The following is a 57,671-nucleotide window of genomic DNA, read 5'->3' as shown; positions in this document are numbered from 1 at the left end:
ACCCACGACGGCGGCAAGCGTTGGAGCGATGTCTCCCCGCCCGGTGCCGGCGGGCTGGAGTTCCGCGACATCGAGGCGTTCGACGCCCGCCGCGCGGTCGTCCTCGCCATCGGCGAGGGCGAGTCCTCGCGCGTCCTGCGCACCGACGACGCCGGCGCCACCTGGCACGAGAGCTTCCGCAACACCGACCCCCGCGCCTTCTACGACTGCCTGACCTTCTTCGACCAGCGGCACGGCATCGCGCTCAGCGACCCCGTGGACGGCAGGTACCGCATCCTGTCCACCGGGGACGGCGGCCGCAGTTGGCGCGTACTGCCGTCGGACGGTATGCCCCCGGCGCAGCCCGGTGAGGCCGCGTTCGCCGCCAGTGGCCAGTGCCTGGTCTCCGCGGGCGGCCATGACGCCTGGATCGCGACCGGCGGCGCCGGCACCGCCCGCGTCCTGCACACCGCCGACCGCGGGCGCACCTGGTCGGCCACCGACGCCCCCCTTCCGGCGGGCGATCCGGCACGCGGCGTCTTCGCCCTCGCCTTCCGCGACCGGGCGCACGGCCTCGCGGTCGGCGGCGACTACCGCCCCGACCAGCCCTCGCCCCGCGCCGCCGCGGTCAGCGCCGACGCCGGCGCCACCTGGACCGCGTCCGCCGAACCCCCCACGGCCTACCGCTCCGGCGCCGCCTGGCTCCCGCACTCCCGGCGCCTGGCCCTGGCGGTCGGGCCGTCCGGCAGCGACCTCACGTTCGACGGCGGCCGCACCTGGCACCCGTTCGACCAGGGCTCGTACGACACCGTCGACTGCGCCCCCGACCTGGGCTGTTGGGCAGCGGGGGAGCGGGGCCGGATCGCACGGCTGGGGTGGTGAGCGGCGCGGGCGGGGGAGCGGGGGACGGCCGGAGCCGCGGGGCGAGGCGGCGGGCGTAGGCCGATGGCCGGAGCGGCCAACGGCGCTTTCGCGGTGCCGGTCGGAGCGGCCAACGGCGCTTTCGCGGCGCCGGCCGGAGCGGCCAACGGCGCTGTCCCCGCGCGGCCGGAGCAGCCAAGGGCCCCTTCCCCGCACCGTCCCCTCACTCCATGAGGCTCCCGAGCCGGCCCTCCAGTACGACCAGCAACTCGGCGAGCGACGCGGAGAGTTCCTCCTGCCGCTGATCACCGATGCCGTCGAGCAGCGCCGCCTCGTACCGCAGCTGCTCCGGCAGCAGCCGGTCGATGGTTTCGCGGCCCTCGTCGGTGAGCGAGAGATGCGCCACGCGGCGGTCCCGGTCGTCCGGCCGACGCGCGATCAGCCCCCGCTCCTCCAGCTGCCGTACGCGCTTGGTCACCGCCGCACCGGAGGCGAAGGTCTCACGGGCGACCCGCCCAGGGGTCAGCTCGCGGTCCATCCGGCGCAGGGTGCCGAGGATGTCGAATTCGGGCCGGGTGAGTCCGGCCCGCCGCAGCGGCGCGTCGGCCGCCTGCTGCAGCAGGGCGGAACAGCGGTTGAGCCGCCCGATCACCGCCATCGGGCCGGTGTCCAGCCCGGGGTGCACCTGCTGCCACTGGCGCAGCACCCCTGCGACGATGTCCTCGGTCACCCGCACTCTCCTCTCGGCCAGGCCGTCCGCCGCTCGGTCCCCTCCGGGCGGTCGGCGCCGGGGGCAGGTCCGGGACCGCGGTGTCCGGCGCGGCCGGTCCGCCGCTGGTCACCCGGTCCGCTGCTGATCACCCGGACAGGACCTCATTGTGCCTGCCGCACGGCGCCGTCCGCCGCGCGGGCGGGCGTACGGGTCAGGCGGCGGGTGCAGGTGCCGGTGCCAGTGGCGCAGTGCCCGCCGTGCGCACCTGACCCACCGGCGAGGCCCCCAGCCGCCGGACGACCCCGGCCAGCGCATGGTGACCCCGCTCCTCGGCACCGGAGATCCGCTCCTGCGGGACGGCGCGCTGCCACCACTCGCCGGCCGCCACCTCCGCGGCCTCCCGGAGTTCGACCAGGCAACCGGCCAGCCGGTCGCGCGCCCAGCAGATCTCCCGAGCCGCGTCGGCCCCGGGAGCCGGTTGCGCCGCGAGCAGTTGGAGCACGGCGGCCTCCGCCTCCGCCAGCCGCTCCAGCGCGCCCTCGACACGGTCCGCCGCCCGCCGGTTGGTGACCACGACACAGCACGCCAGGCCCACCGCAGCGCCCACCACGGTGTCGATCCAGCGGTCCGCGATCAGCGTCGCCACCGGCCGATGACCGCCGAACTCCGTCAGCAGCAACGCCATCGGCGTGACCCACACCGAGCCCAGCCAGTAATTGCGGCTGATACTGGCCTCCGCCCCGAGCTGGCAGGCCAGCGCCAGCGCGACCATCGCGAGCGGCCCGGTGCGGATCAACGGCAGCAGCGCGGTGAACAGCAGCAGACCGAGCAGATTGCCCAGGGTGCGCTGCAGCGCCCGCTGCCAGGAGAGCGTGGTGTTGGCCTGGTAGATCGAGGCGGCGGTGACCACGGCCCAATACGGGTGCCCGACGCCGACCGCCATCGAGGCCCAGCCCGCCAGTACACACCCGGCGGCGACCCGCACTCCTATGGGCAGCAGCGGTGAACCCGGTGCCAACCGGGAGGCCACCGCACGCAGCCCACGCGGGTGACCGGGGGCGGGCCGCCGCGGGCCCACCGCTTCGACGGCGGTGCCCGCCATCGCTTCCCCGGGCCGGCTTCCTCCCCGCGCCCGACCGTCGACACAGGTCCCGTGCCGATCCCCGGCACCGTCCCCTACCCGTTCCTCATCCTCGGCCTGTGCCACCGAGAGCGCGACATCGGGGAGCGGGCGCCCGCTCCGGAGGCCACGGGCCCAGGCGGCCAGGACGGCGGCTTGGGCGGCGCCTTGGGCTCCGGCGCCTTCGGGCCCCCGGTCGTTCGAAGCCCCGAGCGCCGCCTCCGCCCGCATCAGCAGCCGTTCGAGTCCGGCCCGGGCCGCCGCCTGCTGCGGGGAGCGGGGTGCCGGGACCAGGAACAACGTGTTCCGGGCCGCGTTCACGGCGGCCGCGGCGGCATGCCGGGTGTGCGCCACGCCGGCCACCCCGGCCGCCGCCGCGCCGCCCGCACCCCGCTCCGTACGCAGCAGACCGGCGGCGGCCTCCAGCGCACGGGCGGTCGCGATCCGCTCCGGGCCCTGCGGACGGACCAGCGCCGGCGCCATGCACACCAGCCAGGCGAGCACGCCCGCGCCGAGCGCCAGCGCCAGGCGCGCGGGGACCTGCCCCAGGCGCTGCGGAACGAAGAAGCCCGACGCCGCGACGAAGGTCAGGATGAGGTTCCCCGGCGGACCGATGCGGGTCGCGTCGCAGACGACCTTGTGGACCGCGGCGAGCAGCGAGGCGAGTACGACGAGCAGTGCGGTCGAGGTGATCAGCGAGGCCGCGGTCAGCGCCGCACCGAGGCTCGCGACCATGCCGAGCACGACCCACGCCAGCGTGCGGGCGCGGGCGGCGTACGGCAGACCGTGCGCGTACAGGGCGCACATCGCCCCGGCCGAGGTGTAGAGGATCAGATCCAGCCGATCCAGGAGGAGGAGTGCGAGGTCGGGGATCGCCAGGGCGACGACCGCGCTGAGCGCCGGCTTGTGCCAGATGTCGACGGGGCGGCGCAGCCGCACGGTGCTCCTGATCGGCAACGGCCGGGCGCGCACCGTGCCCGTCGGCTCGACGCTCCCCGTCCTCCCGCGCTTCCCGGCGGGCCTGGCATGCTTCCCCATAGGGGAAAGATTAACAGGTGTTTTACTCGTGAAGGGTCTGGGTGGGGGTCGGGCTCGTGGCCTGAGGCCGGGGCCAGGCCGGGGTCGAGGTCGCGTGAGTCGGGGTGCGGGGGAGGAGGGGGGAGGTCGAGGGGGGAGGCGGGAGGACGGCCGTCCGACGCCCTCGCCCTCCCCCCACCGGCCGCCCCGGGGCGGACATCGCACAACAGAGAGCGACAATGTGCGGGTGCCAGCCGCCAAGAAGAAGACGACCACCGCGAACGCCTCCCCGGAGCGCCGCCGCGAACTGCTCGACACCGCGGCCGAGGTCTTCGCCGCACAGGGCTACAACGCCACGACCGTCCGCCGGATCGCGGACGAGGCCGGGATGCTCGCGGGCAGCCTCTACTACCACTTCGATTCCAAGGAATCGATGCTGGACGAGATCCTTTCCACGTTCCTGGACGAGCTGTGGGAGGGCTATGACGCGGTGCTCGCCGCACGGCTCGGGCCCAGGGAGACGATCGAGGCGCTGGTCACCGAGTCCTTCCGGGAGATCGACCGGCACCGCGCCGCCGTCGCGATCTATCAGAAGGAGGCCAAGCACCTCGCCGGGCAGCCCCGCTTCGGCTACCTCGCCGACTCCCAGCAGAAATTCGAAAGGGCCTGGCTGGGCACCCTGGAGCGGGGTGTGGCCGACGGAGTCTTCCGCGCCGACCTCGACGTCCGGCTGACGTACCGGTTCGTCCGCGACACCGTCTGGGTGGCCGCCTCCTGGTATCGGCCGGGCGGTCTGCACAGCCCTGAGGAGATCGCCCGCCAGTACTTGTCGATGGTGCTGGACGGCATCGCCGTACGCGAATGATCGGCCGGGCGGGGCACGGAACGGCCCGCGCCCCGACGGCGCGCCCTCAGGCCCGTGGGCTCGGCCGCCGCTCGACGGCGGGGCTGTTCAGCACGAGACGTTCTTCACGTACAGCGCCCGCGGCGTCGTTGCCGTCTTGCCGTAGGGGACGTTCCGCGTCTCGCCCCGGGGGAGGCGGCCCCGCGGATCCTTGTGGTAGGGGACGACGACGGTGAAGCACGCGGTGCGCACCGCGCACAGATTCGCCAGGCGCACGTACCGCTTCCCGTCCTGGTTGAAGTACTTCCGCACCTTGACGCACCGCGGCGGCTGGTCGGCGGCGGCCGCTTCCGCGGCGGTGGTCAGTGTCAGTGAGGCGCTGCATGCCACTGCTGCCAGCGCTATGGCCAGAAACTTCCGCACGTCATCTCCCCCGAGAGAAACTCAGACTCAGACTCCCCCTGCGAAACCCGTATCGGCCTCGCACGTTCATTCCCCATTGTCCACACCCGCATGACGAAATCAGCCTCGGGTGCCACATGGGGACACAAGTGCGACACAAGAGCGACCTTTTTGATACCGGATGGGACGCTAGCGAAATATACGAAAGCGGGGCAAACCGCTAGCCGTCCGATCGCCCCCTCTCAGGTGTCGCCACCGCCACTCGCCCCACCGGCTCCCTCTCATCGACGTGGCGACGGCCCCATGCCCGGCGGGCCGGCTCGCACACATTCCACGGGCCCGTCCCACCACCCCCAGCGCTCCATGGCGACGCTCAGTGCGTCGACCAGTGCGTCGACCAGTGCGCCGACATCTGGACCGGGCGACCTTCGTGGATTCCGCGATTGCGCACGGTGCGGACGGAGCCAGTGCGGCGCCGGCAGGGAGCCGGCCCGGAGCCGGTACGGGGCCCAGTACGGGGCAAGTCCAGAGCCCTACTCGGCGGCGGACGGGCGTGCCGTCACCACTTTCAGTCCCCGGTCGGCGAACTCGCGTCGCGTCGCCTCCTTCGCGCCGCCGTCCGTGATGAAGGTGTCGAAGACATCCGCATCGCCGACCCGGGCGAAGCACCGCTCGCCGATCTTCGACGAGTCCGCGACGACGACGGCACGCCGGGCGCGTTCGGCCATGAGGCGGTTGACCCGGGCCTCCGCCTCATCGTGCACCGTGGCCCCCATTAGCGGGTCCACCCCGTTCGCCCCGATGAACGCGATATCGATCGAGATCTGCTGAAGTACCAACTCGCTGAACGGACCGACGAGTTCGAACGACCGCGAGTGCGCCACCCCGCCCGTGAGCACGATCTTGATCTGCGGCCGCACGGCCAGCTCATTGGCGATGTTGAGGGAGTTGGTGACGATGGTCAGATGCGGCTGCGGTCCCGCCTCGGCGAAGTCCGGGCGGGTGGCCAGCACCCGGGCGATCGCCGTGGTCGTCGTGCCACCGCTCAGACCGACCACATCCCCCCGCTCGACCAGCTTCGCCGCGGCCTTCGCCACCGCCTCCTTCTCCTCCGACCGGTGAGCGTGCTTGTAGCGGATCGGCAGGTCGTACGCCACCGAGCTGAGCACCGCCCCGCCCCGGGTGCGGGTCAGCAGCTGCTGCTCGGCGAGGGCGTCCATGTCGCGCCGCATCGTGGCGGCCGAGACCTCCAGAGCGGTCGCCGCCTCCTCGACGTCTACTCGACCCCGGTCCCCGAGCAGCTCTAGCAGTGCGTTCATCCGTTCATGGCGCTTCATGGCGCGAGCCTAATTCGTTTCCTTCGGCCTCCGTGACGCCCGGTGGGCGCCCCGTCCTCCACCTCGTTCTCCTCCCTGCAGGCGTGGGCGGTGCCCGCCGGTTCACCCCCGAGCCGGTGCCTGGGTCGCGTACTGGAGTGGAACCGTCGCCGGAGTGCCCAGCACGCCCAGCAGCCTCGCGGCCTCCTCGGCCACTGCCTCGCGGGCCGGCTTCACATACTTCCGGGAGTCGACCAGCGACGGATCCGCGCCCAGTGTCTGGCGTATCGAGTGGGTGAAGACGGAGACCAGATGAGTGGAGATATTGATCTTCGTCATTCCGGCGGCGATGGCACGGCGCAGCTCCTCGTCCGGCACTCCGGAAGAGCCGTGGAGCACCAACGGCACCGGCAGGGTGGTGTGCAGCGCCCTGATGAGGTCCTTGTCGAGCACCGCCGTGCGCTCGTGCATGGCATGCGACGAGCCGACGGCCACCGCGAGGGCGTCCACACCGGTGGCACGGACGAAGGCCAGGGCCTCGGCCGGGTTCGTGCGTACCCCCGGTGCGTGCACACCGTCCTTGCCACCGACCTCGCCGAGCTCCGCCTCGACATAGGCGCCCCGCTCATGGCACCAGGCGGTGAGTTCGGCGGTCATGGCGACGTTCTCCTCGTACGGGAGCGCGGAGGCGTCCACCATGACCGACCCCACTCCGGCCCTGATGCCCTGGCGGACCAGGTCCGCATCGGTGATGTGGTCGAGGTGTACCGCGATCGGGGCGGCGGAGTCCTCGGCGAGGGCGAGGGTGGCGCGGGTGATCGGCAGCAGACTGCCGTGGTAGCGGACGCAGTTCTCGCTGATCTGCAGGATCAGCGGGATGCCGGTGCGCTCGGCGGCGGTGACCAGCGCCTCGGCGGTTTCCAGATGGATGACGTTGAAGGCCGCCGCGCCGACCCGGGCCTCCCGCGCGGCGTCGACGATGGATGAGGTGGAAACGAGGGGCATGGCGCGCTGACTCCCTTGCGTGCGGGGTGGATTGGCGTGCGGGGCGGAGGCAGGGGCTAGGAGGCGGCCGGCGCCTCAAGCATCACCGAACGGGTCAGGCTGCGCGGGTTGTCCGGGTCCAGGCCGCGGGCGCGGGCCCGTTCCAGCGCAACCCGCTGCACCAGCACCAGATCGGCCAGCGGATCGCGGGCGTGGCATACAAAGCGCGCACCGGTCCGCACCACATCGGCCTCCAACCCCTCCGGTGCCCGGCCGAAAAGCCAGGTCACCCGGCCGGGGGCGGCTATCGCGATCGGACCGTGGCGGTACTCCATCGCGGGGTAGGACTCCGTCCAACTCTGCGATGCCTCCCGCATCTTGAGCGCCGCCTCATTGGCGAGGCCGAAGGTCCAGCCGGTGCCCAGGAACGAGAACTGCTCGGCGTCCACCCACTCCTTGTCCAACGGCGCGGCCAACGCCTCCCGGGCGTCGGTCACCGCACGAGAGACGTCCTCGCCCAGATGCGCGCGCAGCAGTGTGAGCGCCGTCGTCGCGAAGCGGGTCTGCACCACCGACTTCTCGTCGGCGAAGGGCAGCGCGACCGTCTCGTCGGAGATCGCGGTTGCCGGCGTCTCGGGGTCGCCGATGATCGTCACCGTCGGGATGCGGCCCTTGACCGCGTCGAGCACGCGCAGCACCTCGGTCGTGGTGCCCGATCGGGTGATCGCCACCACCGCGTCATAGCCGCGGTCGCTGCCGAGGAATGCCTCGGAGGCGGCGAAGGGGTCCGTCACGCCCAGCCCGGCCCCCTCGCGCAGTGCCGCGTACGACTGCGCCATGAACCATGAAGTGCCGCAACCGATCACGGCGACCCGCTGCCCCGCGGCGGGCAGCGTGCCGACCGCCGCTCCGATCCGCGCGGCCTCCCGCCAGGTCTCCGGCTGACTGTGCAGCTCCTGCTCCATGTACGAGGTCTCGTTCATGACCGCCCTCCCGTGATGCCTGAAAAGGATCTGGATCGTCCTGTGCCGCGATGCCTGTCATGCTGCGTGAAACTGCAACTTTTGGCTTCATTGCAATCGACTGTACGCAGAATCCTGCTCGCGATCCATCCCTCGTATGGGTGGATGCGCCAGAGGGAGGGGTGGTGGGTCGATGCTGGTGGGGGGCGCTGCTGGTCTGCTGTGAGGGTGTGCATGTGGTGGGCGCGGAGGTGGGGGGCGCGTGACGGGGTAGAAGTCAGCTGTTGACAGCTGCGTGAAAGAGGCTGGATATTCGCAAGATCAATCAAGCAATCATGTGCTCATGCGCTCACGCAGATCGGTCGGTCGTGCAGTAGACCGCTCCGCCGTACAAAGGACCTCGCATGTCCATTGCCACGCTCTCCGCGACGCCCCCGCCACCCTCATCGCCGGCCGCCCGCCGCACCGGCAGACTGTTCGCGCTCACCGGCGCCGTCGTCGGCGTCATCTACGGCTACGACACCGGCAGCATCTCCGGTGCCCTGGTCTTCCTGAGCAGGGACTTCCACCTCACCGAGGTCGAGAAGGGCCTGGTCAACAGCATCCTGGTGTGCGGCTCCATCGTGGGTGCGCTGATCGGCGGCAAGCTCGCGGACGCCCTGGGCCGCAAGGCCGCGATGCTGATCGTCGCGGGCTCCTACGCCGTGTTCGTCGCCCTCTCCGCCCTCGCGCCCAACGTCGTCGTGCTGGACCTCGTCCGGTTCCTGCTGGGCGTCGCCATCGGCATCTCGATCGTCGCCGCCCCGCTCTATGTCGCCGAATCGACCCCGGCACGGATCCGGGGCGCCTCCGTCGCCGCCTATCAGGTGGCCACGGTCGCCGGCATCGTCATCACGTACTTCGTCAACTGGGGCCTGTCCGGCGGCGGCCACTGGCGCTGGATGCTCGGCCTCTCCGCGCTCCCGGCGGCGCTCGTCCTGATCCCGTTGCTCCGGCTGCCGGACACCCCGCGCTGGTACGTCCTCAAGGGCCGCACGGAGCGAGCCGTCGAGGTCATGGCGATGACCGATCCGGACGTCGATCCGCGTGCGGAGGTCGCGGCCGTGGGCGCCGCGCTCGCCGAGGAGAGCGGCGGATCGGCGCGCTCGCTGCTGCGCAAGCCGTACGCCCGAGCCGCGTTCTTCGTCGTCGGCCTCGGCTTCTTCTGCCAGATCACCGGCATCAACGCCGTGACCTACTACAGCCCGCAGATCTTCGAGGAGATGGGTTTCACGGGCGACGGCCAGAACTTCCTGCTGCCGTCCTTCGTGCAGCTCGCCTCTCTGGCCGCGACGGTTCTCGCCATCCTCGTCATCGACCGGCTCGGCCGCCGCGTGGTGCTGCTGTGCGGTATCGGCACGATGGTCATGATGCTCGCGGTGCTGACCGCGGTCTTCGGGACGGGGGAGCTGAGCGGTGCCACGACCTGGATCGGCTTCGGCGCCATCCTCCTGTTCACCGCCGCCTTCAACTTCGGCTTCGGCTCGCTGATCTGGGTCTATGCGAGCGAGGCGTTCCCCGCCCAACTGCGCTCCACCGGGGCGTCGGTGATGCTCACCGCCGACCTGGTAGCCAACCTCCTGATCGCCCAGTTCTTCCCCTCGCTGATGGCCTGGGCCGGCGCGGCCGCAACGTTCGCGGGCCTCGGTGCCCTCGCCCTCGCCGCTCTGATCTTCGCCTCCGCCACGGCGCCGGAGACCAAGGGGCGCCAACTGGAGGAGATCCAGGGTTACTGGCGCAACGGGGGACGGTGGCCCGTTGCGCCCGAGCCCGGCGAACCGAGCCCGCGCCCGCTCAGTCCAACGGGACCCACGGGTGCTGCGGAGCGAGGCGCCTAGGAAGGCAGCTGCTCCCGGTACGTCTCCAGTGCCGGTGCGGTCGTCGTCGCCACGAACTCGGTGATCCGGTACTCGCACACCCCGGCAAGGGTGAACGGGTCCTCGGCCACGATCCGCTCCACGGCCGCCCGGTCCATCCCGGCGGCCAGGATCACGCCCCCGTCACGCGGGACCTTGCGGCCGGCCGCGATGAAATGCCCGGCGTCGTACTCCTTCCGCAGCCACTCCACATGCTCGGCAAGGGCGGCGTCGACGCGTTCGAGGGGCGCGGTGTAGGTCAGTTCCAATACGAACATGGCTGCAATATAGAGCAGGCCCCGCTCACCGGGTGCGCGCCCTCCCGACCGGGAAGACGCAGGCCAGAGCATGTGTGACGGCAGCGACCGGAGGCTCGTGGGGCGCCCGTGAGCGGCCGGGCGGGCGGCGGATCACCCTATGGGCGGTTCGGGACGGCGCCGCCCGTGGTGTGTCGCCTGCTCATACGCATGGCCGGCCTGGAGGACGGCGAGATCGGCGCGCGGCGCACCGATGAACTGCAACCCCACCGGCAGACCACCCGGAGTGAACCCCGCGGGGACCGAGAGGGCGGGCACACCGAGGACGGTGATCAGGTAGGCGGACCGCATCCAGTCCAGATACGTGTGCGTGGGGCGGCCCGCGACCTCCCTCGGATACTCCAGCTCCGCGTCGAACGGCGTGACCTGGCTGACCGGGGCCAGGAGGAGGTCGTACCGGGAGAAGAAGTCGACCACGTCGAGGTGCAGTCGGCTCCGGGCCGCGGTGGCGGCCTTGAGATCGGCCGCGGTCAGGCGGCGGCCCTGCTCGATGTTCCAGACGAGGCTGGGCTTGAGCGCCTGCCGGTCGGAGTCGAGCAGATCGCCGAGCGCCAGATCGAAGCTGTGCGCCCGCAGCGTACGGAAGGTCTCGTCGGCCCCGGTGAGGTCCGGGCAGGCCGCGTCCACATGGCAGCCGAGCTCTTCCAGGACGCTCAGCGCGGGCTCCAGAACGGCGAGGACGTCCGGATCGGCCGGGGCGTGTCCGCCGAGGTCGGGTGCCCAGGCCACGCGCAGTCCGCGCAGCTCGCGGTCGAGCGGTACCCGGAAGGCGTCGCCGGGGGTCTCCAGGCTGATGGGACAGCGCGGATCCGGGCCGGCCATCGCCGACAGCAGCAGCGCGGTGTCGGCGACGGTCCGCCCCATGGGGCCGGGGACGGCCAGGGTGTTCCAGAGGTTGCCGCCCGGGTGCGGTGGGACGCGGCCCGGCGTCGGCCGCAGACCGACCACGTTGCAGAAGGACGCGGGGTTGCGCAGCGAGCCGCCCATGTCGCTGCCGTCGGCGAGCGGCTGCATCCCGGTCGCGAGCGCCGCGGCGGCGCCGCCACTACTGCCGCCCGCCGAGCGCGTGGTGTCGTACGGATTGCGGGTGGTGCCGAAGACCGGGTTGAAGGTGTGCGAACCGGCGGCGAACTCGGGGACGTTGGTCTTGCCCAGGCGGATGGCGCCGGCCCGCTGCAGCCGGTCGACCACGAGGTCGTCCTCGTCGGGGATGTGGTCGGCGAAGAGCGGTGAGCCGAAGGTGGTGCGCATACCGCGGGTGAGATGGGTGTCCTTGAACGCGATCGGCAGACCGTGCAGGGGCGGAACGGCGGCGCCCCGCGCCAAGCGTTCGTCGGCCTGCGCCGCGGCGGCGAGGGCGCCCTCGGGGTCGAGGGTGACGATGGCATTGACGGCCGGGTTGACCTGGGCGATGCGGTCCAGATGAGCCTGGACCACCTCCCGGGCGGAGATCTCGCGACGGCGTAACCGGGCGGCGAGGTCGGTGGCATCGAGTTCGTGGAGAGCGTCGGGCACATCCATCACCGTACCGAGCGCCACTGACAGCGCATCGGTTCGATCACCGGTTCGGTAGCGTGGTGGACACCATGGACACTTCCCGAACGATCTCCTGCGACGAGGAACTGCGGCACTGGCCGACCGACGAAGCCCAGGCGCGCGCGGTCCAGGACCGGTTGCGGTCCCACGTGCGGCTCGACGAGTCCGGGCCGGAGCCGGGCTTCGAGGGCACCGTGGTCGGGGTGGACGTCGCCTACGACGACGAGCGCGATATGGTCGCCGCGGCCGCCGTCGCGCTGGACGCCCGTACCCTCGCCGTCGTCGACGAGGCCACCGCCGTCGGGCAGATCTCCTTCCCGTACGTCCCGGGGCTGCTGGCGTTCCGTGAGATTCCGACCGTGCTCGACGCCCTCGCCCGCCTCGGCCGCGTCCCCGACCTCGTGGTCTGCGACGGATACGGGCTGGCGCACCCGCGCCGCTTCGGGCTCGCCAGCCACCTGGGCGTGCTGACCGGGCTGCCCACGATCGGTGTGGCCAAGAACCCCTTCACCTTCCGGTACGAGCCTCCGGGGCCCGAGCGCGGTACGACCTCCCCGCTCCTGGACGGCGACGAGGAGGTCGGACGTGCCCTGCGCACCCAAGAGGGCGTCAAACCGGTCTTCGTCTCCGTGGGGCACCGCGTCGACCTCGACCGGGCCTGCGCGCACACGCTCCGCCTGGCGGCGGCCTACCGGCTCCCGGAGACGACCCGGGCCGCCGATGCGCTGTGCCGCAAGGCGCTGGCCGGCGCCTGACGACGGCATCGCCGGGCCCGGGCGCCGAGTTACCGCTCCTGGACCACGCGGAAGGTGAGGCCCGCCTTCTGGAGGCGGGTCGTCAGCGCGTCCCCCATGGCCACCGCGGTCGTCACCTGGCCCGCGGTCTCCGGGAGATCGTCGAAGGCCAGGCTCAGCGCCGATTCGGCGAGCATCTTCGCCGTCTCGTCGTAGCCGGGGTCACCGCCCGACACCTCGGTGATCACGCGCTCGCCGCCACCGGAGGCGACGAAGCGCACCGTGAACCAGCTGCGCGCCCGGCGCTCCGGGCTCGGGCCGTCGCCCGGCTCCAGACGGCCCGACAGCCAGCGCCGGGCGGGCGGCAGCTGCGCCAGCGCACACACGGCGCCCATCCCCAGCGCCCCGCCGACGGCGATCGGCAGCCGCCGCACGCCGGCGTAGTGGCGGTAGCGGAAGTCGGGCCCGTAACGGTCCAGCGCGGCGGCCGAGCGGGCGATGACCTGGGGGTCGAGGGTCGGCAACGGCACACCCCAGGTGCCCGTCTCGGCGCTCTTGACCGGTGCCCCGAACGGTGCCCGGACCGTACGTCCGGCCGGTCGCGGCTCGACCCGCCGCCTGGCGCGGGCGGCCCGCGCCATCGCGACGGGGCGTGACACGGCGGTCAGCGAGGAGGACAGCGTGCCGCCGGAGAACGTGGCGTTGGTGCGTACGAAGCCGTCGATGCGCAGGGGGACACCCTCGGGGAGCAGCCCCACCGTGTAGTGCACCCCCAGGTCGTGCGGAACGGAGTCGAACCCGCTGGCGTGGACGAGGCGGGCGCCCGACGCGCGGGCCGCCGCGTCGTGCCGGACGTACATCCGGTCGACGAACTCGGGCTCTCCGCACAGGTCGAGATAGTCGGTGCCGGCGGCCGCGCAGGCGGCGACCAGCGGTTCACCGTGGAGCAGATACGGCCCGACCGTGGTCGCCAGCACCCGGGTGTCGGCGGCGAGCGCGCGCAGGGCGTCCGGGTCGCCGCTGTCGGCGCGCAGCAGGGGCAGGTCGGCGCAGGCCGGGTCGATCTCCGCCAGCCGGTCGCGCAGTTGCTCCAGTTTGGCGAGGTTGCGTCCGGCCAGCGCCCAGCGGCAGTCCTTGGGGGCGTGCTCGGCCAGATACCGGGCGGTCAGTGTGCCGGTGAAACCGGTCGCCCCGTACAGAACGAGGTCATACGCCCGTCCGGAGGTGTCCTGCCGTCGCATCCCGCATCCTCTCGACCGCCCTGTTGACCTGGTGTCCGGACCCTAAGCAGTTGCCGTCGACGCGTCAACGATCGGCCCGGTGGCCCCCATTGGCCCCATCCGCCGCCGTGGTTCCCCCGTGGCGGGCCGGGGCCGGTGTGCGGTCTTGACAGGGCGTCGGGGTCGGGCCAGATTCGCCGTGAGCACCGATGACATGGGACGTCCCATGTCCGGATCCGGCAGCGGCCGGGTCAGCTTCGACGCCGACACACGCCGACACACGCCGAACCGCCCGCCCACTGCAGGAGGAGGCCGGGTTGCCGTGAGCAAGCGCCCCATGGAGACCCCGGACAGGGCACGGAGCTGGTACCGCGAGGTCACGCCGAGGCAGTGGAAGGCGATGGCCGGCGCCTGGATCGGCTACCTCCTCGACGGTTTCGACTTCGTGCTGATCACCCTCGTGCTGACCGAAATCGCCGACGACTTCCGGCTGAGCACCGCCACCGCCGCCTCCCTCATCTCGGGAGCCTTCATCACCCGATGGCTGGGCGGTGCCGTCCTGGGTGCGCTGGGCGACCGCCACGGCCGCAGGACCGCCATGATCGCCAGCATCCTGCTCTACTCGCTCGGCACCTTCGCCTGCGGGTTCGCCTGGGGGTACACCAGCCTGTTCGTCGCCCGGCTGGTGATCGGCCTGGGCATGGCCGGGGAGTACAGCGCCAGCGTGACCTACGTCCTGGAGAGCTGGCCCACCCGATGGCGCAACCGCGCTTCCGGGTTCCTGATCTCCGGCTATGCGGGCGGTACCGTCCTCGCGGCCGAGCTGTACAAGTGGGTCGTTCCCCAGTGGGGCTGGCGCTGGATGTTCTGGATCGGCGTGCTGCCCGTCCTCGTCGCCCTGTGGGTGCGCCGGTCGCTGCCGGAGGCCGGGGACTGGAAGAGGGAGATCGGTGCCACCACGGGACCCTCGGAGCAGCGTCCGAATCCGTTCCGGCCGCTCTTCACCGGCCGCATCCGGTCGTGGGCGAACGGCGTCCTCGCGGCGGGTGCCTCGATCGCCCTGTTCTGCGTCTTCACTCCGATCGGGACGGGGAGCGTTCCCTGGCTGGCGGGCGTTGCGGCGCTCTGCCTGATCGCCTTCGCCGCGCAGCTCGGCGGCCGCCGGGGGTGGCTGCTGTATGTGTCCCTGATGGCGACGGTGTTCTGCGCCTTCCTCTACAGCTGGCCCATCCAGGCCCTGTTGCCCACCTACCTCAAGACCGGCCTGGGGTACACCCCCGCCCAGGTCACCGACGTGATGTTCTACGCCGGCTTCGGCACCATGGCGGGCTGCTGGCTGGCCGGCTATGTCGGTGACCGGTTCGGTACCCGGCGCGCCTACGCGGGCACGCTGCTGGCCTCGCTCGTCTTCGTCTTCCCGGTCTTCGCGGTGCACGACAGCCTGCCGGCGCTCGGTGTGCTGCTGTTCGTCCTGCTCGCGCTCAGCCAGGGCATCTCCGGCATCCTGCCGAAGTACCTCGCCGGCCACTTCCCGACCGCGCGCCGCGCCGCGTCGCTGGGCTTCGTCTACAACGTCGGGGCCCTGGGCGGAGCGGTCGCCCCCGTGCTCGGCGCCCATCTGGCCGAGGGCATGCCCCTGGGGAGGGCGTTGGCCGTGCTCACCTTCGGGCTGACGCTCGTCGTCATCCTCCTGGTGGGAGGCAACGTCCCCCAGCGCCTGGGGAGGCTGCTGGACCGCCAGGCGCCCGACGACCACCTCGTGCCGGCGGCCGGCGAGGCGGAGGCCGTCGCGCCGGGGGCGCCGGCCGGCTCCGCCGCCGGGGAGGCGTCGCCGGACTCGGGGTGACGCCGTTCGTCGCTCCGTCGGCCGGGCGTCCGGCGCTGCGCGGGCCGTTGTCAGTGCTCGCCGTTAGCGTGGGATGCGTGGGTCGGCCCGCGCGCGACAGACGCGGTGCCGTACGGGGAACGGACGTGGAGGAGCGCATGGCGAAGGCGGCGGATCCGGCGGCGGCGCGGGAGCGCGCGCTCGGACTCGGGCTCGGGCTCCGGTACGGGCTCGGCCTCCGGCGCGGGCTCGCCGGGACGCGCTGCGACGGGGCGGCGGAGCCCCTGCGCGGGATAGCCCCGGCGAAGATCATCGCCGGGCTCGACGGGGGATAGCGGCGCAGCGGCAGCAGGCGCGCAAAGGCCCGTGGCGGCGATGGCAGTTGAGCATCGCCGGCACGGGCCTTTTTGGCGAGTACCACTTGGTTCGGGGGCTTGTGGAAAGTGGAACACGTTCTTAACATCACGAGTGTTACATCAGAAGTGTCACAGTGCGGAAGGGCATGGGGCGCGATGACAGAGCCGGACAACGGCCCGCTGAGCGGGGTGCGGGTGGTCGAACTCGCGGGCATCGGCCCCGGCCCGTTCGCGGCCATGCTGCTGGCCGACCTCGGCGCCGACGTCGTCCGCGTCGACCGGCCGGGAGGCGCGGGGCTGAGCATCGATCCGGCCTACGACGTCACCAACCGCAACAAGCGCTCGGTGCTGGTCGACCTGAAGACACCCGAGGGCGTGGCGCAGGTACTGGAGCTGGCCGAGCGCGCCGATGTGCTGGTGGAGGGGTACCGCCCCGGTGTGGCCGAGCGGCTCGGCGTGGGTCCGCAGGAGTGCCTCGCACGCAACCCCCGGCTGGTCTACGGACGGATGACCGGCTGGGGGCAGCAGGGCCCGCTGGCCGACACCGCGGGACACGACATCGGCTATATCGCCATCACCGGCGCCCTCGGCATGATCGGCTCGCCGGACGGCCCGCCCGCCATCCCGGCCAACCTCCTCGGCGACTACGCCGGCGGATCGCTCTATCTCGTCATCGGTGTCCTCGCCGCCCTTCAGCACGCCCGCTCCGACGGCGGAAAGGGCCAGGTCGTGGACGCCGCGATCGTCGACGGCACGGCCCATCTGACGGCGATGATCCACGGCATGCTGGCGGCCGGCGGCTGGCAGGACCGGCGCGGCGCGAACCTCCTGGACGGCGGGACGCCCTTCTACGGCGCCTACGAGACCGCCGACGGCGGCTATATGGCGGTCGGCGCTCTGGAGCAGCGGTTCTACGGCGAGTTCATCCGGCTGCTGGGGATCGAGCAGGAGGCGCCCGGACGGGACGACCTCGCCGCCTGGGGCGAGCTGCGCACCGCCATCGCCGCCCGCTTCAAGACCCGTACGCGGCAGGAGTGGACCGAGGTCTTCCAGGAGTCCGACGCCTGCGTGGCGCCCGTGCTCTCGCTGCGCGAGGCCCCGCGGCACCCGCACCTCGCCGCCCGCGGCACCTTCGTCGACCACGGCGGAATCACCCAGCCCGCGCCCGCGCCCCGCTTCTCGCACACTCCGGGCGCGGTCCGCAGACCGCCCGCCCGGCCCGGCGCGGACACCGAGGAGATCGCCCGCGACTGGCAGGCCCCCGGCCTCCTCGCCCAGCCGCCGGCCGACCGCGCCGGCACCCCGGCCGCCGGCCCGGCCCGCGCCGAGCAGAGGGATGCCGCCGGCTGATGGAACCGTCCACCACGCTCCAGTGCGCGGCCGGTCCGCACCAGGCCGCCGAAGCGGCCGCCGCCGTCGAACCGTCCGGCCTCGGCGCCGTCGCGGCCCGTGACCTCCGTACGGGCCCGAGGAACACCACCGGGAGCGGATCGCGGCGTACCGGGACGCGGGCGTGGCGATGCTCGACGTCCACCCGGCGGGACCCCGGCCCGCCCAGCCGATCGAAACCGTCCAGAACCGGCTCTGAGGAGGGCCCGCAGAGATGAACGCCCAGATGCCGCATCTCCCGGGGGACAACCCCCGGACGCCCGGCAGAAGAGCCCAGCCGCCTCAGAACGATGCCCCGAAGGGAAAGTAGCGTGCAGCGCCAGCTTTACACCGAGGACCATGAGGCTTTCCGAGCGACGGTGCGCACCTTCCTCGCCAAGGAGGTGACGCCGCACTACGAGCAGTGGGAGAAGGACGGCATCGTCAGCCGCGATGCCTGGCGGGCGGCCGGCAGGCAGGGACTGCTGGGCCTGGCGGTGCCCGAGGAGTACGGCGGCGGGGGCAACGCCGACTTCCGCTACAGCGCCGTCCTCGCCGAGGAGTTCACCCGCGCCGGGGCCGCCGGGCTCGCGCTGGGGCTGCACAACGACATCATCGGCCCCTATCTGACCTCGCTCGCCACCGACGAGCAGAAGCGCCGCTGGCTGCCCGGCTTCTGCAGCGGCGAGATCATCACCGCCATCGCCATGACCGAGCCCGGCGCCGGCTCCGACCTGCAGGGCATCCGCACCACCGCCGAGGACCGGGGCGACCACTGGCTGCTGAACGGCTCCAAGACCTTCATCTCCAACGGCATCCTCGCCGACCTCGTCATCGTCGTCGCCAAGACCACACCGGAGGGCGGTGCGCACGGGCTGTCGCTGCTCGTCGTCGAGCGCGGTACGGACGGCTTCGAACGCGGCCGCAACCTCGACAAGATCGGCCAGAAGTCCCAGGACACCGCCGAGCTGTTCTTCCACGACGTACGGGTTCCCAAGGAGAACCTCCTCGGTGAGCTGAACGGCGCGTTCATCCATCTGATGACCAACCTCGCGCAGGAGCGCATGGGCATAGCCGTCGCCGGGATCGCCGGCGCCGAGCATCTGCTGGAGATCACCACGCAGTACGTCAAGGAGCGCGAGGCATTCGGGCGGCCGCTGGCCAAGCTCCAGCACATCCGCTTCGAAATCGCCGAGATGGCCACGGAGTGCGCCGTCACCCGCGCCTTCCTCGACCGCTGCATCGCCGATCACTCGGACGGCACGCTCGACGCCGTGCACGCCTCCATGGCCAAGTGGTGGGCCACCGAACTCCAAAAGCGCGTTGCCGACCGCTGTCTGCAACTCCACGGCGGATACGGCTATATGACCGAGTACCGCGTCGCCAAGGCATTCACCGACGGCCGCATCCAGACCATCTACGGCGGGACGACCGAGATCATGAAGGAGATCATCGGTCGCTCCCTGCTCGGCTGACCCTCCTGCTGTGTCCTCCCGCTGTGTCCTCTCGAAAGGCGCTTACCCAGTGAGTACCGAAGCGTATGTTTACGATGCGATCCGCACCCCGCGCGGCCGCGGCAAGGCCAATGGCGCACTGCACGGCACCAAGCCGATCGACCTGGTCGTCGGCCTGATCCACGAAGTCCGCCGGCGCTTCCCCGGGCTCGACCCGGCCGCCATCGACGACATCGTGCTCGGCGTCGTCGGGCCGGTCGGCGACCAGGGCTCCGACATCGCCCGGATCGCCGCGATCGCCGCCGGACTGCCCGACACCGTCGCCGGCGTCCAGGAGAACCGCTTCTGTGCCTCCGGTCTGGAGGCCGTCAACATGGCCGCGGCCAAGGTGCGTTCGGGCTGGGAGGACCTGGTCCTGGCCGGCGGTGTCGAGTCCATGTCGCGGGTCCCGATGGCCTCCGACGGCGGCGCCTGGTTCGCCGACCCGATGACCAACTTCGACACCGGCTTCGTCCCCCAGGGCATCAGCGCCGACCTCATCGCCACCATCGAGGGCTACGGGCGGCGCGATGTCGACGAGTTCGCCGCGCTGTCGCAGGAGCGCGCCGCCGAGGCATGGAAGGACGGCCGCTTCGAGCGCTCCGTCGTCCCGGTGCGCGACCGCAACGGCCTGGTCGTCCTCGACCACGACGAGCACATGCGCCCCGGCACCACCGCCGACTCGCTCGCCGGCCTCAAGCCGTCCTTCGCCGCCATCGGCGACGCCGGCGGCTTTGACGCCGTCGCCCTGCAGAAGTACCACTGGGTCGAGAAGATCGACCATGTCCACCACGCCGGCAACTCCTCCGGCATCGTGGACGGCGCGGCCCTCGTCGCCATCGGCTCCAAGGAGGTCGGCGAGCGCTACGGCCTGCCCCCCCGGGCCCGCATCCTCTCCGCCGCGGTCTCCGGCTCCGAGCCGACGATCATGCTCACCGGCCCCGCCCCCGCCAGCCGCAAGGCCCTGGCCAAGGCCGGCCTGACCATCGACGACATCGACCTGGTCGAGATCAACGAGGCATTCGCCGCCGTGGTGCTGCGCTTCGTCAAGGACATGGGCCTGAGCCTGGACAAGGTCAACGTCAACGGCGGCGCGATCGCCCTGGGCCACCCCCTCGGCGCCACCGGCGCGATGATCCTGGGCACCCTGATCGACGAGCTGGAGCGGCAGGACAAGCGCTACGGCCTGGCCACCCTCTGCGTCGGCGGCGGCATGGGCGTCGCCACCGTCATCGAGCGCCTCTGACCCCCTCGTCCCACCCCACTACGGAGTACGCACCATGAGTGAATCCGCCGCTTTGTCGACCATCCGCTGGGAACAGGACGAGACCGGCATCGTCACGCTGGTCCTGGACGACCCCGACCAGTCCGCCAACACCATGAACAACGCCTTCAAGACCTCCCTCACCGCGGTCGCCGACCGCCTGGAGGCCGAGAAGGACAGCATCCGCGGCATCATCTTCACGTCCGCCAAGAAGACCTTCTTCGCCGGCGGCGACCTGCGCGATCTGATCGCCGTCACACCCGCCCAGGCGCAGCAGGTCTTCGAGGCGGGCAACGGCATCAAGCGCGATCTGCGCCGTATCGAGACCCTCGGCAAGCCGGTCGTCGCCGCCATCAACGGCGCGGCGCTGGGCGGCGGTTACGAGATCGCGCTCGCCTGCCACCACCGCATCGCCCTCGACACCCCCGGCACCAAGATCGGCCTGCCCGAGGTCACCCTCGGCCTGCTGCCGGCCGGCGGCGGCGTCACCCGTACGGTCCGGCTGCTCGGCATCGCCGACGCGCTGCTGAAGGTGCTGCTGCAGGGCACGCAGTACAACGCCACCCGCGCCAAGGAAGCCGGGCTGATCCACGAGGTCGCGACCACCCCCGAGGAGCTGCTCGCCAAGGCCCGCGCCTTCGTCGAGGAGCACCCCGAGTCCCAGCAGCCCTGGGACGTCAAGGGCTACCGCATCCCCGGCGGCACGCCCGCCCAGCCGAAGTTCGCGGCCAACCTCCCGGCGTTCCCCGCCAACCTCAAGAAGCAGCTCGGCGGCGCGCCGTACCCCGCCCCGCGCAACATCCTCGCCGCGGCCGTGGAGGGTTCCCAGGTCGACTTCGAGACCGCGCAGACCATCGAGGCGCGGTACTTCGTCGAGCTGGTCACCGGCCAGATCTCCAAGAACATGATCCAGGCGTTCTTCTTCGACCTGCAGGCCGTGAACTCGGGTGCCAACCGGCCCAAGGACATCGAGCCCCGCAAGGTGGAGAAGGTCGCGGTCCTCGGCGCCGGCATGATGGGCGCGGGCATCGCGTACTCCTGCGCCAGGGCCGGGATGCAGGTCGTCCTCAAGGACGTCTCCCTGGAGGCGGCCGAGAAGGGCAAGGCGTATGCGGAGGGGCTGCTCGCCAAGGCGCTCTCCCGGGGCCGTACGACCGAGCAGCAGCGCGACGAGCTGCTGGCGCGCATCACGCCCACCGCGGAGCCGGCCGACCTCGCGGGCTGCGACGCCGTCATCGAGGCGGTCTTCGAGGACATCGGCCTCAAGCACAAGGTGTTCAAGGAGATCCAGCACATCGTCGCGCCCGACGCGCTGCTGTGCTCCAACACCTCCACGCTGCCCATCACGCTGCTGGCCGAGGGCGTCGAGCGCGACCGGGACTTCATCGGGCTGCACTTCTTCTCGCCGGTCGACAAGATGCCGCTGGTGGAGATCATCAAGGGGGAGCGGACCGGCGACGAGGCGCTGGCCCGCGCCTTCGACCTGGTCCGCCAGATCAAGAAGACCCCGATCGTGGTCAACGACTCGCGCGGCTTCTTCACCTCCCGTGTGATCGGCCACTTCATCAACGAGGGCGTGGCGATGATCGGCGAGGGCCTCGACCCGGCGTCCGTCGAGCAGGCCGCCGCCCAGGCCGGCTACCCGGCCAAGGTGCTGTCCCTGATGGACGAGCTGACCCTCACCCTGCCGCGGAAGATCCGCGCGGAGACCCGGCGGGCGGTCGAGGAGTCCGGCGGCACCTGGCAGCCGCACCCGGCCGACGAGGTCATCGACCGGATGGTCGACGAGTTCGGGCGCCCCGGCCGCAGCGGCGGTGCCGGCTTCTACGAGTACGGCGAGGACGGTCGGCGCGCGGGTCTGTGGCCCGGACTGCGCGAGCACTTCGCCGTGGAGGGGGCCGGTATCCCGTTCATCGACATGCAGGAGCGGATGCTCTTCGCCGAGGCGCTGGACACCGTCCGCTGCTTCGAGGAGGGCGTGCTCACGTCCGTCGCCGACGCCAACATCGGCTCCATCTTCGGCATCGGCTTCCCGGGCTGGACCGGCGGCGTGATCCAGTACATCAACGGATACCACGGTGGGCCAGGGCGGGAGGAACTCGTCGGTCTGCCCGGATTCGTGGCCCGCGCCCGCGAGCTGCAGGCGGCCTACGGCGACCGGTTCGCGCCGTCGGCGCTGCTGGTCGAGAAGGCCGAGAAGGGCGAGAAGTTCAGCGACTGACGGGTCACGGGGCGGGCCCGCCGCGGCCCCGCCCCGTCACTCCGGCGGGATCTGCGGGCCGCCGTCCCGGCGGCCCGCCTCGCCCTCCTTGCCGAACCACTCCCGCAGCTCCTGCTTCATCGACCGCTGGAAGGCGGTGACCAGTGCCTGCACCACCATCGGCTGCATATGGGCGGAGAGCGACTTCATCCGCGCCATCTCCTCCTCGTCCGGCCCGCCGTCCCGGTACGGCTCCCATACCTCGTCCTTGAACAGCCGGCTCAGCTCGCGGGCCGCCGAGCGGGTGTGCTCGATGACGACGGTGCGCGCCGCGAGGATGGTCTCCAGCGCGATCGGCACGTCCAGCAGCCGGGTGCCCAGGTGCAGCAGACCGGGGTCGACGCGGAAGACCCGCGGGTCCTCGGTCCGTACGAGCACGCTCATCGCCGCCAGCCGGTCCAGGTCCTCCTCGGTCAGCTGCCGGCCGACCCGGCGCTCCAGCTGCTCCCGGGTGGCGTCCTCGGCCTTGTCCGGAACCCAACTCGCCACCAGCGCACGGTGGATGGCCAGGTCCTGGGCGCTCAGATCGGGCGGCAGCTGCGCCAGGTAGCGTTCGATGGCCGAGAGCGTCAGGCCCTGGTGCTGGAGCTCCTCGATGAGCGCGAGCCGTGAGAGGTGGTCGGGGCCGTAGCGGCCGACCCGGCGCGGACCGAGCTCCGGCGGCGGCAGCAGACCGCGGGTGCTGTAGAAGCGGATCGTGCGGACCGTCACCCCGGCACGGGCGGCCAGTTCGTCGACGGTCAGACCGGTGGCGGACTCCATCATGTTCAACAGTATTGCTGTCTCACCACTCTTGTGAAACCTTCTGGAACCTTCCCGACCGCGCCGCGTCCGCAGTCGGCGCCGCGGTTCGGTCCGCAGAGCAGGCCCACATCATCAGGAGGCCGCGTTGACCACGACCCTGCGCATGCCCGGTGCACCGGACGAACTCACCCTCCCCGCACTGCTGTTGCGCAACGCCGAGGACCACGGGGAGCTGCCGGCGCTCTCCTGGCGCGGTGCCGAGGACGCCGGCTGGGACACGCTGAGCTGGGCCGAGGCGCGCCAACGGGTCGCGGAGCTGGCCGCCGGATACCGCTCGCTCGGCGTACACCGCGGGGAGATCGTGCTGCTCATGATGGGCAACCGCCCCGAGCACTGGCTCAGCGATCTCGCCCTGGTGCACCTCGGAGCGATCCCGGTGACGGTGTACGGCACCGCCGCGTCCGAGCAGATCGCCCATATCGCCCGGCACAGCAGGGCCCGCTTCGCCGTCCTGGAAGGCCCGCACGAGCTGGGGCGCTGGGAGCCGCTGCTCGACGACGCCGCCGCCCGGCTGGAGCGGCTGGTGGTCGTCGAGCCGGGGGAGACGGCCGGTGACGGCCGGCGGGAGAGCTTCGCGGCGCTGGCCCGGCGGGGTGCCGAGCGGTACGACCCCGAGGCGTTCGAGGAGGGGTGGCGGCAGGTGCGGGCCGGCGACCCCCTGACCGTCGTCTACACCTCCGGCACCACCGGTGATCCCAAGGGCGTGCTGGTCAGCCAGCGCAATGTGCTGCTCAACGCGGTGGCCCTGGACGCGGTGGTGGAGCTGCCCGATCACGCCGAGCACCTCTGCTACCTCCCCTTCGCGCATATCGCCGAGCGGATGCTGGGCAGCTATCTGCCGGTCTTCCGGGCCGGGCACGTCTATCTGTGCGGGGATCCGTCGGCGGTCGCCCGGACCGCGCGCGAGCTGCGTCCGACGGAGTTCTTCGGGGTGCCGCGGGTGTGGGAGAAGCTGGCGGCGTCGGTGCGGGCCGCCCTCGCGCTGCTCCCCGAGGAGCGGCGGGCGGCGGTGGCGGCGGCGGGGGAGTGCGCCCGGGCGTATGTCGACTGCCGGGAGCGCGGCGAGCGCCCCGGCGATGCGCTGGCGGAGGCGTACGGCAGGGCGAAGGCCGAGGTGCTCGATCCGCTGCTGGCGCAGGCCGGCTTCGACCGCCTGGTGTGGACGGCGAGCGCCTCCGCGCCGATGCCCCCGGACGTGGTGCGGTTCTGGGCCGGTCTGGGCATCGTGGTCATGGATGCCTGGGGGCTGACAGAGACGGCGGGGGTGTGCACCGCGAACGGCCCCGGCGCGTTCCGGCTGGGTTCGGTCGGCCGTCCGATCGACGGCGTCCAGGTGCGTACGGCCGACGACGGGGAGATCGAGGTCCGGGGCCGGACGGTGTGCGAGGGGTATCTGCGGGCCGACGGATCGGTGGAGCCGGTGACCGGCGCCGATGGCTGGTTCGCGACGGGTGACATCGGCCGGGTCGATGGGGACGGCTTCCTCTGGCTGACCGACCGCAAGAAGGAAATGATCGTGACCTCGACGGGCAAGAACGTCTCGCCCGCGCTGGTGGAGAACCTCCTCAAGGAGCATCCGCTGATCGGGCAGGCGCTGGTGCACGGCGATGGCCGGTCCTATCTGGTCGCGCTGCTGGTCCTGGACGGGGAGCTGGCCCCGGCCTGGGCGGCGCGGCGCGGCATCGAGGGGACGCTGCGAGAGCTGGCCGGGCATCGGGAGGTAAGGGCGGAGGTCGAGCGGGCCGTCGCGGCGGCGAATTCACGCCTGAACAGAACTGAACAGGTCAAGAAGTTTTCGCTGCTGAGTGAGGAATGGGGTCCGGAATCGGGTGAACTGACGCCCTCCTTGAAATTGCGTCGCCGGATAATTACCGCCAAATACGGACAAATCTTGGATGGCCTATACACGCTGTGATCTTGCCCACAGACGGGGGGCCGCTCTTCAGGGAAGGTGTGCCGTCGGCCGCCGCGCGATCCGCGGGATCCGGCCATCGCTCAAGCGCCTGCCTCGTAGGCGACGCCTGCCCGAAAGCGAGTACCACCAGCAGTGAGCACAGAAACCGTCACCGAGACAGCCCACAGGTCACCTGACGGGGGGAGCGCCGCGCAGCAGGATGCGGGCGATGCGGGCTACAGCAAGGGCCTCAAGGGCCGGCACATCAACATGATCGCCATCGGTGGGGCGATCGGAACCGGCCTCTTCCTGGGCGCCGGCGGACGGTTGCACTCCGCGGGACCCGCGCTGGCCGTCGCCTACGCCGTCTGCGGCCTCTTCGCCTTCTTCGTCGTGCGGGCCCTGGGCGAGCTGGTGGTGCACCGCCCCTCGTCCGGTTCGTTCGTCTCCTACGCCCGTGAGTTCCTGGGCGAGAAGGGTGCCTACGTCGCCGGCTGGATGTACGTCGTCAACTGGTCGACGACCGGTATCGCCGACATCACCGCGATCGCGCTCTACACCCACTACTGGAGCCTGTTCACCGACATCCCGCAGTGGGTGATGGCGCTGATCGCCCTGGCGGTCGTGCTGTCGGTGAACCTGATCTCGGTGAAGATCTTCGGTGAGCTGGAGTTCTGGTTCGCGATCATCAAGGTCGCCGCGCTGGTCGTCTTCATGTTCATCGGCATCTTCCTGCTGGCCACCCAGCACCCGGTCGACGGCCATACGCCGGGACTGAATCTGATCACCGACCACGGCGGTCTCTTCCCGACCGGCCTGCTCCCCGTGGTGATCGTGCTCCAGGGTGTCGTCTTCGCCTACTCCGCGGTCGAGCTGGTCGGTGTCACCGCAGGTGAGACCGGTGAGCCGCAGAAGGTCGTGCCGAAGGCCGTCAACTCCATCATGTGGCGGGTGGGCATCTTCTACGTCGGCTCCGTGGTGCTGCTCGCGATGCTGCTGCCCTGGAACAAGTACACCGGCGGCGAGAGCCCCTTCGTGACGGTGCTGTCCAACGTCGGCGTCCCGGCGGCGGGCGATGTGATGAACCTGGTCGTGCTGACCGCGGCGATGTCCAGCCTGAACTCCGGGCTGTACTCGACCGGCCGCATCCTGCGCTCCATGTCGATGGCGGGCTCGGCGCCGAAGTTCGTCGGCCGGATGAACCGCAACCAGGTGCCGTACGGCGGCATCATGCTCACCGCCGCGGTGTGTGTGCTGGGCGTCGCGCTCAACTACGTCGTGCCGGGCCAGGCGTTCGAGATCGTGCTGAACATCGCGGCGCTGGGCATCGTCAGCACCTGGTGCACGATCATGATCTGCCACATGGTGTTCGTGCGCCGCGCCAAGGCCGGTCTGGTCGAGCGCCCGCGCTTCCGGCTGCCGGGCACGCCGGTCACCGACATCGCCACCATCGCGTTCCTGATCGGCGTCATCGTGCTGATGTGGTTCGACGACGGTGTCGGCCGGCAGACCGTGCTGCTGATCCCGGTCATCGGCGCCGCGCTGGTCGCCGGCTGGTTCGCGGTCCGCGGCCGGGTCGCCCGGATCGCCGAGGAGCGCGAGCTGACGAAGTAGCCGCGCGGTAGCGGACACCCGAGGAATCGAGGGCGGTCGCAGAGGTCGAGAGACCTCCGCGACCGCCCTCGCGCTGTCCCGGGCGACCGGTCAGCCGCCGATCACCGGATAGTGGTCGGAGAGGTTGGTGTACGTGTAGTCCTTGCCCCAGCTGGAGACCGTCCAGGGCGCCGACTCCTCCTTGACCACCTCGTTCCGCCATCCGGCGGGCCGGGCGTGGCCGTTGCGGTGCAGGACGTAGTCCAGGTCCTCGCGGGGGTCGTCCGGGTAGCGGTACTTCGCGATGGAGTTGTCCTGGGTGTCGAAGGAGTACGGGTGGCCGGTGCGGCTGTCGGCGGGAGCCAGGTCGCCGTTGCCGAGCAGCGCGTGGTACTCGTCGCTGTGCGAGTCGATGTTGAGGTCGCCGGCGACCATGACCTCCTCGTCCGCCGGGATGTTCTTGGCGTCCAGGAAGGCGTCCATCTCCTTGAGCTGCTTGGCGCGGTCCGCCGCCGCCTCGCCCGCCTTGCAGCCCGAGTCGGTGGACTGGGTGTGGGTGCCGACGATGTGCACCTTGGTGCCGTCGACGTCCAACACGGCATAGACGAAGCCCTTGTTGGAGAGGGAATCCGCACCGCAGGCGTCCTTGTAGACGTACTGCTCCTTGCGCAGGACCGGCCACTTGCTCAGCAGCGTCACCCCGCCGTCCTCCGGGGCGGTGGCCGAGTACGCGCCGCCGGTGGCGTCCCAGCCGTCCTTGCTGCGGCCGACCACCGGGGTCTGGTGCGGATACTGCGCCGCGGCCCGGGACTTGAGGGCGTCGGAGGAGGAGTTGTCGAACGCCTCCTGGAGGACGACGACATCGTGGCCCTGGAAGAAGTCCGCGTCCGCGATCGCCTGCGCCCGGTGGTCCTGGCCCCAGTTGGGGTAGAGGTTCTTGCTCATGAGGAAGGCGTTGTAGGTGAGTACCTTCAGATGAGGGGCGGTGGCTGCCGAACTGGGGGACGCGGCGGCGAGGGTGACGGCGGCCAAGGCGGCGGCTGCCGCGGCTGCCCGGGACACGCGCAGCGGAGAAGGCGACACGGGGACTCCCTGTGGGGTGGGGGTGAGTTCCGGCGACGCACATCAAATCAGCTGGGGTTACTTCGAGGTAACCATCCGGGGGCAACGAGATGGAGGGGAACGGGATTTACCGTTCGAGGCGGATGACCGGCCGCGGTCGCGAGCGGGGGCGACCGGTGCCAGGTCGGTGGCCGGGCGAGTGGGGCGCGGTGGCCGCAGGGCGGTCCGGTGGCGGGCCGCGGCGCCGGCGCTACGGTGATCTGCGGGAAGGCGCGCCGGCCGGGGAAGGGCCCCTGCCCGCGGGCCGCCGAGAGCGGCCGTATGATGACTAATACCATGAATACGGTGGAAACATACCCAAAACCCCCGCCGGTCGGAGGTGTGCTCTGGTCGATGGTCGGGGACATCCGCATGCTGCTCACCCTGCCGCCGGCGCTGGCGATGCAGGTCGCGCACCCGGCGGTGGGCGCCGGCGTGGACGATCACTCCGTCTTCCGCACCGACCCGTGGGGCCGCGGCGAGCGCTCGCTGACCTCGCTGCAGCTGTGGGTGTACGGCGGTGAGGGCGCGGCCGAGGAGGGCCGGCGGCTGCGGCGGCTGCACCGGACGATCCAGGGCACCGACGCCCACGGCCACAGGTACCACGCGCTGACCCCCGCCTACTACGCCTGGGTGCACGCCACCGGCTACCCCGTCTTCCGGTACGCCCAGCGCTACCTCGGCCGCCCCTTCACCGAGGCGCAGGAGCGCCAGCTCTACGCGGAGTGGCTCCAGGTCGGCCGGATCCTGGGTATCCACGACCGCGATATGCCGCAGACCATCGAGGAGTTCTGGCCTTACTACCGCAAGGTCCTCGACAACGACCTCGAAGCCACCGTGGTGGTAAGGGAGTTGATCGCGACCGACCCGCCGCTGCCGGTCCCCGACCGCGGCCCGCGCTGGCTGCGGCTGCTGCTCCGGCTCAGCTGGCCGTGGCTGCGCCCGCGGTTCGCCCGCTTCCGGCGGTTCGTCACGATCGGGCTGATGCCGCCGGACGCCCGGCAGGCCATCGGCCTGGAGTGGACCGATGCGCAGGAGCGCCGGCTGCGCCGCTTCGGGCGGGTGGTCCGCGCGGTGGTCCCGGCCCTGCCGGAGCGGCTGCGCTTCATGCCGATCGCGCGCCGGGCCCGCCGGGCGGCGCGGACGTAGCCGCGTACGAACGGAGCCGGGGGCGGGAAACCCGCCGCCCCCGGCTCCGGACGGTTCACCCGACCACGGATCAGTGGCCGTGCACCCCGTGCACGTCGTGGGTGGCCGCGATCTGCTTCCACGACCTGGGCTGGGCGACCGGCCCGCGCTGCGCGCCGAGCGCCTGCCGGGCCGCGCCCGCCGCCGGCCGCTGCGGCTGGAACAGCCAGGTGTCGAAGAAGTCGGCCAGCTGCTTGCCGGACTTCTGCTCGGCGAACTTCACGAAGTCGGCCACCGAGGCGTTGCCGTACGCGTGCTCCGTCTGCCAGGACTTGAGGATGTCGAAGAAGACCTTGTCGCCGACCTTGTTGCGGAGCGCCTGGAGGGTCAGCGCGCCACGGTCGTAGACGGCGCCGTCGAACTGGTTCTCCGCGCCCGGGTTGCCCGGCTTGACCTTCCAGAACGGGTCATCGGCAGGGTGCTGGGCGTAGACGTAGTCCGCCAGCTCCTGAGCGGTGCCCTCGCCCTCCTTCTCCGACCACAGCCACTGGCTGTAGGCGGCGAAGCCCTCGTTGATCCAGATGTCCTTCCAGTCCTTGAGCGAGACGTTGTCGCCGTACCACTGGTGGGCCAGCTCATGCACCACGACCGAGACGTTCGTACCGCGGTCGAAGGCCTTCTTGCCGTAGAAGGGGCGGGTCTGGGTCTCCAGCGCGTACCCGGCCGGCACGTTGGGAACGTAGCCGCCGACCGCGTTGAACGGGTAGGGGCCGAAGACGCTCTCCAGCCACTCGGTGATCTCGGTGGTGCGCTCGATGCTCGCCCGCGCCGACCCCTCGTTCGCGCCGAGGTCCTTGCTGACGGCGTTGATCACCGGCAGGCCGTTCGCGGTCTTGTCGGTGGTGATGTCGAACTTGCCGACGGCCAGCGTCGTCAGGTACGTCGCCTGCGGCTTGTCCGAGCGCCAGTTGTAGCGCGTCCAGCCGAGCTTGGAGGACTGTGAGGCCAGTACGCCGTTGCTCAGGGCCTGGGTGCCGTCCGGGACCGCCACCGAGATGTCGTAGGTGGCCTTGTCGGTCGGGTGGTCGTTGCTCGGGTACCACCACACGGCGGCGTCCGGCTCCTGCGCCACCACACCGCCGTCGGGCGTACGGGCCCAGGCGGAGTAGCCGTCTATCTTCAGCTCGGAGGGCTTGCCCGCGTAGCGGACCACCACGCTGATCTGCCTGCCCTTCTCCAGCGGCGTGGCCGGGGTGACCTCCAGCTCGTGCTTGCCGGACGTGGCGAAGGCGGCCTTCTTGCCGTTGACCCGGATCTCGCTGACCTTCAGGCCGAAGTCCAGGTTGAAGCGGGAGAGGTCCTGGGTGGTCTTGGCGAGCAGCGTCGCCGTACCCTCCAGCAGGTCCGTCTTGGGCTGGTACTTCAGGCGCAGGTCGTAGTGGGAAACGTCGTATCCGCCGTTTCCGCTCTCCGGGTAGTAGGTGTCGCCCACACCGGGAGCGCCGGGCGAGAAGTCGGCCGCCGATGCCGGGATCGCCAGCAGCAGGCTGAGCGCGGCCGCGCCCGGGACGAGGAGTCTGTGACGCACGAGTCCTCCAACTCGTAGGGGGGATGGCTCGCTTCAGACCCTATGCAGTCCTTCGGGCCGGAGTCATGTACATGGCCCGATCTGACATATGACCGACATGAACCACCATCTGCCCCGGTGGCCCTTCGCGCCACCGGCCCCCCCACCGGCACCGAACGCGCCGCCGCGTTCACCCGCACTCTTACGCCGGCGAGTTGCGCCGCGCTACCGTCCGCCCGTGACGAATCCTGCGCGGTTCCCCCGCATGCCCTTCACAGCGCTCGTGCTGGCGGCCGTCGCCGCCCTGCTGTCCGCCCTGATCGGGCCGGCCACCGCGCAGGCGGCGCCCGGCGAGAGCAGACCCGTGTACTCCTACGACCGCGCGATACGCGCCTCGGTCTGGGTCGACACCGGGCTCGACGGCGACGAGGACGGGCGCACCGACCGCGTCGCCGTCGACATCGTGCGGCCCTCCGAACCGGCCAGGGAGGGCCGCCGGGTCCCGGTGATCATGGACGCCAGTCCGTACTACTCCTGCTGCGGACGCGGCAACGAGAGCCAGAAGAAGACCTACGACGAACGGGGCCGGCCGGTCCAGTTCCCGCTCTACTACGACAACTACTTCGTGCCGCGCGGCTATGCGGCGGTCCTGGTCGACCTGGCCGGCACCAACCGCTCGGACGGCTGCGTCGACGTCGGCGGCCGCTCCGACATCCAGTCGGCCAGGGCCGTCGTCGACTGGCTGGGCGGCCGGGGCCGCGCCTACAGCGCCCGCAGCGGAGGCAGACCCGTCACGGCCGACTGGTCCAACGGCAGCACCGGCATGATCGGCAAGAGCTGGGACGCCACCATCGCCAGCGGCGTCGCGGCCACCGGCGTCAAGGGCCTCAAGACCATCGTCCCGATCGCCGGCATCTCCTCCTGGTACGACTACTACTTCGCCAAGGGCGCCCCGCTCTACGACTCGGGCCCGGACTCCCTCGCGCGCCTGGTCGAGAGCCCCGACGCGCAGCGAGGCTGCGCCGCCGTACAGCGCAAGCTCGTCGAGGGCGCACCGCGCAGCGGCGACTGGACCGGACTGTGGACCGAACGGGACTACGTCCGCGACGCGGGCAAGGTCCGGGCCAGCGTCTTCATGGTGCACGGCATGCAGGACCTCAACGTCCGCACCCGGAACGCCGGCCAGTGGTGGGACGCGCTCGCCCGGCACGGCGTCGAGCGCAAGATCTGGCTCTCCCAGACCGGGCACGTCGACCCCTTCGACTACCGGCGCGCGGACTGGGTCAAGACCCTGCACCACTGGTTCGACCACTATCTGATGGGCTACGACAACGGCATCGACCGCGCCCCGATGGCCGATATCGAACGCTCGCCCGGCAAGTGGACCACCGACCCGCAATGGCCCGCCCCCGGCACCTCCGCGACCACCGTCCGGCCGCGCGGCGGCAGCGCCCCCGGCGTCGGCGTCCTGGGCACCGAGCAGGCCCCGCCGGGCACCACCGAGAGCTTCACCGACGACCCGCGGCTGAGCGAGGCCGACTGGGCCGCGCACATCGACGAACCCACGGCGGCCAAGGCCGGGTTCACCACCGGGCCGCTGCGCGCACCGCTGCGGCTGTCCGGCTCCGGCACGGTCACCGTGACCGCCACGCCGTCCACCACGACCGCCCACCTCTCCGCCGTCCTGGTCGACCTCGGCCCCGACACCATCCGCGACTACGCCGACGAGGGCGAGGGCATCACCACCCTCGACCGGGTCACCTGCTGGGGCGAGGGGACCAAGGGCGACACCGGCTGCTTCAAGGAGACCGCCGCCGACACCCGGAAGGTCGGGCACACGGTCTTCAGCCGCGGCTGGGCCGACCTCGGCAACTACGCCGATCCGCACAAGGGCCGCCCGCTCACCCCCGGCAAGCCCTACACCCTCACCCTGGACCTCGCCGCGAGCGACCACGTCGTGCCCGCCGGGCACCGGCTCGCGCTGATCGTGGCCGGGACCGACGCCGGCCTGATCGACCCGCCCTCCTCCCGGCCGCGGCTCACCCTCGATCTGGCCCGCACCTCCGCCGAACTGCCGCTGACCGGCGGCGCCCCGGCCTTCGCACGGGCCATCGGGGGCGCGCCCCGGCAGGCGGAGGACACGGGTCCGCGGTACGGGATCGCACCGCCGCACTCGATCAGCCGGATGCCGCACGCCGGATGACCGGGGCCGCCCCGCAGCGGGCGGCCCGGCTCCACCCCCACCGCACCCCCACCCCCCACCGCTCCACCAAGGGAGGCACCCTCTCGTGATACTCCGCTCCCGCCGCCTGGCCCTCGGGTCCCTGGCGTTCACCCTGACCGCCGCGCTCAGCGCCGCCCTGTCGGCCTCGCCCGCCGGCGCGGCCGGAAACCGGGCACCCCGTACGGGATTTGAAACCAGCCAGGGCGCCCGCTGGACCAGTCAGCCCGAGGAGCAGGAGTTCCTCGCCACCGTCGACCGCGCCACCCCGCGCGTACGGGTCGACCGGATCGGCACCACCCGGCAGGGCCGCCCGCTGCAGCTCGTACGCATCGGCGCCCCGGCCCCCAAGACCCCGGCGGAGGTACGGCGCGGCAACTCCGTGCTGCTGATCTGCTCCCAGCACGGCGACGAGCCCTCCGGCCGCGAGGCATGCCTCGCCACCGTCCGCGACCTCGCCTACGCCAAGGACCCGGCGACCCGGCGCTTCCTGGAGCGCACCACCGTGCTGGTCGTACCGACCGCCAACCCCGACGGCCGGGCCGCGGACACCCGCGGCAACTCCGACGGGGCGGACATCAACCGCGACCACCTCGCCCTGCGCACCGCCGAGGCCCGCGCGATGGCCGCGGTCATCCGCGACAACCGCCCCGACACCCTCTACGACCTGCACGAGTACGGCCCCACCGCCCCGTACTACATGAAGGACGTGCTCTCGCTCTGGCCGCGCAACCTCAACACCTCGGACGCGGTGCACCGCGAAGCCGCCTCGCTCTTCGGCGACTTCCTCGGGCCCGCCGTCCGCAACGCCGGATTCAGCACCGGTGTCTACGGCATCTGGACCGACCCGGAGACCGGCGACCCCGTCCAGCAGGTCGCGGGCGACGGCCAGGAGCGCATCCTGCGCAATACCGCCGGTGTCAAGGGATCCGTCGGGCTGCTCGTCGAGACCCGCGTCGACCCGCTCACGGACGCCGAGAAGGCCGACACCGCGCTCAACAACAGACGCCGGGTGAAATCCCAACTGGCCGCGCTGAAGGGCCTGTTCGCCTTCGCCGATCGGCACCGTGCCCGCGTCGAAGCGGCCACCGCCACCGCCCGGCTCGCCGGCTACGCCGACCGCGGACCGGTCTACCTCGGCGGTGCGGACAACGAACCCGCCCCCGACGGGCGGATCCTGTCCGACCCGCCCTGCGGATACCGCCTGGACGCCGAGCAGTTCGCCGGGCTCAAGGACGAGCTGGACCTGCACGGCGTGACCTACCGGAGCGACCGGGGCGGCGGCGCGCTCGTCCCGCTGCGCCAGTCGCTGCGCGCCCTCGTTCCGCTGCTGCTGGACCGACGGGCCGATTATCACCTTACGGTCGCGACGCCCGTGGACGTCTGCCGTGGTGTGGTAGGGGGTAACGGGTAAGGAAAATATGGGCTATTGAAAGGTTGACTACGTGTCGAACGCAGACAAGGGGACGGGAGACGGGGGTGGCGCGCCATCGGTGGCGGACCTCCCCGTCGACCCGCTGCGGACCGGGCGCCCACACACCGACCGGGTGGTCTTCGGTGTGACCTCACTGCTCACCCTGGCGTTCATCGCCTGGGGAGCGACCTCGACCACCTCGCTCAAGAACGTGTCGACCACGATGCTGAACTGGGTGATCGACAACGGCGGCTGGGCCTTCGTGCTCTCCGCCTCCGGCTTCGTGATCTTCGCGATCTGGCTGGCCGTCAGCAAGTACGGCCGGATCACCCTCGGCAAGGAGGGCGAGGAGCCCGAATTCCGCACGGTGTCGTGGATCGCGATGATGTTCAGCGCCGGTATGGGCATCGGCCTGATGTTCTACGGCGTCAGCGAGCCGCTGGGGCACTTCACCACTCCACCACCGGGCACCGACCCCCAGGACGCCGCCCAGGCGATGGACACGGCGATGGCCACCACGCTGTTCCACTGGACGCTGCATCCATGGGCCATCTACGCGGTCGTGGGTCTGGCCATCGCGTACAGCTGCTTCCGGCGGGGGAGGCGGCAGACGATGAGCGCGGTGTTCAGCCCACTGATCGGTGAGCGGCGGGCGAGCGGCTGGGGCGGCCGGGTCATCGACATCCTGGCCATCTTCGCCACCCTCTTCGGCTCCGCGGCCTCGCTCGGCCTCGGCGCGCTGCAGATCGGCAGCGGCATCAAGGTGCTCGGCTGGATGGACAGTGTCAGCACCACCCTGCTGGTCGGCGTCATCACCGTGCTGACCATCGCCTTCATCCTGTCCGCGGTCTCCGGCATCGCCAAGGGCGTCCAGATGCTGTCCAACATCAACATGGTGCTGGCGCTGATCCTGGCGGTCTTCGTCTTCGTGGTCGGACCGACCATCCTCATCCTCAACCTGGTGCCGACCTCCCTCGGCTCGTTCCTCGGCGAGCTGCCGCAGCTGGCCGGCCGTACGGAGGCCAGCAGCGGCAGCGACGTGGGCGGCTGGCTGCGCAGCTGGACGGTGTTCTACTGGGCGTGGTGGATCTCCTGGACGCCCTTCGTGGGCATGTTCATCGCCCGGATCAGCCGCGGCCGGACGATCCGTCAGTTCATCGGCGGGGTCATCCTCGTACCGAGCGTGGTCAGCCTGCTGTGGTTCGCGGTGTTCGGCGGCTCGGCCATGAAGCTCCAGGACGCAAAGCAGCTCAGCGGTTCGACCACACCCGAGGGTCAGCTCTTCGACGTGCTGCACCAGTACCCGCTCGCCACGCTCACCAGCATCCTCGTGATGATCCTGGTCGGGATCTTCTTCGTCTCCGGCGCCGATGCCGCCTCCATCGTCATGGGCACCCTCTCGCAGCGGGGAACCTTCGAACCGAGCCGACTGGTGGTGGTGTTCTGGGGCGTGGTGACCGGCGCGGTGGCCGCGATCATGCTGCTGATCGGCGGCGGCTCGGGCGATGCGCTGACCGGACTGCAGAACCTCACGATCCTGGTCGCGGTGCCGTTCCTGCTCGTGATGATCGTCATGTGCTGGGCGCTGATGCGGGATCTGCGCAGCGATCCGCTGATCGTGCGCGGCCAGAAGGGCGAGGAGGCCGTAGAGATGGCCGTCATCGCGGGCCATGAACGCTACGACGGGGACTTCGAGTTCCAGATCATGCCCGGCGGCAGCACGAACGGCGCCACCGCCGAGGTGACGGAAGGCGGCCAGGACCTATCGGACAGGGCCTAGGGCCGCAGTCGGGTCCTTGGGCTTCGTGGAGGGTCGGTGGCCGGTGCCGCCGGCCCTCCACGGGCCTGAGGTCTCGGGCCGAGCGTCGCGGACGCGCCTCGGGCCGGCTGGGCCCTACCGCCTCAGGCGTCCCGCACCAGCCGCACCACCTCGTCCGCGCATCCCCACGCCACGGTCACCCCCGCGCCGCCGTGCCCGTAGTTGTGCACGCACAGCGCTCCACCGGGCAGCTGCTCCGCCTCCAGGCGCACGGACGGCCGGGCCGGGCGCAGCCCCACCTTGTGGGCCAGGACCCGGGCCCGCGCCACCTTCGGGAAGTACCGCGCACAGCGCGCCACGATCGCGTCGGCGACCGCCGGATCCGGCTCCCGCAACCAGGCGTTCTCCCGCGCCGTACCACCCAGCACCAGGCCGTACGGCTGCGGCAGCGCATACGCGGTGTCCGCCGCTCCCGATTCCGCGGCCACGAACCACTCCCGCACGCCAGGGTTCTCCACGATCACCAACTGCCCCTGAACGGGGTGCACTTCGTGATCCGGTACCAGGCTCCGCGCGCCCAGCCCCGAGCAGTCGACGACCACGGCCGCCGCCCGGCCCGCCTCGTCCAACGACCGCACCTCGCGCCGTTCGACCACCCCGCCCGCCGCGGCCAACCTCCGCTCCAGATAGCGCAGATGTGTCGGCATGTCGACGAGCGGGGTGCGGGCCCGCCACCCCGACGCGCACCCCTCGAAAAGCTCGTCCGCGCCCGCCCGCCGCAGCCCGGGCACGGCGTCGTACCAGGCCGCAAGACCGTCGTCGGCGGCACTCGGGTCCGTCGAGGCGCTCGCCATCGTGCCGGTCACCATCCGGGCGCCGGTCTCCTGCGGCCGGTGCGCCAGCTCCGCCAGCACCTCGAAGGACCTGACGGACCACCGCACCGCGCGTGCGTAGGGCCGGATGCGATACGGCCAGCACAGCCCGCCGGCCACCGCCGAGGTCGTGGCGGCCGTCGCGTCCCGGCTCACCACCCGTACCCGGTGCCCGCCCTCCGCCAGCGCGATCGCCGACGTCAGCCCGATCACGCCCGCGCCGATCACCCATACGTCATCCGTGTTGAGCGTCATGGCGGGATGGTAGGCGGGGCCCGGTGGAGCGCGCGCCCGCCGGGGAGCACCAGGGCGAAGCCGCCCGCCCGTCCACCGTTCGTGATCTTGCAGTAAGCCTCCGGACGTGGCCCGGACAGGCCCTAGGCTGGTACCAGCCCCGTCGGCCGCTGTCGCCCCTCGGATTCCGCTCGCCGTCCATCCGTACGCCGTCGTCTGAGGAGGCCCATGCCCCGCGCGCCGCGCGCCGTGCCCGCCTGGTTGGCGCACCCGTTCCGCTGGCAGCGGCTGCCCGTGCCCTGGGCCGCCGTCGCCCGCGGTGCGCTGTGCGCGGGGCCGCTGCTCGGGGCGGGCATCGCGACCGGCCATCCGGCGCCCGGCGTGCTGGCCGGACTCGGCTCGATGCTGGCCGGCGTCAACGACCGCCCCGGCACCCGCCGTACCGGCATCGTCCACATCGGGCTGCCCGCCCTCGCCTCGGCGCTCGGCATGCTGATCGGCGCCTCGCTCCAGGCGGCCGGTGCGGGCTGGTGGATCGTGCCGGCGCTGTTCGCGGTCGGCTATGTCTCCGGCGCGGGCAGCGTGGCGGGGCCGGTGCGCTCCAACGCCGGTATGCAGATGCTGGCCACCACCATCCTCGGCGCCGGAATGCCGCTGCCCGGAGCGCCCTGGACGAAGGCCCTCTACGTCCTCGCCGGCTGCCTGTGGTTGCTTCTGCTGCGCCTGGTGCTGCGCTCACCGCGTCCCGCGGGCGGCGCGCTCAGCGGCGAGCGGGCGGCGGTCGCCACGGTCTTCGACGCGCTCGCCGACGCCCTGGGCGCGGCCGGCGGAACCGGTGCCGAGCCCGCCAGGCGCCGGCTCACCGCGGCCCTGGACCGCGCCGACGAGGCCCTGCGGCTGCGCCGGCTGACCAGTCGGCTGCTGCGCCGCCCCGCCCGCACCGAAGAGCTGCTGCTGACCGAGCGGTGCGCCGCGGCCACCGCGCTGTGCGAGGCCAGCGTCGCGCTGCTGTGGGAGGCCCGGCCGCTGCCGTCCAGGGTCGCCGAGAGCCCCCGCCGGTTCGCCGAGGCGCTGCGCACCGGACGGCCACCGGGCCGGCTGTCCGCCCCCGAGGCCAGCACGGCCGCCCGCGGCGCCTTCGACCAGGCGCTGCTGGACGCGGCGGTGGTGTTCGCCCGCCGCGAGCCGCTGCCCCGCCCGGAGCGGGACCCGGAGCCGGATGCGAACGCGGCGACGGAGCCTGCGCCGCCCCCGTCCCCGCCCGGCCGTCCCACCGGGGCCGTCCCGGCCGGCCGCGCCCTCCACCGCATGCTGGGCGCCTTCGCACAGCGGTGGACCCGGCGCGGGCGCAGCCTGCTCGGCCCCGCCGGGCGGCACTACGGCCTCCGGGTCGCCGTCTGCATCGCCGCGAGCGCCGCGGTGGCCCTGCTGCTGCGCGCCGACCACTGGTACTGGCTCCCGGTGACCGCCACCTTCCTGGTCAAGCCGGATCTCGGGCCGCTGTTCTCCCGTACGGTCAACCGCTTCGCCGGGACCGTGGCCGGGGTGCTGGTCTTCGCCGGGGCGGGACTGCTGCTCACCGGGGAGTGGTGGCCGGCGCTGGTCGCCGGTGCGGGCGGTGCGCTGCTGCCGTTCGCCACCCGGCACTTCGCGCTGCAGACCGTGGCGATCACCCTCATGGTGCTGTCGTTCGTGGACGTCGGCGGGGCCGCCCCCACGGCCTTCGGCCAGGAGTACCCCCAGCTGACCGCGCTGCCCGCCGGCGAGCGGATCGTCGACACCTCCATCGCCTGCGTCATCGTGCTCGTCGTCGGGCATCTGCCCCAGCTGGCCGACCCGCGCCGCAGGGTCGGCCAGCGCGTCACCTCGGCGCTGCGCGCCACCGAGCGGTTCCTGCGGCACGTACTGGAGTCGGAGCCGGGAGCCGATCCCACCCGGCGGCTGGCGCTGCGGCGGGCCGCCTACCGGGCGCTGGCGGAGGCCAGGGCCGCGGCGGAGACCGCCGCGGCCGAACTCCTCGCCGCCCGCGACCGCAACCCCGACTGGCCGACCGTGGTCACCGCGGCCGAACGCATCGTCGACGCGGCGACCGCCTGCGCCGTACGCCTCGACCACGGCGCCCACCGTCCCGGCGCGCAGGAGTCCGAGCGGCTGTGCCAAGCGCTGTCCGCGATGGCCGACGCGCTGGAGGACCCGCGCCGCCGACGGGACACCACCGTGGCGGACCCCGATCTGCGCCCCGTTCCGGACTGCGCCACGCTCACGGATGTCGCGGCGGAGCTGGAACGCATGCGCGGGTACGCGGGCGCCGGCTGAGTCCGGCCGCCCCGCCCGCCACCAGGGCCGACGCCACCAGCAGCGCGCTGACCCACACCGGCGCCCGGTAGCCGAGCCCGGCGGCGAGGGCGGCCCCGCCCAGCCAGGGGCCGATCGCCGCGCCCACGTTCAGCGCGGCCGTGGCGAACCCGCCGGCCAGGGTCGGCGCCCCGGTCGCCGCGTAGAGCGCCTGCGCGATCAGGGTGGAGCCGACGGCGAACGAGAGGGCTCCCTGGACGAGGACGAGCACGACGGTCGCGGCCGGGCTCCCCGCCGTCAGTGCCAGGAGGGCCCACCCCAGGAGCAGGGCCGCCCCGCCCGTCACCAGGAGCCGTACGGGGCGGGTATCGGCCATCCGCCCGCCGAGGGCGACGCCGGCGAAGGAGCCCAGCCCGAAGAGCGCGAGGACGACCGGCACCCAGCCGGGTGCCAGGCCGGCGACGTCGGTGACCAGGGGCGCGAGGTAGGTGAAGGCGCAGAAGGTCGCACCGTTCACCAGGGCGCCCAGCAGCAGGGCGACCAACAGCCGCGGGGCGCGCAGCGCGCGGAGCTCCTGGCGGGCACCGGACGCACGGCGCACGGCCGCCGCGCCGGGCGTGCCCGTCGGGGCCGGCGCGCCCGTGGCGCCGTCGCCGGGCGTCGTGTCGTGGGCGTGCGGCGCGTGACGAGCGGCCTCGCGGCCGTCCCCGGCCGGTACCGACCGGACGATCGCGACGACGGCCGGCAGCGACACCAGGGCCACCGCCCAGAACGCCGAGCGCCAGCCCCACAGCCCACCGAGGAACGCACCGGCCGGTACGCCCGCGACACAGGCCATGGTGGTGCCGCCGAGCAGGACGGACGTGGCGCGGCCCTTGGCGTCCGGTGCCACCGCGGCCGTCGCGGTGGCCAGCGCCACCGCCAGGAACCCGGCGTTGGCCAGGGCCGCGACGACCCGCGTGGCCAGCAGCACCCCGTAGCCCGTGGTGACCGCCCCCACGACGTGGACCAGCAGAAACGTGATCAGGAAGGCCAGCAGCGCGCGGCGGCGCGGCCAGCGCAGGCTCAGCAGCGCCATCAGCGGCGCGCCGACGACCATTCCCACGGCGAAGGCCGAGGTCAGCGCGCCCGCGGCGGAGAGCGAGACACCCAGATCGGCGGCGATGCCGGGGAGGAGACCGGAGAGCATGAACTCGGAGGTGCCTTGGGCAAAGACGGCCAGTCCGAGCAGATACAGAAAGCAGGGCACAGCAATACTCCGCAACCACAAAGGATCGATACGGTGCGGCGGCAGGCGCGCACACGACACATGCGGCTACCGCGCGGAAAGGCGACCTGGCCGCTGAGTGGGGGCCGCACACAGGGGAGAGCCCGCGTCAGGTCGGAAGAAAGCCCGTACTACGGCGATCCGATGGCAGGGGAGCACAGCCGTGCTACGAGGCGGCGCGGGCCGGGCGGGATGTGCCGGGCACGCTCCATGGAGCGAACACGCCCCGTGGCGCGGACACTCCCTTCGGCTGGGCAACGCGAGAAGCCACCGGACGACCGGTGGCTAGCGTCTTGACGCCTCGGGGCTGGACATGGACGCAGGATAGCGAGCCCCGTTCACCCCGGCCACGCATTTTTTTTGCGGCCCGGCCGCGGCGGGCCCGGCCGCTCCGTCGACGCCGCGCCCGCGCCATCAACGGCGCGGCCGCCGGCCCGATCAGCCACCGACAGACGGCTGATCGGACTGACGGCCGCAGGAGTTGACGGTACGTCAGCAGGCGCTCGGGGAGCGCCGCTTCAGGGAACGAGACCTCAGCGCCCGCCCCGCTCCTTGCCCAGCAGGCCGGCCCGCCGCAGGGCGTCCGCCATCGCGTCGTTGGCCGGTCCCGCGTCGCGGCCGCCACGGCGCTCCCCGCCGCGCTGACCGCCGCCCTGCCGCTGCCGCGGCGCACCGCCCCGGCCGCCGCCCTCGCGCGCTCCGCGCCCGCCGCCCGCACCGCCGCGGCGCTGATCGGCGCCCGCCGAGGCGCCCTTGCCGGGCTCGTCGTCCAGCCGCAGCGTCAGCGAGATCCGCTTGCGCGGAATGTCGACGTCGAGCACCTTGACGCGCACGATGTCGCCCGGCTTCACCACGTCCCGAGGGTCCTTGACGAAGTTCTTCGACATCGCCGAGACATGGACCAGACCGTCCTGATGGACACCGATGTCCACGAACGCCCCGAAGGCGGCGACATTGGTCACCACGCCCTCCAGGAGCATCCCCGGCTGCAGATCGCCGATCTTCTCCACGCCCTCCTTGAAGGTCGCGGTCTTGAAGACCGGTCGCGGGTCGCGGCCCGGCTTCTCCAGTTCCGTCAGGATGTCGGTCACCGTCGGCAGACCGAAGGAGTCGTCGACGAAGTCCGCGGGCTTCAGCGCCCGCAGCACCGACGTGTTGCCGATCAGCGCGCCGACCTCGGTGGCCGCCGCCGTCACCATCCGGCGCACCACCGGGTACGCCTCGGGGTGCACGCTGGAGGCGTCCAGCGGGTCGTCGCCGCCGCGGATCCGCAGGAAGCCCGCGCACTGCTCGTACGCCTTCGGGCCGAGCCGCGCCACGTCCTTGAGGGCCTTGCGGGAGCGGAAGGGGCCGTTGCCGTCCCGGTGCGCGACGATGTTCTCGGCGAGGCCGGAGCTGATGCCGGAGACCCGCGAAAGCAGCGGCGCGGACGCGGTGTTGACGTCGACGCCGACGCCGTTCACACAGTCCTCGACCACGGCGTCCAGGGAGCGCGACAGCTTCACCTCGGACAGGTCGTGCTGGTACTGGCCGACACCGATCGACTTCGGGTCGATCTTGACCAGCTCGGCCAGCGGGTCCTGCAGCCGGCGGGCGATGGACACCGCGCCCCGCAGGGACACATCCAGCTCCGGCAGCTCCTGGGAGGCGAACGCGGAGGCGGAGTACACCGAGGCGCCGGCCTCGGAGACCATCACCTTCGTCAGCTTCAGCTCCGGCTGGGCGGCGATCAGATCGGCCGCCAGCTTGTCGGTCTCGCGGGAGGCGGTGCCGTTGCCGATCGCGATCAGCTCGACGCCGTGCTCCCGCGCCAGCTTCGCCAGTGTGGCCAGCGAGGCGTCCCACTTCTGCTGCGGTACATGGGGGTAGATGGTGTCCGTGGCGGCCACCTTGCCCGTCGCGTCCACCACCGCGACCTTCACGCCCGTACGGAAGCCGGGGTCCAGGCCCATCGTGGCGCGCGTTCCGGCGGGCGCCGCCAGCAGCAGATCGCGCAGGTTCGACGCGAAGACCCGCACCGCCTCGTCCTCGGCGGCCTGCCGCAGCCGCAGCCGCAGATCGATGCCCAGGTGCACCTGGACGCGGGTGCGCCAGGCCCAACGGACGGTGTCCTTGAGCCACTTGTCGGCCGGGCGGCCCCGGTCGGCGATGCCGAAGCGGTGCGCGATGGACTGCTCGTAGGAGCTGGGGCCCTCGGTGGCCTCCGACGGGGCCTCCGGCTCCAGGGTGAGATCGAGGATCTCCTCCTTCTCACCGCGGAACATCGCCAGCACCCGGTGCGAGGGCAGCTCGGTGAACGGCTCGGCGAAGTCGAAGTAGTCGGCGAACTTGGCGCCGGCCTCCTCCTTGCCCTCCCGCACCTTCGCCGCGACCTGCCCGCGCCCCCACATCCGCTCGCGCAGCTCGCCGATCAGATCCGCGTCCTCGCTGAACCGCTCGGTCAGGATGGCCCGCGCGCCTTCCAGGGCGGCGGCCGGATCGGCGACCCCCTTGTCGGCGTCCACGAACGCGGCGGCGGCCGCGGCCGGCTCCACCGACGGGTCGCTCAGCAGCCCGTCGGCGAGCGGCTCCAGGCCCGCCTCCCGGGCGATCTGCGCCTTGGTGCGCCGCTTGGGCTTGAACGGGAGGTAGATGTCCTCCAGCCGGGCCTTGGACTCGGCCCCGCGGATCTGCGCCTCCAGGGCGGCGTCCAGCTTTCCCTGGGACCGTACGGACTCCAGGATCGCGCTCCGGCGCTCCTCCAGCTCACGCAGATAGCGCAGCCGCTCCTCCAGCGAGCGCAGCTGCGCGTCGTCGAGCATCTCGGTGGCTTCCTTGCGGTAGCGCGCGATGAACGGGACGGTCGAACCACCGTCGAGCAGTTCGACCGCGGCCTTCACCTGCCGCTCCTTGACGCCGAGCTCCCCGGCGATCCTGGCTTCGATGGACCCGAGGGCCCCGATGGGCTCAGTGGCTGCCGTCACGTTGATCCTGCCCCGCCTTCCAGCGCTTGCTTGAGCCTGCATTGTGCCGGGTCGCGGGCGGGACTGTCGCGCCGCCCAGCCGTGCGCGCCGGGGTGTGAGAAGCCGCACGCACACCCCGGCGGAGCCGCCCCGCAGGGCCCCTTACTTGCCGAACAGCGCCGCGGGGAACGCGCCGGCGTTCATGGCGGTGGTGGTGAAGCCGGTCGCCAGCTCGGTGAGCCTGGCCACGCCGTCGGCGCCCAGGTGCTCGTACGGAGCCCGGTCCAGCCGGTCGGTCCGGACCTCCAGGTCCTTGCGCAGCTGGACGCCGGCCTCGGTCAACTCGCCCTCGGCGTCCAGCAGCCCGCGGGTGCGCAGCCGCTCCTGTGCGGCCTGCCAGTCCTCCTCCGCCCAGCCGCGGGTCGCCATGACACCGCGGTAGCTCATCCCGCGGCCGCTGGCGGTGTGGCTGACCAGCGCCTCCAGGCCGTCCAGTTCGGCGTCCAGCAGCGCCAGCAGGTGGCCGTCGCCGCGGTGTTCGCGCAGCAGCGTGGCGGCGTGCCAGTACGCCAGGTGCGGGGCGTCCGGTACGGGCAGGTCGGCATGCGCGGCGTACAGGGGCCGGGCGTGGCGGGTGCAGCCCTCGGTGGCACGCAGCGCCAGCTTCGCCGCCTCCGCCATCTCCGGCGACTCGACCGCCTCGTCGCCCAGGAGCCGGCGCAGCGTGGCGTCCACGGCGCGCAGCCGGGCGGCCAGCACGGCCTCGGGCGTGGTGACCGACCAGATGTGCGGGACATGCTGGGCGACGAGGTCGTGACGGAAGTTGTAGAAGGTGGCCGTGACCGTGCCGGGGCCCACCGCGCCCATGGCCGCCGACCGGCAGGCGAAGTAGCCGGCGCTGCGGTGCTCGATGCCGATCCGGGCCATCTCGGCCGGGAGTTCCGGCGCGAAGTAGTGCGTGGAGTGGAAGGGGTTGACGACGTTGTGGCAGGCCCGGCCGGCCTGTGCGGGCAGTGCGCTGGAAGAGGTCATGGAGGGCAGGGTACCGACCCGTCGGTATGCCTCGGTGGCAGGGGCGGCGCGACCGGCCGGACCTCCGCGCGTACCTGCCATGGCAGAAAAGGTGGGTTATCCGTCATTGCCGCCATCGGCCTCGCTGACCAGGATGGACGTATGGAACAGCGCGATGTGCTGGTCGTCCTCTTCGACGGCGTGCAGGCCCTCGACGTCAGCGGACCGGTCGAGGTCTTCCACGGTGCGGCCCTGGGAGCCCCGGGCGCCTACCGGATCCATACCGCCTCCCTGGACGGCGCCCCGGTCCGCACCACCAGCGGCCTGACCCTCGTACCCGACCTCACGCTGGCCGACGCCGGGGCGCCGGACACCCTGCTGGTGCCGGGCGGCCAGGGCACCCGGGCACCGGATCCCCGCCTGGTGGAGTGGCTGCGGGAACACGCCCACCGGGCCCGGCGCAAGGTCTCCGTGTGCAGCGGCGCGCTGCTGCTGGCCGAGGCCGGGCTGCTGGACGGCCGCCGCGCGACGACCCACTGGATGCTCTGCGACACCCTCGCCGAGCGGTTCCCCGCGGTGCGGGTCGAGCCCGAGCCGATCTACGTACGGGACGGCGACCTGGCCACCTCGGCGGGCGTGACGGCCGGTATCGACCTCGCGCTGGCCCTGGTGGAGGAGGACCACGGCCGGGACCTGGCGCTGACCGTCGCCCGGCACCTGGTGGTCTTCCTGCGGCGGCCGGGCAACCAGAACCAGTTCAGCGCCCAGCTCGCGGCCCAGACCGCACAGCGGCGGCCGCTGCGCGACGTCCAGCAGTGGATCACCGAGAACCCGGCCGCCGACCTCTGCGTCGACGCCCTCGCCGGCCGCGCCGGGCTCTCCCCGCGGCACTTCGCCCGCGCGTTCCGCGACGAGGTCGGCATGACGCCGGGCCGCTATGTCGACCGGGTGCGGCTGGAAGCCGCCCGCCGCTGCCTGGAGGACACCGTCGACGGCATCGAGCAGATATCGCGCCGCTGCGGCTACGGCACCCCGGAGGCGATGCGCCGCGCCTTCCTGAAGGTCCTGGGCGCCTCCCCGGCCGAATACCGGCGCCGCTTCCGTCCGGCCGGAGCGGCCCCGCAGCCGGCCTGACCCACCGACCCGTCACACCCCTTCCGTCCCTTGCGTCACCACGACCGACAGGAACCCACATGCAGATCGCCATCCTTCTCTACGACCGCTTCACCGCCCTGGACGCCATCGGCCCCTACGAGACGCTCAGCCGGCTCCCGGGGGCGGAGACGGTGTTCGTCGGCGAGCGCACCGGCACCTACCGCAACGAGGTCGGCTCGCTGGGGCTGGTCGCCGACACCACGCTGAGCGAGGTCACCGCGCCGGACATCCTGGTCGTCCCCGGCGGCCCGGGGCAGCTGGCGCAGATGGACAACGGCCCGCTGCACGACTGGATCCGCGCCGTGGACGCCGGCACCACCTGGACCACCTCGGTGTGCACCGGTTCGCTGATCCTGGGGGCCGCGGGCCTGCTCAAGGGCCGCCGGGCGACCTCCCACTGGCTCGCGCTGGACCAGCTGCCGGCCCTGGGCGCCGAGCCGACCGGGGAGCGGGTGGTCTTCGACGGCAAGTACGTCACGGCGGCCGGCGTCTCGTCCGGCATCGACATGGGACTGGCCCTGTCGGGCCGGATCGCCGGGGACACCGTCGCCCAGGCGATCCAACTCGGCACCGAGTACGACCCGCAGCCGCCCTACGACGCGGGCGCCCCGGACAAGGCGCCGGCCGAGGTCGTCGCGCTGCTGCGGGAGCGCAGCCGGTTCCTCCTGACCGGCGAGGACACCGGGGCGTAAGGCCCGGGGCCGGGGGCGTCAGCCCGTCGGCCAGGTGAAGCGCGGCGCCCGGCGCTCCAGGAAGGCGGCGGCACCCTCCTCGGTGTCGCCGCTGGCGCGCGCCTGCGCGGCCCAGTAGGCACCGCGCTCCTCGGCCTCCTCCGGGGGCACGTCCCACGTCCCGTTGGCCAGCTCCTTCGCGGCGGTCTGCGTCAGCAGCGACCGGCTGGCCAGTACGGCCGAGAACTCCGCCACCCGCTTGCCCAGGTCGCCCTCGGGCAGCACCTCGTCGACCAGGCCCGTACGCAGCGCCCGCGCGCAGTCGATCAACTCGCCGGAGAACAGCAGGTACTTGGCGGTGGACAGCCCCACCAGCCGGACCAGCCGCCGGGTGGCGGACGCCGGATACGCCACCGCCAGCTTGGCCGGTGTGACCCCGAACAGCGCCCCCTCCTCCGCGAACCGCAGATCGCAGGCGGCCGCCAGCTGGGCGCCGCCGCCCACGCAGTAGCCGCGTATCGCCGCCAGCGTCGGCCCGGGGAAGGCCGCCAGCGCCTCCTCGGCCGCCACGGCCAGGCCCTGCGACTCGCCGGCGGCATCCCGCAGCGCCCCGATGTCCGCACCCGCGCAGAACGTCCCGCCCTCGCCGGTCAGCACCAGAGACCGCACGGAACCGTCCCCCGCCAGCCGCTCCAGCAGCGGCGGCAGGTCCCGCCACATCTGGACGGTCATCGCGTTGCGCTTGCCGGTGTTGCTGATGGTGACGGTCGCTGTGCCGTCGCTGACGTGTGTCTTCAGGCCCGGTTCCATGCCCGGATATTAGAGCGACCGCCGAGGGTGCGGCCGGATACGATCGGCGGTCTGATGTCAGCAACTCTCGTCGCCAAAGACCTCGCCGCCGGCCACGGCGAGCGCGTCCTGTTCTCCGGCCTCGATCTGGTCGTCGCCCCCGGCGATGTGATCGGCCTCGTCGGCGCCAACGGCGCGGGCAAGTCCACCCTGCTGCGCCTGCTGGCCGGCCTGGACACCCCCGAGGAGGGCGCGCTCTCCCTCAGCCCGCCCACCGCCACCGTCGGCCACCTCCCGCAGGAGCCCGACCGCCGCCCCGGGGAGACCGTGCGGGCCTTCCTCGCCCGCCGTACGGGCGTGGCGCAGGCCCAGCGCGCCCTGGACGACGCCACCCAGGCGCTGGTGGAGGAGCGGTCCGGAGCGGACGACGCCTACGCCACGGCGCTGGAGCGCTGGCTCGATCTGGGCGCCGCCGACCTCGACGAGCGCGCCGAGGAGACCGCCGCCCAGCTCGGCCTCTCGGTCGGCCTCGACCAGCCGATGACCACGCTCTCCGGAGGCCAGGCCGCCCGCGCCTCGCTCGCCTCGCTCCTGCTGTCGCGCTACGACGTCTTCCTGCTGGACGAACCGACCAACGACCTCGATCTGGACGGTCTGCAACGGCTGGAATCATTCGTCACGGGGCTGCGCTCCGGCACGGTCCTGGTCAGCCACGACCGCGAGTTCCTGGCCCGTACGGTCAACCGCGTCGTCGAGCTCGACCTCGCCCAGCAGCAGGTCAACACCTACGGCGGCGGCTATACCTCCTATCTGGAGGAGCGCGCCCGGGCCCGGCGCCATGCGCGGGAGCAGTACGAGGAGTACGCCGACACCAGGGCCGCCCTGGAGACCCGCGCGCACACCCAGCGCAACTGGATGGAGAAGGGCGTCAAGAACGCCCGCCGCAAGGCCCCGGACAACGACAAGATCGGCCGCAAGGGCCGGGTGGAGGCCACCGAGAAGCAGGCGTCCAAGGCCAGGCAGACCCAGCGCCTGATCGAGCGGCTGGAGGTCGTCGAGGAGCCGCGCAAGGAGTGGGAGCTGCGGATGGAGATCGCCGCCGCGCCCCGTGCCGGCGCGGTCGTGGCCACGCTCCGCGACGCCGGCGTCCGGCGCGGCGACTTCCACTTCGGCCCGGTGGACCTGCAGATCGACTGGGCGGACCGGGTCGCGATCACGGGCCCCAACGGCTCGGGCAAGTCCACCCTGCTCGCCGCCCTCCTCGGCCGGCTCCCGCTGGACGCCGGGCAGGTCTCGCTGGGCCCCGGGGTGGTGGTCGGCGAGGTCGACCAGGCGCGCGGAGCGCTCTTCGGCGCACCCGGCCTCGGCGACGAGCCGCTGATGGACGCCTTCCGGGCCGCGGTCCCCGATATGGCGCCCGCCGATGTGCGCACCCTGCTCGCGAAGTTCGGTCTGAAGGCGGCGCATGTGCTGCGCCCGGCGCGCACGCTGTCACCGGGCGAGCGGACCCGTGCGGCGCTGGCCCTCCTCCAGGGCCGCGGGGTCAACCTCCTCGTCCTGGACGAGCCGACCAACCATCTCGACCTGCCGGCCATCGAGCAGCTGGAGTCCGCGCTCGCCTCGTACGCCGGCACCCTGCTGCTGGTCACCCACGACCGCCGGATGCTGGAGGCGGTGCACACCACGCGGCGGATCGAGGTCGACGGCGGACGGATCGCCGAGCGGACCGTGTGAGGGATACGGGGGCGGGGCGGGCCTTGGACGCCCGTGGTGATTATCGATTTGGTCCTGGAGCCGGCGACCCGTAGTGTGGGGGCAACCGACGCGGGGTGGAGCAGCTCGGTAGCTCGCTGGGCTCATAACCCAGAGGTCGCAGGTTCAAATCCTGTCCCCGCTACTGAAGATGTACAGCAGGTCCGGTGCTCAGGCGCCGGGCCTGCTGTGCTGTATGAGGTCTGCGGCGCGGGCGGTCCTGATGGCGAGGATCGTACGGTCGCCCTTCCGCGGGAGTCCCCGGAGAAGGAACAAACGGAGCAGGACCGGTCGCCGGGTCGTTCGAATCACTCGGAATCGACCATAAGTCGTCGATAGGTGCTGACTTGTGTTCAGCGGGCCGGTCCGGACCAACGCATTCTCAACACTCTTCCTGTGAGGATGCCTTCCGGACCCCCTGCAGAACCCCCCGAAGAGCTGACCTCCCCGCTCGCGTACGAAGGTGTCTGGCGGTTCACCGCCCCGGCACTGGAGGCCTCCGTGCCGCAGGCGCGGCACGCGGTGCGGGATCTGCTCGACGAACAGCGTGTGCCCGTGGCCGCCGACATCATGGACGGCCTGCTGCTCATCGTCTCCGAACTGGTCACCAACGCCGTCCAGCACGCGGCCCTGCTCTCGCCCCAGATCGCCGTGCAGGTGACCATCGGCGCGAACTGGCTGCGGGTGGCGGTCGAGGACAACCACCCCTACCGCCCCAAGGCGCTGGAGGCGGAGGAGGGTGATGTCGGCGGCCGCGGGCTGTGGCTGGTCAAGACGCTCACCGCGGAGGTGGGCGGCAAATGCGACGTCGAGCACACGGTGAACGGCGGCAAGGCCATCTGGGCCGAGCTTCCGCTCACCCCGCTCGCTACCAGCCCGCCGACTGTCCGGTGAGCTCGCGCACCGCCGGGCGGGCGGCGTCCAGCACGGTCATGAACCACGAGGAGAACGGCACCGCGGCATGCCGCTCGGCCAGTTCCTGCGGCGTCACGAACGCGATCTCGCCGACCTCCTCGGGGTCCGGCGCCGGCTCGGCCCGCACCAGCCCCACGAACAGGTGGTTGTACTCCTGCTCGACGAGGCCGGACGCCGGATCGGGGTGGTTGTAACGCACCGTGCCGGCCTCGGCCAGCAGCGCGGGCGCCAGGCCCAGCTCCTCCGAGGTCCGGCGGGCCGCGGCCACGAACGGCGCCTCGCCCGGATACGGATGTCCGCAGCAGGTGTTGGACCACACACCGGGGGAGTGGTACTTGCCGAGCGCCCGGCGCTGCAGCAGCAGCCGACCCTTCTCGTCGAAGAGGAAGACCGAGAACGCCCGGTGCAGCTGCCCGGGGGGCTGGTGCGCCGCGAGCTTCTCCGCGGTGCCGATCGTCGTGCCGTCCTCGTCGACCAGCTCCAGCAAGATCGGTTCGGCGGTGCCGCCCGGTGTGCTCACCGCCGCGTCTGCGGTGGTCTGTCCGTTGGCAGGTGTGATCGGCATGCCCATCCTTGTCGTCGGTCTTCGACGTCAAGGATGCCCTAGCCGCGTCCGCAACACCGGCACAGCGGGTGCGCGGCGCAACACGGCCCGCGTGCCGTTCGACGAGTGCGCCCGTCGTGAGAGGGGACACACCCCGGAGTCGTTCGCAGTGTCCCTGACAAGGGCGAATGCGGATGGCCGGTGGCGGCGCGGGCGTCCGGCGATCATCCCCGGACCCGGCATGGCTCTCGCCACACCTGCCACGGCACAACCCGCCCGCCCCGTGACCAGCCCGCTCATAACCGGCACCGGATCGGGTGCCCGGGCAGCTGACCGGTTGTTCATGCGCCGCCCGATCCACCATGATGATCGCGGCAGGCGCAGCCGTCGGTCACTCGATCGTGCGGTGAATGCGCGGTGAACGGCCGCATCCGGCGATCCGATAACCTCTGCCGACGTGCCACCCGGCCCTCCAGGCGTCAGGTGTGCCACGCCCGCTGCCCGGGTAGTTCGTATCGAATGCGGATCGATTGCGAACCGTCCGTGCTGCCTTGTCAGCATCCAAGGAGTGAGTTCGTCTGTCGACCGCCATCCTCACCGGTCCGCCGGTTGCCGGGTCGCCGCTCGAAGCGGACCTGCGCACGCTGGGCTTCGACGTCCGCACCGCGGACGGTCCCGCGTCCGCCGCCGAGCTGATCGCCGCCGTGCCCGCACAGGAGCGGATCGCGGTCGTCGACCCCCGCTTCGTCGGACATCTGCACGCCCTTCGGCTGGCGCTGACCGACCCCCGCTTCGAGGCCGCGGCGGTGCCCGGCGCGCTCACCGCCCAGCCCGGGGCGCGCCCCGCGCTGGCCCGTGCCCTCGGCCGGATCCCGGTCGGCGCCGGCACCGCACACCTCACCGACGTGCTCACCGAGACGCTCACCGAGTCCCTGGACCGTGAGGACGTCGGGCTGCACCGCGTCGAGCTGGGCAGCCTGGTCGCCACCGTCGCCCTCACCCCCGCACAGCGCGAGGAGGCGCGGGAGGCGGTCGCCGCCGTCGACGACGAGGCCGTCCGGCTGCGCACCGCGGTGAAGTCCCGCGACGGGTTCTTCACGACCTTCGCCATCAGCCCCTACTCCCGCTACCTCGCCCGCTGGTGCGCGCGCCGCGGCCTCACCCCCAACCAGGTCACCACCGCGTCGCTGCTCACCGCGCTGATAGCGGCCGGCTGCGCGGCCACCGGAACCCGCGGCGGCTTCATCGCCGCCGGCGTCCTGCTGCTGTTCTCCTTCGTCCTGGACTGCACCGACGGGCAGCTCGCCCGCTACTCCCTGCAGTACTCGACGATGGGCGCCTGGCTGGACGCCACCTTCGACCGGGCCAAGGAGTACGCGTACTACGCGGGCCTCGCGCTGGGCGCCGCCCGCGGCGGCGACGACGTATGGGCGCTGGCGCTCGGCGCGATGGTGCTGCAGACCTGCCGCCACGTCGTGGACTTCTCCTTCAACGAGGCGAACCACGACGCCACCGCCAACACCAGCCCCACCGCCGCGCTCTCCGACAAGCTCGACAGCGTCGGCTGGACGGTGTGGGTGCGCCGGATGATCGTGCTGCCGATCGGCGAGCGCTGGGCCATGATCGCGGTGCTCACCGCGCTCACCACCCCCCGCATCGTCTTCTACGCCCTGCTCGTCGGCTGTGCGCTGGCCGCCTGCTACACCACGGCGGGCCGGGTGCTGCGCTCCCTGACGCGGCGGGCCCGGCGCACCGACCGCGCCGCCCGGGCGCTGGCCGACCTCGCCGACTCCGGGCCGATCGCCGAGCTGGTCGCCGGCGGCGCGCGGGGCCGCGGACGGACCGGTTCGTACCTGGCCCCCGTTATGGCGTTTCTCTCGGCCGCGGTCCTCCTGGTCTGGGTGATCTTCGAGGACGACCCCGCGTCCTGGCTCACCGTCGGCGTCGCCGCCTGCTCCGCGCTGCTGGCCGGCGCGGCCGTGGCCCGCCCGCTCAAGGGCGCCCTCGACTGGCTCGTACCGCCCCTCTTCCGGGCCGGCGAATACACCGCGATCCTGGTCCTGGCCGCCCGCTCGGACGACGCCGGAGCGCTGCCCGCGGCGTTCGGGCTGGTCGCGGCGGTCGCCTACCATCACTACGACACGGTCTACCGCATCCGCGGTGGCACCGGTGCCCCGCCTCGGTGGCTGGTCCGGGCGACCGGCGGTTCCGAGGGACGGATCCTCGTGATCACCGTCCTCGCCGCCGCGCTGTCCCCCTCAGGTTTCACAATCGCCCTCACGGCGCTCGCCGTGGTCCTGGCGCTGCTGGTGCTCACCGAGAGCATCCGCTTCTGGGTCTCTTCCGGAGCACCCGCCGTACACGATGAAGGAGAACCCGCATGATCGGCCTCGTGCTGGCTGCCGGCGCCGGACGGCGTCTGCGCCCCTACACCGACACCCTGCCCAAGGCTCTGGTGCCGGTCGACGGCGACACCACCATCCTGGACCTGACCCTCGGCAACTTCGCCGAGATCGGCCTGACCGAGGTCGCGATCATCGTCGGCTACCGCAAGGAGGCCGTGTACGCGCGCAAGGAGGCCCTGGAGCAGAAGTACGGCCTCAAGCTCACCCTGATCGACAACGACAAGGCCGAGGAGTGGAACAACGCCTACTCCCTGTGGTGCGGCCGTGACTCGATCAAGCACACCGTGATCCTCGCCAACGGCGACACCGTGCACCCGGTCTCCGTCGAGAAGACGCTGCTCGCCGCCCGCGGCAACGGCCAGAAGATCATCCTCGCGCTGGACACCGTCAAGCAGCTCGCGGACGAGGAGATGAAGGTCGTCGTGGACCCCGACAAGGGCGTCCAGAAGATCACCAAGCTGATGGACCCGGCCGAGGCGACCGGCGAGTACATCGGTGTCACCCTCATCGAGGGCGAGGCCGCCGAGGAGCTGGCCGACGCCCTGAAGACCACCTTCGAGCGGGACCCCGACCTCTACTACGAGGACGGCTACCAGGAGCTGGTCAACCGCGGCTTCAAGGTGGACGTGGCCCCGATCGGCGACGTCAAGTGGGTCGAGATCGACAACCACGACGACCTGGCGAAGGGCCGTGACATCGCATGCCAGTACTGACCCGCCTCATTCCGTCCCCGGTCGTCGTCGACATCAACGCCGGCGCCCTGGACGACCTGGCGGGCCTGCTGGCCGATCAGCGCATCTCGGCGTCCGGCAAGCTGGCCATCGCCATCAGCGGCGGCTCGGGGGCGCGGCTGCGTGAGCGGCTGTCGCCCGCCCTGCCCGGCGCCGAGTGGTACGAGGTCGGCGGCGGCACCCTGGACGACGCGATCAAGCTCGCCGACGCCATGAAGAAGGGCCACTACGACGCCGTCGTGGGCCTGGGCGGCGGCAAGATCATCGACTGCGCCAAGTTCGCCGCGGCGCGGATCGGCCTGCCGCTGGTCGCCGTCGCGACGAACCTGTCGCACGACGGCCTGTGCTCGCCGGTCGCCACCCTCGACAACGACGCCGGCCGTGGCTCCTACGGTGTGCCGAACCCGATCGCCGTGGTGATCGACCTCGACATCATCCGCGAGGCCCCGGTCCGGTTCGTCCGCTCGGGCATCGGCGACGCGATCTCCAACATCTCCGCGGTCGCGGACTGGGAGCTCTCGCACCGCGAGACCGGCGAGGCGATCGACGGACTGGCCGCCGCCATGGCGCGCCAGGCCGGTGAGGCGGTGCTGCGGCACCCCGGCGGCGTCGGCGACGACGGCTTCCTCCAGGTGCTGGCCGAGGGCCTGGTCCTCACCGGCATCTCGATGTCGGTGGCCGGCGACAGCCGCCCGGCGTCCGGAGCCTGCCACGAGATCAACCACGCGCTCGACATCCTCCACCCCAAGCGCGCCGCGAGCCATGGCGAGCAGTGCGGCCTGGGTGCCGCCTTCGCCACGCATCTGCGCGGGGACAAGGAGACCCGGGACATGATGGTCGAGGTGCTGCGGCGGCACGGCCTGCCGGTCACGCCCGGCGAGATCGGCTTCACCGACGAGGAGTTCGTCGCGGCCGTCGAGTACGCACCGAAGACCCGCCCCGGGCGCTACACCATCCTGGAGCACCTGGACCTGTCCACCGACCAGATCAGGGACGCTTACGCCGACTATGCAGAAGCCATCGGTAGCTGAGCTCCGCCCGGTCGTTCACCCCGCCGGGGTGAAGGACCGGCGGAGCGGCGAGCACTGGGCCGGCCGGCTCTACATGCGCGAGATCTCCTTGCGCATCGACCGGCACCTGGTGAACACCCGGGTCACGCCCAACCAGCTGACCTACCTGATGACCGTCTTCGGCGTCCTCGCCGCCCCGGCACTGCTGGTGCCGGGGATCGCGGGCGCCGTGCTCGGCGTGCTGATGGTCCAGCTCTACCTGCTGCTCGACTGCGTCGACGGCGAGGTCGCCCGCTGGAAGAAGCAGTTCTCGCTCGGCGGGGTGTACCTGGACCGGGTCGGCGCCTACCTGTGCGACGCCGCGGTCCTGGTCGGCTTCGGCCTGCGCGCCGCCGACCTGTGGGGCTCCGGGCGGATCGACTGGCTGTGGGCCTTCCTCGGCACGCTCGCCGCCCTCGGCGCCATCCTGATCAAGGCCGAGACCGACCTCGTCGGTGTGGCCCGTCACCAGGGCGGGCTGCCGCCGGTCAAGGAGTCGGCGTCCGAGCCGCGCTCCTCCGGGATGGCACTGGCCCGCAAGGCGGCCGCGGCGCTGAAGTTCCACCGGCTCGTCCTCGGGGTCGAGGCGTCGCTGCTGATCCTGGTCCTGGCGATCCTGGACACGGTCCGGGGCGACCTGTTCTTCTCGCGGCTGGGCGTCGCCGTGCTCGCCGGCATCGCGCTGCTCCAGACGCTGCTCCACCTCGTGTCCATCCTCGTCTCCAGCAGGCTCAAGTGACGGGGGCGTCGGACATGCGGGTCGGTGCGGTCATCCTGACCATGGGCAACCGCCCTGAGGAGCTGCGCGCGCTGCTGGACTCGGTCGCCAAGCAGGACGGCGGGGCGATCGAGGTCGCGGTGGTCGGCAACGGTTCGCCGCTGCCGGAGCTCCCCGAGGGCGTACGGACCGTCGAGCTGCCGGAGAACGTCGGCATCCCAGCCGGCCGCAATGTCGGCATCGAGGCATTCGGCCCCGGCGGCAGCGAGGTCGACATCCTGCTCTTCCTCGACGACGACGGGCTGCTGGCCAGGGAGGACACCGCCGCGCTGTGCCGGGAGGCGTTCGCAGCGGACCCCGGGCTGGGCATCATCAGCTTCCGGATCGCCGATCCGGACACCGGTGAGACCCAGCGCCGGCACGTACCGCGGCTGCGCGCCTCCGACCCGATGCGCTCCTCGCGGGTGACCACCTTCCTCGGTGGCGCCAACGCGGTCCGCACCCGGGTCTTCGAGGAGGTCGGCGGGCTGCCCGACGACTTCTTCTACGCCCATGAGGAGACCGACCTCGCCTGGCGGGCGCTGGACGCGGGCTGGATGATCGACTACCGGTCGGACATGGTCCTCTTCCACCCGACCACGGCACCGGCCCGGCACGCGGTCTACCACCGGATGGTGGCCCGCAACCGGGTCTGGCTGGCCCGGCGCAACCTCCCCGCCGCGCTGGTTCCGGTCTATCTCGGTGTCTGGATTCTGCTCACTCTCGCCCGCCGGCCGTCGCGACCGGCGCTGCGCGCGTGGCTGGGCGGCTTCAAGGAGGGCTGGGCCACCCCGTGCGGTCCCAGGCGTCCCATGAAGTGGGCTACCGTTTGGCGACTGACCCGACTGGGCCGCCCTCCCGTCATCTGACAAGCTCGTATCTGAGAGCATCAGCGCGAACCGGGGCGTGGCCCCGGCAGCGCACCTTGAGGACGAAAGTGTCAACTGTGAGCGAGACCACGCACGACAGTGCGGTCGCCATGAGTGCCCCGCCAGCTTCCGACGAAGGGCTGACCCCTGCCCAGCGGGCCCAGAAGTACGGGCTCGCCCAGAGCGGTGCCCGGCCCGGCCTCCCGGAGTACGTCCGGCAGCTGTGGGACCGGCGGCACTTCATCTCCGCCTTCGCCAGCGCCAAGCTGACGGCGCAGTACAGCCAGGCCAAGCTGGGGCAGGTCTGGCAGGTGGCCACGCCACTGCTGAACGCGCTCGTCTACTACTTGATCTTCGGTCTGCTGATCGGCACGAGGAAGGGCGTCCCCGACTTCGTGCCGTTCCTGGTGACCGGCGTCTTCATCTTCACCTTCACCCAGAGTTCGGTGATGGCCGGTACGCGGGCGATCTCGGGCAACCTCGGTCTGGTGCGGGCGCTGCACTTCCCGCGCGCCTGTCTGCCGATCTCGTTCTGCCTGATGCAGCTGCAGCAGCTGCTGTTCTCCATGGGTGTGCTGGTCCTGATCCTGCTGGGCTTCGGGCAGCTGCCGACCTGGTCGTGGCTGCTGGTCGTCCCGGCGCTGGCGCTGCAGTTCGTCTTCAACACCGGCCTGGCGATGGTCATGGCGCGGCTGGGCTCGAAGACCCCGGACCTGGCGCAGCTGATGCCGTTCATCATGCGGACGTGGATGTACGCGTCCGGCGTGATGTTCAGCATCGACCTGATCCTCAAGGGCAAGGACGTCCCGGCGTTCGTCGAGTTCCTGCTCAACGCCAACCCGGCGGCCGTCTACATCGACCTGATGCGCTTCGCGCTGATCGACAGCTTCACCCACGACAAGCTGCCGCACCATGTGTGGGCGTTCGCCGGCGGCTGGGCGCTGCTGATGGGCGTCGTCGGCTTTGTGTACTTCTGGAAGGCTGAGGAGCGGTACGGACGTGGCTGAGCAGAAGAACGGCGTCCAGCCGACCGAGGCCGCCGAGGCCCGTATTCCGACGGTGATCGCGGACGATCTGCACATCGTCTACCGGGTCTACGGCACGGGCGCGGGCAAGGGCAGTGCCACCGCGGCCCTCAACCGCATCGTCCGCCGCAAGCCCTCGACGGGCGTGCGCGAGGTGCACGCGGTCAAGGGCGTGTCCTTCACCGCCTACCGGGGCGAGTCGATCGGCCTGATCGGCTCCAACGGCTCGGGCAAGTCCACCCTGCTCAAGGCGGTCGCCGGGCTGCTGCCCGCGGAGCGCGGCCGGGTCTACACCCACGGCCAGCCCTCCCTGCTGGGCGTCAACGCGGCCCTGATGAACGACCTGACCGGCGAGAAGAACGTCATCCTCGGCGGCCTGGCGATGGGCATGTCCCGCGAGCAGATCCGCGAGCGCTACGACGGCATCGTCGACTTCTCCGG

General features: G+C 72.0%; 46 protein-coding genes and 1 tRNA gene (1 of these 47 running past the window's edge). 29 read left to right on the top strand and 18 right to left on the bottom strand.

What is annotated here, in order from left to right; translation table 11 throughout:
* A protein-coding gene (locus tag ACZ4NB_RS21610) for a WD40/YVTN/BNR-like repeat-containing protein (protein WP_467663765.1) crosses the window boundary here: on the top strand, positions 1-861 show its 3' portion. The gene continues 231 nt to the left of window position 1, outside the view; only the last 861 of its 1,092 coding nucleotides appear in the window; the start codon falls outside the window, past its left edge; its stop codon occupies positions 859-861.
* 202 nt (positions 862-1,063) lie between these two features.
* On the opposite strand, the gene ACZ4NB_RS21605 is transcribed toward ACZ4NB_RS21610, so the two are convergent.
* Positions 1,064-1,570: a MarR family winged helix-turn-helix transcriptional regulator gene (locus ACZ4NB_RS21605; protein WP_467663763.1), complete on the bottom strand. Its 507-nt coding sequence runs from the start codon at positions 1,568-1,570 to the stop codon at positions 1,064-1,066.
* A gap of 193 nt (positions 1,571-1,763) precedes the next feature.
* Positions 1,764-3,710 (bottom strand): FUSC family protein, encoded by a 1,947-nt coding sequence (locus tag ACZ4NB_RS21600; protein ID WP_467663761.1) that lies wholly within the window; start codon positions 3,708-3,710, stop codon positions 1,764-1,766.
* A 226-nt stretch (positions 3,711-3,936) separates the two neighbouring features.
* Here ACZ4NB_RS21600 and ACZ4NB_RS21595 point away from each other — a divergent pair, with 226 nt between their 5' ends.
* Positions 3,937-4,554, top strand: a complete 618-nt coding sequence (locus ACZ4NB_RS21595) for a TetR/AcrR family transcriptional regulator (protein ID WP_467663760.1) — start codon at positions 3,937-3,939, stop codon at positions 4,552-4,554.
* A gap of 87 nt (positions 4,555-4,641) precedes the next feature.
* On the opposite strand, the gene ACZ4NB_RS21590 is transcribed toward ACZ4NB_RS21595, so the two are convergent.
* From ACZ4NB_RS21590 to ACZ4NB_RS21575, 4 genes are all read right to left on the bottom strand, one after another.
* Complete coding sequence (locus ACZ4NB_RS21590; protein ID WP_467663758.1) at positions 4,642-4,956, bottom strand: hypothetical protein; 315 nt, start codon at positions 4,954-4,956, stop codon at positions 4,642-4,644.
* 512 nt (positions 4,957-5,468) lie between these two features.
* Entirely contained in the window at positions 5,469-6,272 is an 804-nt protein-coding gene (locus ACZ4NB_RS21585) for a DeoR/GlpR family DNA-binding transcription regulator (RefSeq protein ID WP_467663757.1), read from the bottom strand.
* Between the two features lie 102 nt (positions 6,273-6,374).
* A complete protein-coding gene (locus ACZ4NB_RS21580) occupies positions 6,375-7,256 on the bottom strand; it encodes a class II fructose-bisphosphate aldolase (protein ID WP_467663755.1) in 882 nt (293 codons plus the stop codon).
* A gap of 56 nt (positions 7,257-7,312) precedes the next feature.
* Positions 7,313-8,218, bottom strand: a complete 906-nt coding sequence (locus ACZ4NB_RS21575; protein WP_467663753.1) for an SIS domain-containing protein — start codon at positions 8,216-8,218, stop codon at positions 7,313-7,315.
* Positions 8,219-8,601: 383 nt separating this feature from the next.
* On the opposite strand from ACZ4NB_RS21575, the gene ACZ4NB_RS21570 reads away from it, so the two are divergent.
* Complete coding sequence (locus tag ACZ4NB_RS21570; protein WP_467663751.1) at positions 8,602-10,074, top strand: sugar porter family MFS transporter; 1,473 nt, start codon at positions 8,602-8,604, stop codon at positions 10,072-10,074.
* Here ACZ4NB_RS21570 and ACZ4NB_RS21565 read toward each other — a convergent pair.
* Positions 10,071-10,370 carry a YciI family protein gene (locus tag ACZ4NB_RS21565; RefSeq protein WP_467663750.1) on the bottom strand — a complete coding sequence of 100 codons (300 nt, stop codon included), beginning with the start codon at positions 10,368-10,370 and terminating at the stop codon, positions 10,071-10,073. The two genes, ACZ4NB_RS21570 and ACZ4NB_RS21565, sit on opposite strands and share 4 nt — an antisense overlap.
* Before the next feature lie 132 nt (positions 10,371-10,502).
* Positions 10,503-11,930 carry an amidase gene (locus tag ACZ4NB_RS21560; RefSeq protein WP_467663748.1) on the bottom strand — a complete coding sequence of 476 codons (1,428 nt, stop codon included), beginning with the start codon at positions 11,928-11,930 and terminating at the stop codon, positions 10,503-10,505.
* A gap of 65 nt (positions 11,931-11,995) precedes the next feature.
* Here ACZ4NB_RS21560 and ACZ4NB_RS21555 point away from each other — a divergent pair, with 65 nt between their 5' ends.
* The gene (locus tag ACZ4NB_RS21555) at positions 11,996-12,700 is read left to right on the top strand and encodes an endonuclease V (protein WP_467663746.1); all 705 of its coding nucleotides are present in this window, start codon (positions 11,996-11,998) and stop codon (positions 12,698-12,700) included.
* A 29-nt stretch (positions 12,701-12,729) separates the two neighbouring features.
* On the opposite strand, the gene ACZ4NB_RS21550 is transcribed toward ACZ4NB_RS21555, so the two are convergent.
* On the bottom strand, positions 12,730-13,920 hold the full coding sequence (locus tag ACZ4NB_RS21550; RefSeq protein WP_467663744.1) for a saccharopine dehydrogenase family protein: 1,191 nt from the start codon (positions 13,918-13,920) through the stop codon (positions 12,730-12,732).
* Between the two features lie 316 nt (positions 13,921-14,236).
* On the opposite strand from ACZ4NB_RS21550, the gene ACZ4NB_RS21545 reads away from it, so the two are divergent.
* The 6 genes from ACZ4NB_RS21545 (at position 14,237) to ACZ4NB_RS21520 (ending at position 22,426) form a co-directional block, all read left to right on the top strand.
* The gene (locus ACZ4NB_RS21545; protein WP_467664025.1) at positions 14,237-15,745 is read left to right on the top strand and encodes a sialate:H+ symport family MFS transporter; all 1,509 of its coding nucleotides are present in this window, start codon (positions 14,237-14,239) and stop codon (positions 15,743-15,745) included.
* Between the two features lie 137 nt (positions 15,746-15,882).
* Entirely contained in the window at positions 15,883-16,059 is a 177-nt protein-coding gene (locus ACZ4NB_RS21540) for a hypothetical protein (protein ID WP_467663742.1), read from the top strand.
* A gap of 177 nt (positions 16,060-16,236) precedes the next feature.
* Positions 16,237-17,430 (top strand): CaiB/BaiF CoA transferase family protein, encoded by a 1,194-nt coding sequence (locus ACZ4NB_RS21535; protein ID WP_467663740.1) that lies wholly within the window; start codon positions 16,237-16,239, stop codon positions 17,428-17,430.
* A gap of 350 nt (positions 17,431-17,780) precedes the next feature.
* Positions 17,781-18,923: an acyl-CoA dehydrogenase family protein gene (locus ACZ4NB_RS21530; RefSeq protein ID WP_467663738.1), complete on the top strand. Its 1,143-nt coding sequence runs from the start codon at positions 17,781-17,783 to the stop codon at positions 18,921-18,923.
* A gap of 49 nt (positions 18,924-18,972) precedes the next feature.
* Positions 18,973-20,187 (top strand): acetyl-CoA C-acetyltransferase, encoded by a 1,215-nt coding sequence (locus tag ACZ4NB_RS21525; RefSeq protein ID WP_467663736.1) that lies wholly within the window; start codon positions 18,973-18,975, stop codon positions 20,185-20,187.
* Positions 20,188-20,221: 34 nt separating this feature from the next.
* Complete coding sequence (locus ACZ4NB_RS21520; RefSeq protein WP_467663734.1) at positions 20,222-22,426, top strand: 3-hydroxyacyl-CoA dehydrogenase NAD-binding domain-containing protein; 2,205 nt, start codon at positions 20,222-20,224, stop codon at positions 22,424-22,426.
* A 36-nt stretch (positions 22,427-22,462) separates the two neighbouring features.
* On the opposite strand, the gene ACZ4NB_RS21515 is transcribed toward ACZ4NB_RS21520, so the two are convergent.
* Complete coding sequence (locus tag ACZ4NB_RS21515) at positions 22,463-23,230, bottom strand: MerR family transcriptional regulator (RefSeq protein ID WP_467663732.1); 768 nt, start codon at positions 23,228-23,230, stop codon at positions 22,463-22,465.
* A 124-nt stretch (positions 23,231-23,354) separates the two neighbouring features.
* Here ACZ4NB_RS21515 and ACZ4NB_RS21510 point away from each other — a divergent pair, with 124 nt between their 5' ends.
* Positions 23,355-25,184: an AMP-dependent synthetase/ligase gene (locus ACZ4NB_RS21510; protein WP_467663730.1), complete on the top strand. Its 1,830-nt coding sequence runs from the start codon at positions 23,355-23,357 to the stop codon at positions 25,182-25,184.
* A 132-nt stretch (positions 25,185-25,316) separates the two neighbouring features.
* Positions 25,317-26,777 carry an amino acid permease gene (locus ACZ4NB_RS21505; protein ID WP_467663728.1) on the top strand — a complete coding sequence of 487 codons (1,461 nt, stop codon included), beginning with the start codon at positions 25,317-25,319 and terminating at the stop codon, positions 26,775-26,777.
* Between the two features lie 90 nt (positions 26,778-26,867).
* Here ACZ4NB_RS21505 and sph read toward each other — a convergent pair whose 3' ends face one another.
* Positions 26,868-27,839 (bottom strand): sphingomyelin phosphodiesterase, encoded by a 972-nt coding sequence (gene sph / locus ACZ4NB_RS21500; protein WP_467663726.1) that lies wholly within the window; start codon positions 27,837-27,839, stop codon positions 26,868-26,870.
* A gap of 315 nt (positions 27,840-28,154) precedes the next feature.
* On the opposite strand from sph, the gene ACZ4NB_RS21495 reads away from it, so the two are divergent.
* Complete coding sequence (locus ACZ4NB_RS21495; protein WP_467663724.1) at positions 28,155-29,006, top strand: oxygenase MpaB family protein; 852 nt, start codon at positions 28,155-28,157, stop codon at positions 29,004-29,006.
* 70 nt (positions 29,007-29,076) lie between these two features.
* Here ACZ4NB_RS21495 and ACZ4NB_RS21490 read toward each other — a convergent pair whose 3' ends face one another.
* On the bottom strand, positions 29,077-30,573 hold the full coding sequence (locus tag ACZ4NB_RS21490) for a M1 family metallopeptidase (RefSeq protein ID WP_467663722.1): 1,497 nt from the start codon (positions 30,571-30,573) through the stop codon (positions 29,077-29,079).
* Positions 30,574-30,817: 244 nt separating this feature from the next.
* Here ACZ4NB_RS21490 and ACZ4NB_RS21485 point away from each other — a divergent pair, with 244 nt between their 5' ends.
* From ACZ4NB_RS21485 to ACZ4NB_RS21475, 3 genes are all read left to right on the top strand, one after another.
* A complete protein-coding gene (locus tag ACZ4NB_RS21485) occupies positions 30,818-32,755 on the top strand; it encodes a Xaa-Pro dipeptidyl-peptidase (RefSeq protein ID WP_467664023.1) in 1,938 nt (645 codons plus the stop codon).
* A gap of 85 nt (positions 32,756-32,840) precedes the next feature.
* Entirely contained in the window at positions 32,841-34,187 is a 1,347-nt protein-coding gene (locus ACZ4NB_RS21480; RefSeq protein WP_467663720.1) for a M14 family metallopeptidase, read from the top strand.
* Between the two features lie 79 nt (positions 34,188-34,266).
* Positions 34,267-35,967 (top strand): BCCT family transporter, encoded by a 1,701-nt coding sequence (locus ACZ4NB_RS21475; RefSeq protein WP_467664022.1) that lies wholly within the window; start codon positions 34,267-34,269, stop codon positions 35,965-35,967.
* A gap of 122 nt (positions 35,968-36,089) precedes the next feature.
* Here the strand turns inward: ACZ4NB_RS21475 and ACZ4NB_RS21470 are convergent, their stop codons facing one another.
* Positions 36,090-37,073, bottom strand: a complete 984-nt coding sequence (locus tag ACZ4NB_RS21470; RefSeq protein WP_467663719.1) for an FAD-dependent oxidoreductase — start codon at positions 37,071-37,073, stop codon at positions 36,090-36,092.
* Positions 37,074-37,280: 207 nt separating this feature from the next.
* On the opposite strand from ACZ4NB_RS21470, the gene ACZ4NB_RS21465 reads away from it, so the two are divergent.
* The gene (locus ACZ4NB_RS21465) at positions 37,281-39,368 is read left to right on the top strand and encodes an FUSC family protein (protein WP_467663717.1); all 2,088 of its coding nucleotides are present in this window, start codon (positions 37,281-37,283) and stop codon (positions 39,366-39,368) included.
* Here ACZ4NB_RS21465 and ACZ4NB_RS21460 read toward each other — a convergent pair.
* From ACZ4NB_RS21460 to ACZ4NB_RS21450, 3 genes are all read right to left on the bottom strand, one after another.
* Positions 39,313-40,596, bottom strand: coding sequence for an MFS transporter (locus ACZ4NB_RS21460; RefSeq protein ID WP_467663715.1), 1,284 nt, complete (start codon positions 40,594-40,596; stop codon positions 39,313-39,315). The two genes, ACZ4NB_RS21465 and ACZ4NB_RS21460, sit on opposite strands and share 56 nt — an antisense overlap.
* Before the next feature lie 551 nt (positions 40,597-41,147).
* Positions 41,148-43,577: a Tex family protein gene (locus ACZ4NB_RS21455; RefSeq protein ID WP_467663714.1), complete on the bottom strand. Its 2,430-nt coding sequence runs from the start codon at positions 43,575-43,577 to the stop codon at positions 41,148-41,150.
* Positions 43,578-43,719: 142 nt separating this feature from the next.
* On the bottom strand, positions 43,720-44,589 hold the full coding sequence (locus ACZ4NB_RS21450) for an SCO6745 family protein (RefSeq protein ID WP_467663712.1): 870 nt from the start codon (positions 44,587-44,589) through the stop codon (positions 43,720-43,722).
* Between the two features lie 141 nt (positions 44,590-44,730).
* On the opposite strand from ACZ4NB_RS21450, the gene ACZ4NB_RS21445 reads away from it, so the two are divergent.
* Both ACZ4NB_RS21445 and ACZ4NB_RS21440 read left to right on the top strand, forming a co-directional pair.
* Complete coding sequence (locus ACZ4NB_RS21445) at positions 44,731-45,702, top strand: GlxA family transcriptional regulator (protein WP_467663710.1); 972 nt, start codon at positions 44,731-44,733, stop codon at positions 45,700-45,702.
* A 59-nt stretch (positions 45,703-45,761) separates the two neighbouring features.
* Positions 45,762-46,415 carry a DJ-1/PfpI family protein gene (locus ACZ4NB_RS21440; RefSeq protein ID WP_467663708.1) on the top strand — a complete coding sequence of 218 codons (654 nt, stop codon included), beginning with the start codon at positions 45,762-45,764 and terminating at the stop codon, positions 46,413-46,415.
* An 18-nt stretch (positions 46,416-46,433) separates the two neighbouring features.
* Here the strand turns inward: ACZ4NB_RS21440 and ACZ4NB_RS21435 are convergent, their stop codons facing one another.
* Positions 46,434-47,204 (bottom strand): enoyl-CoA hydratase/isomerase family protein, encoded by a 771-nt coding sequence (locus tag ACZ4NB_RS21435; RefSeq protein ID WP_467663706.1) that lies wholly within the window; start codon positions 47,202-47,204, stop codon positions 46,434-46,436.
* Positions 47,205-47,258: 54 nt separating this feature from the next.
* Between ACZ4NB_RS21435 and ACZ4NB_RS21430 the strand changes: the two genes are divergently transcribed.
* From ACZ4NB_RS21430 to ACZ4NB_RS21420, 3 genes are all read left to right on the top strand, one after another.
* Complete coding sequence (locus tag ACZ4NB_RS21430; protein WP_467663705.1) at positions 47,259-48,917, top strand: ABC-F family ATP-binding cassette domain-containing protein; 1,659 nt, start codon at positions 47,259-47,261, stop codon at positions 48,915-48,917.
* 89 nt (positions 48,918-49,006) lie between these two features.
* Positions 49,007-49,080 (top strand) — tRNA-Met (locus ACZ4NB_RS21425).
* 257 nt (positions 49,081-49,337) lie between these two features.
* Positions 49,338-49,829, top strand: a complete 492-nt coding sequence (locus ACZ4NB_RS21420) for an ATP-binding protein (protein WP_384442968.1) — start codon at positions 49,338-49,340, stop codon at positions 49,827-49,829.
* Here the strand turns inward: ACZ4NB_RS21420 and idi are convergent.
* Positions 49,804-50,415 carry an isopentenyl-diphosphate Delta-isomerase gene (gene idi, locus ACZ4NB_RS21415; RefSeq protein WP_393490229.1) on the bottom strand — a complete coding sequence of 204 codons (612 nt, stop codon included), beginning with the start codon at positions 50,413-50,415 and terminating at the stop codon, positions 49,804-49,806. The two genes, ACZ4NB_RS21420 and idi, sit on opposite strands and share 26 nt — an antisense overlap.
* Before the next feature lie 557 nt (positions 50,416-50,972).
* Here idi and ACZ4NB_RS21410 point away from each other — a divergent pair.
* The 7 genes from ACZ4NB_RS21410 to ACZ4NB_RS21380 all read left to right on the top strand — a co-directional run.
* Complete coding sequence (locus ACZ4NB_RS21410) at positions 50,973-52,778, top strand: DUF5941 domain-containing protein (RefSeq protein WP_467664019.1); 1,806 nt, start codon at positions 50,973-50,975, stop codon at positions 52,776-52,778.
* Positions 52,775-53,512: a phosphocholine cytidylyltransferase family protein gene (locus ACZ4NB_RS21405; RefSeq protein WP_467663703.1), complete on the top strand. Its 738-nt coding sequence runs from the start codon at positions 52,775-52,777 to the stop codon at positions 53,510-53,512. The genes ACZ4NB_RS21410 and ACZ4NB_RS21405 overlap by 4 nt, the downstream gene beginning before the upstream one ends.
* The gene (locus ACZ4NB_RS21400) at positions 53,500-54,561 is read left to right on the top strand and encodes an iron-containing alcohol dehydrogenase family protein (RefSeq protein WP_467663701.1); all 1,062 of its coding nucleotides are present in this window, start codon (positions 53,500-53,502) and stop codon (positions 54,559-54,561) included. Before ACZ4NB_RS21405 ends, ACZ4NB_RS21400 begins: the two co-directional genes overlap by 13 nt.
* Positions 54,539-55,318: a CDP-alcohol phosphatidyltransferase family protein gene (locus ACZ4NB_RS21395; RefSeq protein WP_467663699.1), complete on the top strand. Its 780-nt coding sequence runs from the start codon at positions 54,539-54,541 to the stop codon at positions 55,316-55,318. Before ACZ4NB_RS21400 ends, ACZ4NB_RS21395 begins: the two co-directional genes overlap by 23 nt.
* Before the next feature lie 14 nt (positions 55,319-55,332).
* The gene (locus ACZ4NB_RS21390; RefSeq protein ID WP_467664018.1) at positions 55,333-56,205 is read left to right on the top strand and encodes a glycosyltransferase family 2 protein; all 873 of its coding nucleotides are present in this window, start codon (positions 55,333-55,335) and stop codon (positions 56,203-56,205) included.
* Positions 56,206-56,282: 77 nt separating this feature from the next.
* Complete coding sequence (locus tag ACZ4NB_RS21385) at positions 56,283-57,212, top strand: ABC transporter permease (protein WP_467663697.1); 930 nt, start codon at positions 56,283-56,285, stop codon at positions 57,210-57,212.
* A partial coding sequence (locus ACZ4NB_RS21380; RefSeq protein WP_467663695.1) for an ATP-binding cassette domain-containing protein occupies positions 57,205-57,671 on the top strand: 467 nt, incomplete at its 3' end. The genes ACZ4NB_RS21385 and ACZ4NB_RS21380, both read left to right, overlap by 8 nt.

Source organism: Streptomyces sp. NPDC026575, assembly GCF_055567415.1.
Note: the sequence above shows the minus strand (reverse complement) of the source record. Positions and strands in the feature narration are given on the sequence as shown.

What these genes read in the sequence shown, in the direction of transcription:
- ACZ4NB_RS21450 (WP_467663712.1), bottom strand. Translation starts at nt 44,589, where the DNA reads ATGACCTCTTCCAGCGCACTGCCCGCACAGGCCGGCCGGGCCTGCCAC.
- ACZ4NB_RS21585 (WP_467663757.1), bottom strand. Translation starts at nt 6,272, where the DNA reads ATGAAGCGCCATGAACGGATGAACGCACTGCTAGAGCTGCTCGGGGAC.
- idi (WP_393490229.1), bottom strand. Translation starts at nt 50,415, where the DNA reads ATGCCGATCACACCTGCCAACGGACAGACCACCGCAGACGCGGCGGTG.
- ACZ4NB_RS21400 (WP_467663701.1), top strand. Translation starts at nt 53,500, where the DNA reads ATGCCAGTACTGACCCGCCTCATTCCGTCCCCGGTCGTCGTCGACATC.
- ACZ4NB_RS21535 (WP_467663740.1), top strand. Translation starts at nt 16,237, where the DNA reads ATGACAGAGCCGGACAACGGCCCGCTGAGCGGGGTGCGGGTGGTCGAA.
- ACZ4NB_RS21575 (WP_467663753.1), bottom strand. Translation starts at nt 8,218, where the DNA reads ATGAACGAGACCTCGTACATGGAGCAGGAGCTGCACAGTCAGCCGGAG.
- ACZ4NB_RS21570 (WP_467663751.1), top strand. Translation starts at nt 8,602, where the DNA reads ATGTCCATTGCCACGCTCTCCGCGACGCCCCCGCCACCCTCATCGCCG.
- ACZ4NB_RS21555 (WP_467663746.1), top strand. Translation starts at nt 11,996, where the DNA reads ATGGACACTTCCCGAACGATCTCCTGCGACGAGGAACTGCGGCACTGG.
- ACZ4NB_RS21540 (WP_467663742.1), top strand. Translation starts at nt 15,883, where the DNA reads ATGGCGAAGGCGGCGGATCCGGCGGCGGCGCGGGAGCGCGCGCTCGGA.
- ACZ4NB_RS21430 (WP_467663705.1), top strand. Translation starts at nt 47,259, where the DNA reads ATGTCAGCAACTCTCGTCGCCAAAGACCTCGCCGCCGGCCACGGCGAG.
- ACZ4NB_RS21390 (WP_467664018.1), top strand. Translation starts at nt 55,333, where the DNA reads ATGCGGGTCGGTGCGGTCATCCTGACCATGGGCAACCGCCCTGAGGAG.
- ACZ4NB_RS21560 (WP_467663748.1), bottom strand. Translation starts at nt 11,930, where the DNA reads ATGGATGTGCCCGACGCTCTCCACGAACTCGATGCCACCGACCTCGCC.
- ACZ4NB_RS21405 (WP_467663703.1), top strand. Translation starts at nt 52,775, where the DNA reads ATGATCGGCCTCGTGCTGGCTGCCGGCGCCGGACGGCGTCTGCGCCCC.
- ACZ4NB_RS21580 (WP_467663755.1), bottom strand. Translation starts at nt 7,256, where the DNA reads ATGCCCCTCGTTTCCACCTCATCCATCGTCGACGCCGCGCGGGAGGCC.
- ACZ4NB_RS21445 (WP_467663710.1), top strand. Translation starts at nt 44,731, where the DNA reads ATGGAACAGCGCGATGTGCTGGTCGTCCTCTTCGACGGCGTGCAGGCC.
- ACZ4NB_RS21440 (WP_467663708.1), top strand. Translation starts at nt 45,762, where the DNA reads ATGCAGATCGCCATCCTTCTCTACGACCGCTTCACCGCCCTGGACGCC.
- ACZ4NB_RS21565 (WP_467663750.1), bottom strand. Translation starts at nt 10,370, where the DNA reads ATGTTCGTATTGGAACTGACCTACACCGCGCCCCTCGAACGCGTCGAC.
- ACZ4NB_RS21420 (WP_384442968.1), top strand. Translation starts at nt 49,338, where the DNA reads ATGCCTTCCGGACCCCCTGCAGAACCCCCCGAAGAGCTGACCTCCCCG.
- ACZ4NB_RS21435 (WP_467663706.1), bottom strand. Translation starts at nt 47,204, where the DNA reads ATGGAACCGGGCCTGAAGACACACGTCAGCGACGGCACAGCGACCGTC.
- ACZ4NB_RS21515 (WP_467663732.1), bottom strand. Translation starts at nt 23,230, where the DNA reads ATGATGGAGTCCGCCACCGGTCTGACCGTCGACGAACTGGCCGCCCGT.
- ACZ4NB_RS21600 (WP_467663761.1), bottom strand. Translation starts at nt 3,710, where the DNA reads ATGGGGAAGCATGCCAGGCCCGCCGGGAAGCGCGGGAGGACGGGGAGC.
- ACZ4NB_RS21520 (WP_467663734.1), top strand. Translation starts at nt 20,222, where the DNA reads ATGAGTGAATCCGCCGCTTTGTCGACCATCCGCTGGGAACAGGACGAG.
- ACZ4NB_RS21550 (WP_467663744.1), bottom strand. Translation starts at nt 13,920, where the DNA reads ATGCGACGGCAGGACACCTCCGGACGGGCGTATGACCTCGTTCTGTAC.
- ACZ4NB_RS21465 (WP_467663717.1), top strand. Translation starts at nt 37,281, where the DNA reads ATGCCCCGCGCGCCGCGCGCCGTGCCCGCCTGGTTGGCGCACCCGTTC.
- ACZ4NB_RS21545 (WP_467664025.1), top strand. Translation starts at nt 14,237, where the DNA reads ATGGAGACCCCGGACAGGGCACGGAGCTGGTACCGCGAGGTCACGCCG.
- ACZ4NB_RS21395 (WP_467663699.1), top strand. Translation starts at nt 54,539, where the DNA reads ATGCAGAAGCCATCGGTAGCTGAGCTCCGCCCGGTCGTTCACCCCGCC.
- ACZ4NB_RS21470 (WP_467663719.1), bottom strand. Translation starts at nt 37,073, where the DNA reads ATGACGCTCAACACGGATGACGTATGGGTGATCGGCGCGGGCGTGATC.
- ACZ4NB_RS21495 (WP_467663724.1), top strand. Translation starts at nt 28,155, where the DNA reads ATGAATACGGTGGAAACATACCCAAAACCCCCGCCGGTCGGAGGTGTG.
- ACZ4NB_RS21485 (WP_467664023.1), top strand. Translation starts at nt 30,818, where the DNA reads ATGCCCTTCACAGCGCTCGTGCTGGCGGCCGTCGCCGCCCTGCTGTCC.